The following is a 57,671-nucleotide window of genomic DNA, read 5'->3' as shown; positions in this document are numbered from 1 at the left end:
CTCCACCCATCGCTCGGGCACACCATCCCCCGAGCGTGCGTAGAACAACGGGATGACCGTCTCCTCGAGCAGCGAGTAAAGCGCTTCGGCCTCGAGGTCGTCGCGGCGGTGATCGTCCGGGATACCCTCCGCTGACGGAATCGCCCACCCGTTCTCGCCGTCGGCCATCTCGTCCCACCAGCCGTCCAGGATCGACAGGTTGAGGCCGCCGTTGAGTGCAGACTTCATCCCGGACGTGCCGCACGCCTCCATCGGCCGCACCGGGTTGTTCAGCCACACGTCGCAGCCGGCGTAGATGTCGCGGGCCATGGAGATGTCGTAGTCGGGGAGGAACACGATGCGATCCCGCAACTCGGGATCCTCGGTGAATCGCACGACCTGCTGGATCAGCGACTTACCGCCGTCGTCGGCAGGGTGGGCCTTGCCGGCGATGACCAACTGGACGGGGCGCTCGGGATCGGTGAGGATGCGGCGCATCCGATCGGGATCCCGCAGCATCAGGGTGAGTCGCTTGTAGGTCGCGGCGCGCCGGGCGAAACCGATCGTCAGGGCGTCGGGATCGAAGATGTCAGCGGTCCAGCCCAACTCGGCGTCGGTGAATCCACGGTCGCGTCCGCTGTCGTGTGCCCGTCGGCGGACCTCGTCGACGAGCCCGGCCCGCAGCGTCGACCGCACCCGCCAGATCTCGGTGGCAGGCATCGCCGAGAACGCGTCCGGTTGCGAGTCCTCGTCGGTGCCGGCCAGATCAAGCCATGTGCGGGCGACCCAGGTGGGCCCGTGGACCCCGTTGGTGACGGCGCCGATCGGTACCTCGTCGGCATCGAATCCGGGCCACAGATCGGCGAACATCTCGCGGCTCACGGCCCCGTGCAGCTCGGAGACGCCGTTGCTGCGTTGACCCAGACGAAAACCCATGTGCGCCATGTTGAAGACACCCGGATCGCCTTCGTCTCCGAGGTCGAGGACGGTGGCCACCGACAGTCCGGGAAGCAGCCGCGAGTTCCCGTCGCCGTCTGCGTCGAGGTAGTACCGGACCATGTCCCTGGGGAACCGGTCGATGCCCGCGGGCACCGGGGTGTGTGTGGTGAAGACGTTCGACGCCCGCACGACGGCTTCGGCGGTGTCGAAATCGAGCGCGTCGGTGCCGGGGCGGCTGGTCATCTCCCGAATGCGTTCGACACCCAGGAAACCGGCGTGGCCCTCGTTCATGTGGAAGACCGTGGGCTCGGGCCTGCCGGTGATGCGCACATACTCCCGAACCGCCCGCACCCCGCCGACCCCGAGGAGGATCTCCTGTTTGATCCGGTGGTCCTGGTCGCCGCCGTAGAGGCGGTCGGTGATGCTGCGGAGTTCTTCGTCGTTGGCCGGGACATCCGAATCGAGCAGCAGGAGCGGGATCCGCCCGACCGTGGCCACCCACACCCGCGCGGACAGCACACGCCCACCAGGCATGGCGATGGTGATCATGACGGGATCGCCGCCGTCGGAGAGCGGCGCGAGCGGCAGCGAGGTCGGATCGTTGACGGGGTAGCGTTCGACCTGCCAACCGTCGTGCGACAGGCTCTGATGGAAGTAGCCGGACCCGTAGAACAGCCCCACGCCGATCAGTGGGAGTCCGAGATCCGAGGCCGCCTTGAGGTGATCGCCGGCGAGGATGCCGAGTCCGCCGGAGTAGATCGGCAGCACCTCCGAGATGCCGAATTCCATCGAGAAGTACGCGATCCCGTGGGCGGCGAGTTCGGCTGCCCCGGTGTCCGAGCTGGTGTCGCCGAACCATCGCGGCTCGGTCAGATATCTGTCGAGATCGTCCCGGATCCCGGCGAGGCGGTCCCGGAACGTCGGGTCGCCGGCGAGCTCGGTGAACCGCTCGGGTTCCACATCGGCGAGCAGCCGCAACGGATCGCCGGTGGCGTCCCAGAGTTCGGGATCGATTGCGGCGAAAAGGTCTTGGGTCGGTGCGTGCCACACCCAGCGCAGGTTGTGGGCGACGGTGGTGAGGTCGGCGAGCTCGGTCGGAAGCGGGACGCGAACGGTGAACCGGCGGAAGGCTTTCACCGAGTAGACGCTACCCAGGCGGGGGCGACGGTGCGACCGCTCCCGAATGAACATCTACCCTCGTAGCATGCAGCGAATCATCGGCACCGAGGTCGAGTACGGGATCTCCGCTCCCGGCGACCCGACCGCGAACCCGATCATGACGTCCACGCAGGCGGTTCTGGCCTACGCGGCGGCCGCCGGAGTGCCGCGCGCCAAGCGCACCCGGTGGGACTACGAGGTGGAGTCGCCCCTGCGTGACGCCCGTGGATTCGACCTGGGCCGCGGCTCCGGGCCGGCGCCGATCATCGACGCCGACGAGATCGGCGCCGCCAACATGATCCTTACCAACGGAGCCCGCCTCTACGTCGACCATGCGCACCCCGAGTACTCGGCACCCGAGGTGACCGACCCGATGGACGCGGTCATCTGGGACAAGGCGGGGGAGCGGGTCATGGAAGCGGCGGCACGTCACGTCGCCAGCGTGCCCGGGGCACCACGCCTGCAGCTCTACAAGAACAACATCGACGGCAAGGGCGCCTCCTACGGCACCCACGAGAACTACCTGATGAACCGCGAGACACCGTTCACGGCGGTCATCGCCGGTCTGACGACCTTCTTCGCGTCGCGTCAGGTGATCTGTGGTGCGGGTCGTGTCGGCATCGGCCAGTCCGGTGACGAGGCCGGCTATCAGCTGTCCCAGCGATCCGACTACATCGAGGTCGAGGTGGGCCTCGAGACGACCCTGAAGCGCGGCATCATCAACACCCGCGACGAACCGCACGCCGATCCGGAACGATATCGGCGTCTGCACGTCATCATCGGCGATGCCAACCTGGCCGAGACGGCCACCTACCTGAAGGTCGGTACAACCGCGCTGGTCCTCGACCTCATCGAGGCCGGGGTCGACTTCTCCGACGTCGAACTCGCCCGCCCGGTGCAGGCGGTCCACACCATTAGCCACGACCCGAGCCTCGCGGCCACCGTCGCGCTCACCGACGGCCGGGAGCTCACCGCCCTGGCGCTGCAGCGTGAGTACCTGGAACGGTGCATGAAGTTCCACGACGCCGAGCGCAGCGACGACACCCGCGCCGCGCATGTGCTCGAGACGTGGGCGGACGTGCTCGACCGCCTGGAACGGGATCCGATGGAGTGCGCGGACATCCTCGACTGGCCGGCCAAGCTGCGCCTCCTCGAGGGGTTCCGGCAGCGGGAGGGGCTCGGCTGGTCGGCGCCGAGGCTGCATCTGATCGATCTGCAGTACTCCGATGTGCGGCTCGACAAGGGCCTCTACAACCGCCTCGTGGCGCGGGGTTCGATGAAGCGGATCGTCGACGAGGCGGACGTCACGCGGGCCATCAGCGAGCCGCCACAGAACACGCGTGCGTACTTCCGCGGTGAGTGTCTGCGGCGTTTCGGCGCCGACGTCGCGGCGGCGAGCTGGGACTCGGTGATCTTCGATCTCGGCGGGGATTCCCTGGTCCGGATCCCGACCCTGGAGCCCCTGCGGGGAAGCCGCGCGCACGTCGGCAGGCTGCTCGACTCGGTGGACTCGGCGGCCGAACTCGTCGATCAACTCACCACGACATAGGCGGTCGGCTCGACTGTTGTGCCGCACGGCCGCTCGGCTTCCGCCCGCGGCAGGCCGTGCACCGGTACTGTGTGACATACGCGGTTTTTCAGATCTGTCCGGGTGACGGCCAGGTCGGCGCCCACAAGGGCGGATCGGGCCGGTCCCGTCGCAAGCGGGACCGGCGAGATGAAGGAGGCAGCAGATGGCGCAGGAACAGACCAAGCGCGGTGGTGGCGACGACGATGGCGACATCGGTTCGGACGGCGGCGCCGGTCAGGAACGCCGTGAAAAGCTCGCCGAGGACACCGACGATCTGCTCGACGAGATCGACGACGTGCTCGAGGAGAATGCCGAGGACTTCGTACGCGCATACGTGCAGAAGGGCGGCCAGTGAGCGATCGGTTCGGTTCACTGCATCCCTACCACTCATCCGCACGACCCACATCGATCACCGCGCCCAGCCTGGGCGCGGACATCTCGTCGTTCTCCGACTACCTGCGCGCGCATGCTCCCGAGCAGCTTCCGCAGCACCGGGCTGACCGCATGACGGCCGGCGCGACCGACGAGATCCCGCATGGCACAACGATCGTCGCGGTGTCCTATCCCGGCGGTGTGGTGCTCGCCGGCGACCGTCGCGCCACTGCGGGCAACTTGATCGCCACCCGTGACGTCCAGAAGGTCTACATCACCGACGACTACTCGGCCTGCGGCATCGCCGGCACGGCCGGGATCGCCATCGAGATGGTCCGGCTGTTCGCGGTGGAACTCGAGCACTACGAGAAGATCGAGGGCGTCCCACTCACGCTGGACGGCAAGGTCAGCCGTCTCGCGTCGATGGTTCGGGGCAATCTCGGCGCGGCGATGCAGGGCCTCGCCGCGGTCCCGCTGCTGGTGGGCTACGACATCGACCACGACGATCCGAACGAACGGGGTCGGATCTTCTCGTTCGACGTCGCCGGGGATCGGCACGAAGAGTTCGGCGGTTACCAGGCCATCGGCTCCGGGTCGGTCTTCGCGAAGTCGTCGCTGAAGAAGCTCTACCGTCACGACCTCGACACCGGTTCGGCGTTGGCGATCGCGATCGAGTCGCTCTACGACGCGGCCGACGACGACTCCGCCACGGGTGGTCCGGACCTGGTGCGCAAGATCTTCCCGACCGCGGTGGTCGTCACCGCCGAGGGATCGCGCGAGGTTGACGCCGGTGAGATCGAGGCGGCGGCCCGCGCGATCGTGGAACGACGCGCCGCCGAGCACGAAGGGGGCTCGCGATGACGTTCCCGTACTACGCCAGCGCCGAGCAGATCATGCGCGATCGCTCGGAACTGGCCCGCAAGGGCATCGCGCGCGGGCGCAGTGTGATCGCACTGACCTACGCCGATGGCGTCCTGTTCGTCGCGGAGAATCCGTCGAACACCCTGCGCAAGACCAGTGAGATCTACGACCGCATCGGCTTCGCGGCAGTCGGCAAGTACAACGAGTTCGAGAGCCTGCGCAAAGCCGGCATCCAACTCGCCGACATGCGTGGCTACAGCTACGACCGCGCGGACGTCACGGCGTTGTCGCTGGCCAACACGTACGCGAACGCGTTGGGTTCGGTGTTCACCGAGCAGGCCAAGCCGTACGAGGTCGAGTTGTGTGTCGCCGAGGTGGCCAAATACGGCAAACCTCGACCGTCGCAGCTGTACCGGATCTCGTATGACGGTTCGATCGCCGACGAGACCAGGTTCCTGGTGATGGGTGGCGCCAACGAGGCCATCACCGCAGCGCTGCGGGAGAGCTACGAGCCCGACCTGGAGCTGTCGGCCGCCCTGGCGCTGGCGGTGTCCGCGCTGACCACGCCCGCCGACACGGGAAGCTCGTCCGGCAGCGGTTCGAGCCCGGCTCCGTCGGAGGCACGCAAGCTCACGGCCTCCGACCTGGAGGTCGCGATCCTCGACCGCAACCGGCCGCGCCGTGCCTACCGACGGCTGGCCACGGCCGCCGTCTCCGACCTCATGCCCTCCGCCGGGGAACCGGATGGCGAGGCCGCGTCGGGCACCGATTCGGCGGACGGCGACACGTCGTCCGACTCGGGATCCTGACGAGTACCACGCAAGATCGATGAGCCCGGCCCGACCGGCGACGCGACCACCGTCGCGTCGCCGCGTCAGCGGGGTGCCACGCGGGTAGGGTTGACCATGTGCAGCGTCGAATCATGGGTATCGAGACCGAATTCGGTGTCACGTGTACCTTCCACGGCCATCGTCGACTGAGCCCGGACGAGGTCGCTCGGTACTTGTTCCGCCGAGTGGTCTCATGGGGCCGGTCGTCGAACGTCTTCCTGCAGAACGGCGCGCGCCTGTACCTCGACGTCGGGTCACACCCGGAGTATGCGACCGCGGAGTGTGACAGCCTCGTCCAGCTGATCAACCACGACCGCGCCGGTGAGCTGGTCCTCGAAGATCTCCTGGTCGACGCCGAGCAGCGGCTCGCCGACGAGGGCATCGGCGGCGACATCTACCTGTTCAAGAACAACACCGACTCCGCCGGTAACTCCTACGGCTGCCACGAGAACTACCTGGTGGTGCGTGCCGGCGAGTTCTCCCGCATCTCCGATGTGCTGTTGCCGTTCCTGGTCACCCGTCAGCTGATCTGCGGCGCAGGCAAGGTGTTGCAGACGCCGAAGGCCGCGACGTTCTGTCTGTCGCAACGTGCCGAACACATCTGGGAGGGCGTGTCGTCGGCGACCACACGGTCGCGGCCGATCATCAACACCCGTGACGAGCCCCATGCCGACGCGGAGAAGTACCGCCGGCTGCATGTCATCGTCGGTGACTCCAACATGTCCGAGATGACGACGTTGCTCAAGGTCGGCTCGGCGGCATTGGTCCTGGAGATGATCGAGGCGGGCGTGGCCTTCCGCGACTTCGCCCTCGACAATCCGATCCGCGCCATCCGCGAGGTGAGTCACGATCCCACCGGACGGCGCCCCGTGCGACTCGCCGGCGGACGGCAGGCGAGTGCCCTCGACATCCAGCGGGAGTACCACGCCCGCGCGCTCGAGCATATGGCCAATCGCCGCCCCGACCCGGAGATGGACCAAGTGGTCGATCTGTGGGGGCGGATGCTGGACGCTGTCGAGAGCGGCGACTTCGCCAAGGTCGACACCGAGGTCGATTGGGTGATCAAACGCAAGCTGTTCCAGCGGTACCAGGATCGCTACTCGATGGAGTTGTCGGACCCGAAGATCGCTCAACTCGACCTCGCCTTCCACGACATCAAGCGTGGTCGCGGCGTGTTCGACGTGATGCTCCGCAAGGGCCTGGTGGCTCGCGCAACCACCGACGAGGCCATCAAGACCGCGGTGAACGAGCCCCCGCAGACCACCCGCGCCAAGCTCCGGGGTGATTTCATCTCGGCGGCGCAGAAGGCCGGCCGGGATTTCACCGTCGACTGGGTGCACCTGAAACTGAACGATCAGGCCCAGCGAACCGTGTTGTGCAAGGACCCGTTCCGCAGCGTCGATGAGCGAGTCGATCGGCTGATCGCGTCCATGTGATCGTAAGCTGGCTGGGTGGCCACGCAGAAAGTCGAGCGTCTGCTCAATCTCGTGATCTGCCTGTTGTCGACCCGCCAGTTCCTCACTGCCGAGTACATCCGGCGAAACGTCGCCGGTTACAACGATGACGGTCAGTCCGACGAGGCGTTCAACAGGATGTTCGAACGCGACAAGAACGAACTCCGCGACCTCGGCATCCCCTTGGTCACCGGCCGTGACCGGATGTCGGGCAACGCCGAGGGCTACCGCATCAACCGGGATGTCTACGAGCTGCCCGACATCGAACTCGACAGGTCCGAGGCAGCGGTGGTCGCGATGGCCGCGGCCCTGTGGGAGGCCCCGGAGGTCGCCGCGACCGCGCAGAACGCCGTGCTCAAACTGCGTGCCGCCGGGCTCGACGTCCGCGCCGACGACGAGCTCGTCGTGCCGGCGAGCCTCTCGCCTCGATCGGTCGGGTCCGAAGCCGCGCTCGCCGCAATGCTGGCCGCGATCGACGCCGCCCGGCCGGTGACATTCGACTACCGGCCCGGCGCCGCGGCGTCCACCACCACACGCACCCTCGAGCCGTGGGGGATCGTCACCCATCGGGGACGGTGGTATGTCACCGGCCACGACCGGGATCGTTCCGATACCCGGACTTTTCGGTTGTCACGCATCTCCGGGGTGACGCCCACCGGCAGAGCCGGTGACGTCGTGGTGCCCGCGGGCACCGACATCCAGCAGCTGGTGTCCGCGGCGGTCGAATCGGCGGCAGGCGGCGACAGTGGGACCGCCCGGATCTGGGTGGCACGCGACCGCGCCGCCGGACTGCGTCGCCTCGCCGCCCGGTCCGACCCCGAGAGCCTCGACGGTGAACCGGGCGACGTGATCGAGGTCGAGATCCGATCGGTGTCGACCCTGGCCCGCATGGTGCTCGGCGCCGGACCGAACGCCGTCGTACTCGGACCCCCGGAGTTGCGCGAGACCGTGATGCGCTCGCTCGACGAACTCGTGGGGGTGGCGCAGCGATGAACCCCCGCCCGGACCGCTTCAGCCGGCTCCTGTCGCTGGTGCCGTACTTCGCCAAGCACAACGGCATCGGGATCGACCAGGCGGCACGTGACCTGGGAATCACCCCGAAACAGCTCACCAAGGATCTCGAGCTCCTGTTCGTCTGTGGCCTGCCGGGATACTTCCCGCATCAGCTCATCGACCTGCAGTTCGAGCACGGCTACGTCGACGTGATCTTCACCGCCGGGATGGACCGGCCGCTTCGGCTGACGAGCACCGAGGCCGCGACGATGTTGGTCGCACTCCATGCCCTGCTCGGCATGCCCGGCGCGGTCGACCACGACGCGGCACGTCGCGCGATCGCGAAGATCGAACAGGCGGTCGGGTCCTCGGACACCACCCTGCGCTCGGCGGTCGCGCAGCCCGACCTCGATGCCGACAACCCGACTTACGCCACCATCCGGGACGCGGTGACGTCGCGGCGCGCGCTGCGGATCCGCTACTACTCGGCGACCCGGGACGACGTGGGTGAGCGTGTCGTCGACCCGATCGGGTTGCAGACGATGGACAACCACACCTATCTGGAGGCGTGGTGCCGGTCCAGCGAGGGGGTGCGACTGTTCCGTTTCGACCGGGTCGACGACGCCCGGCAACTGGACGAGGCGGCCGCCCCACCCCCGGAGGCGCACGCCCACTCGCAGTCCGCCGTGTTGTCGGAGAACCCCGATCTGCCGTCGGTCGAGATCGAGATCGACCCGGATGAACTGTGGGTGCTCGACTACTACCTCATCGAGCCGCTCGAACCTCTCGAGGAGCGCGCCGACACGGGCGCACCGGTACATGCGCGGCTGGTGTACGGATCGCCCGACTGGCTCACCCGATTCCTGCTCGGATTCGGCGGACGTGTGCGGGTGGTGTCGGACCCGTCGATCAGCTCAACCGTCGGATCGGCGGCGGCAGCGGCGCGCGCACGGTATACCTGAGGGTGACGCCCCGGTGGGCGCTGCCGTCGGGGCGTGCTCGGGTAGCATTGGCAACGTCGAAATTCGGAGGTGCAGTTATGGGTGCTCTGTCCTGGTGGCACTGGGTCATCGTCCTGCTCGTCGTGGTGATCCTGTTCGGCTCCAAGAAGCTTCCTGACGCCGCTCGGGGACTCGGCCAGTCGTTGCGGATCTTCAAGAGCGAGGTCAAGGAGATGCAGAACGACGGCAAGGAGTCGGAGGACTCCGGCGAGTCGGCCAAGCGGGAGCTCCCGCCGGGCGACGCGTCGACCAAGTCCACGTCGACCTCGACCGACGACGTGAAGAAGTCTGCGTAACCGAACGTCGTCGACCTGAGGCCAGGCCCACGCGTGCGTATTTCTCTCGATCCGAGGCGCCGTAAGCGCAAGCTCAACCCCGACGGCACGATGTCGTTGGTCGAGCATCTCTACGAGCTGCGGACCCGGGTCGTCATCTCGGTGATCGCGATCGTCGCGACCACGATCATCGGCTTCATCTGGTACACCCACGGCTTTCTCGGCATCCCGTCGCTGGGCGACCTTCTCCGTGGGCCGTACTGCGATCTGCCCCCGGAGTCGCGGGCCGTACTGACCCCCGACGATTCGTGTCGGCTGCTCGCGACCGGTCCGTTCGATCAGTTCATGTTGCGACTCAAGGTGGCACTGACCGCCGGTGTGGTGTTCGCATGCCCGGTCTGGCTGTACCAGTTGTGGCAGTTCATCACGCCCGGTCTGCACACCAACGAGCGCAAGTACGCCGTCAGTTTCGTATCCGTCGCCGCGCTGCTGTTCATCGCCGGCGCGGTCCTCGCCTATGTGGTGGTCGCCAAGGCCTTCGAGTTCCTGCTGACGGTCGGCAACGACGTCCAGGTGACCGCGCTGGCCGGCGACCAGTACTTCAACTTCATGCTGCACCTGCTGATCATCTTCGGTGTCAGCTTCGAGCTACCGCTGCTGATCGTCGCGCTCAACATCATCGGCGTGCTCACCTACCACAAGCTCAAGAGCTGGCGGCGTGGGCTCATCTTCGCCTTGTTCGTCTTCTGCGCGATCGTCACGCCCGGCCAGGACCCGTTCACCATGCTGGCGCTGGCGCTGGCGCTGACCGTGCTGATGGAGCTGGCCATCCAGTTCGCCCGGTTCAACGACCGCCGACGCAAGCGTTCCACCACCGACTGGGCGTCCATTCCCGACGACGAGGCCAGCCCACTGCCGGCCGCGGGGCCGTCGCCGAGTGCGTCGCGGATCGAACGGTCCCGGTCTGCTCCCGACTCCGGGCGCCCCGACGGTAGGGCGACACCGTCGGCCCGCACCTCTGTCCGTGACCGCGACACGTTCGACGACATCCTGTGAGTCGGCTCGACGATTTCACCGACCGGCTCGCCTTCGGGCTCGACGACTTCCAACGACGCGCGTGTGAGGCGCTCGAGGCCGGTCACGGTGTTCTGGTGTGCGCACCGACCGGGGCCGGCAAGACGATCGTCGGCGAGTTCGCCGTCCACCTGGCCCTGGCAACCGGGTCGAAGTGCTTCTACACCACCCCGATCAAGGCGCTGAGCAACCAGAAGTACGCCGACCTCGCCGCCGTTCACGGCTCGGCGTCGGTCGGCCTGCTGACCGGTGACAACTCGATCAATCCGGACGCACCCGTGGTGGTCATGACGACCGAGGTCGTTCGCAACATGATCTATGCGAACTCACCGGCGCTCGACGGCCTGTCGCACGTCGTCATGGACGAGGTGCACTTCCTCGCCGACCGATTCCGGGGCGCGGTGTGGGAGGAGGTGATCCTGCATCTCGACCCGTCGGTGCGGGTGGTCAGTCTGTCCGCGACAGTGAGCAATGCCGAGGAGTTCGGCGACTGGATTCAGACGGTGCGCGGTGACACCACCGTCATCGTCGACGAACACCGCCCGGTTCCGCTGTCGCAGCACATGCTGGTCGGTTCGCGCATGTTCGACCTGTTCGATCCCCAGTCGACGGCGGCCCGGCGGGCCGGTGATGGAGGGCGCGATCGACCCGACGTCAACCCGGAACTCAAACGCCACATCCGGCACCGAATCCTGATGGCCGACGACCGCGGCGACCGGTCACACCGCGGTGGCCGTCGCGGGGGTGGTCCGCGCGGACACCGGCGTGGCGGCGGGCGACCACCGTCGCGTCCGGAACTGGTGGGTCGGCTCGATCGGGAGGGACTGCTCCCGGCGATCGGATTCATCTTCTCGCGGGTGGGCTGCGACGCCGCGCTCGCGCAGTGTCTGCGGTCCGGACTGCATCTGCTGACCCCGGACGAGTCCACGATCGTCGACGAGGTCGTCGCGCGACATCTCGAGGACCTGTCACCGGCCGACGAGGAGGTCCTCGGCGTCGACGAGTGGCGTGCCGGGTTGCGACGGGGCTTCGCTGCCCATCACGCCGGTCTGCTGCCGACATTTCGGCATGCCGTCGAGGAGCTGTTCGTTCGCGGACTGGTGAAGATGGTGTTCGCGACCGAGACGCTCGCGCTGGGCATCAACATGCCGGCCCGCACCGTCGTCCTGGAACGCCTGGTCAAGTTCAACGGCGAGGCCCACGTCGATCTGACCCCGGGCGAGTTCACCCAGCTGACCGGACGGGCCGGGCGCCGCGGCATCGACGTCGAGGGCCACGCGGTGGTCGTCTGGACACCCGAGACGATTCCCGAGCAGGTCGCCGGGCTCGCCGGGGCGCGGACCTTTCCGCTGCGCAGCTCATTTGCGCCCGAGTACAACATGGCCGTCAACCTGCTCGGCCGGTTGGGCATCGACGGCTCCCGAGAACTGCTGAACCGGTCGTTCGCGCAGTTCCAGGCGGACCGGTCGGTGGTCGGTCAGTCCCGCAAGGTCGACGATGCACGGCGACGACTCCGCAAACTCGACATCGAACTGACCGGCGCAGCGCAGAACCGTGGGCTGGAACCCGGCGTCGTGCTCGACGACACGGTCGCCGACGACGCGGATCCCTACGTCGGGTTTCTCGGCTACATCCAACTGCGCGAAGACATCCGGCGCCGCGAACGCGACCTGAAGTTCGAGCGAAGAGCTGCCGAGGCCGCATCCACCGTCGCCGACCTCGCGGCGCTCAAGCGTGGGCACGTCATCGGTCTGCACGGCGGTCGGCATCGGGGAATCGCCGTGGTCCTGGAACCGGCTGCGCAGTCGGCGGATCCGAAGCCGCTGGTGCTGGCGCAGGATGCGTGGTGCGGACGGGTCGGGACCCGTGATTTCGTCAATCCGCCGCAGGTTCTCGGCAACATGCGGGTACCCAAGCACGCGGACCGACGCACCGGACGAGGCCGACGGGACCTCGCCTCGGCGCTGCGATCCACCGGCATCGAGATGCCGCGCGGCCGCTCCAAGAAGCGGTCCGCCGCAGCTGACGACCGCGAACTGCATCGTCTGCGTTCGGCGCTGCGGGCGCATCCCGCCCATCAGATCAACGGGGGCGATGAACTGTTCCGCCTCGCCGAGCGTCGCAATCGGGTGGTCCGGGAGATCGTGTCCGCGGAACGGGTGATCGCCGATCGGACATCGACTCTCGGCGTGCAGTTCGACCGGATCGTCGCAGTGCTCGACGAGCTCGGATACGTGGAGGTCGTCATCGATGCGTCCGGTGCCGAACAGGTGTCGGTGACTGCGGCCGGTGAGTTGCTCAGCCGTATCTACAGCGAGAGCGATCTACTGGTCACCGAATGCATCCGAGCGGGCGTCTGGGACGACCTGGCGCCCAACGAGTTGGCGGCGGTGGTGGCGGCCATGGTGTTCGAGGCCCGCCGGGAGAGTTTCGCCGGTGCGGACACCATGCCCGGAAATGCGCGCCTGCGTCAGTCGCTGGCACAGACCATCGAGATCTGGCGCGACGTCACCGCGACAGAGGCACGCCATCGCGTCGATGCGACCCGCGAGCCCGACACCGGATTCTCTGTCGCGGTCTCCCTGTGGTCATCGGGACGTTCGCTGACCGAGGCGCTGGCCGCCGCCGGCGAACGCGGACAACTCTTGTCGCCGGGAGATTTCGTCCGGTGGAACCGACAGGTCGTCGATCTCCTCGAGCAGATCCGGCTCGGCGTCGGACCGCAGGCACCCCTCGCGGACTCTGCCCGCGCGGCAGTCGCCGGAATCCGCCGCGGAGTGGTTGCCGCGGAGCTCGGGTGAGCGTCGATGTCATCCACCGCCCACGCCCGACGGTTCGACGATCTGGCACGAACCGTGAGGTAACGTTCTCCACGCGGCCGGAGGTCGGGGTGGGCCGGCCCGGGTGAGATCGGCGACGATTGCGCCCGGGGCGCGCGGGTATGTACCCCGTCGCCGGCCCTGTCCTGGCGTAGCAAGCCCTGTCGAGGGCGGAGCGGGAGAACCATGAGCGAGCCGAGCGATCCGAATCGTCCAGGCGGACAACAGCCGTCGAACCCGGACGGACCGGCCGAAACCGGCGGCTCCTCGGACGCCGCGGCGAACGCATCGGAACAGTCTGCGCCGGGTTATCCCGCAGGGTACGGCGGATCGACCCCGCCCTATGGTGAGCCTCCGGCACCGGGCGGTTACGGGGCACCCCAGTACGGGACTCCCCAATACGGTTCACCCCAGCAGTACGGCTCGGCTCCGTACGGGCAGCCGGGCGCCTACGGTGGCGGCGATACGTCGCAGACGCCGCCGGGATATGGGGCACCGGCACAGCCGGCCGGGCCCGGGCAATACGGGGCGCCGGGCCAGTACGGGGCACCCGGCCAATACGGGGCACCGCCACAATTTGGGGCGCCGGGTCAATACGGGGCACCGGGACAGTACCCGGGACCCGGCCAATACGGGTCGCAGCCGCAGTACGGCGCACCCGGACAACAGCCCGGGAACCAGGGAGGGTACGGCCCGCCGCCCAGTGGCTACCCGACGACCGATCAGCAACCGGCCGCCCAGCAGTTCGGTGGCGACCAGTTCTCGGCGATGGCGACCCCACCGTCCAACAAGCGCACCCGCACCATGCTGATCGGCGGCGGTGTCCTGCTGCTGCTCGTCGCCGCGGTTGTGGCGTTCACCGCGTTCGTCGCACCCGGGTGGGCACCCAAGACGATCTCGCAGGATGCCGTGCAGGACGGCGTCGAGAAGATTCTCGTGGAGGAGTACCAGGCCAGCGAGGTCAGCGGTGTGTCCTGTCCGTCCGGCGAGCGGGTCTCCGAAGGGCACTCGTTCGAGTGCACCGCCGTGATCGGCGGGCAGGATCAGTCGGTCACCGTCACCTTCGTCGACGACGACGGCACCTACGTGGTCTCCCGGCCGACGAACTGATCCGGCGGCGCACGGCGACCGGGCTCACGTCGTCCAGCCGAGTGCCTTCGAGAGCCGCGAGACCGAAGCGCCGATCCCGAGTTCATCGACGAGGTCGGCGAGCCCGCCCGGGTCTGCGGGTTCGCTCGGCAGCAGGTCGGCGCCGCTGTCGATGGTCTCGGCATCGGTCTTGACGAACACCACCGTCCGCGCGGCGTCGAGATAGTCGGCGGCTGCCAGCAACGCCTTGCGGTTGCGCGGGGTCAGCGACGACCCGGGATCCGCCGCGGCCGCCTCGAGTGCGTCGAGTGTGCCGTACTCGGTGATCAGTTTCGCCGCGGTCTTCTCACCGATGCCACTGACCCCCGGCAGGCCGTCGGAGGAGTCGCCGCGCAGCATCGACATCTCGGCATAGGCCATTCCGGCACGCTCGACCGGCACCGCGTACTTCTTCGCGACCTCGACCGGCCCCATCATCTCGGCCTTCGCCAGGCCGCGGCCCACATACAGCACCCGAACCGCCACCGGGTCGTCGGCGACCACCTGCAGTAGGTCGCGATCGCCGCTGACGACGATCACCGGGTCGGTCGACTCCTCGTAGGCCAACGTGCCGATCACGTCGTCCGCCTCGCAGCCGGGCGCACCCGATGTCGCGATTCCTGCGCACCTCAGCACCTCAAGGATCATGTCCACCTGCGGCGTCAGCGTGTCCGGAACCACCTCGACATCGACGGCGTCGTCTGCTGCCGAGTCACCACTGTGCGGCGCCTCCTCCGCGACCCGATGTGCCTTGTACGACGGGATGAGGTCCGTGCGGAACGTCGGCCGCCAGTCGAGGTCCAGACAGACGACCAGGCGGGTCGGTTCCTCGCGCGTCACCAGCGCTGCGATGGTGTCCACGAATCCGCGGACGGCGTTGACGGGCCGGCCGTCCGGGGACGTCATCTTCTCGGGGAGGGCAAAGAAGGATCGGAACCACAGGCTGGCCCCGTCGAGGAGCATCAGAGATCCGGACATGGGCTCAACTCTGTCATGTCTGACGGACGAGCGGCGGAGCTGTTGCCGGGCGCGTGCGTGTTCCGGCGGTAGGCTGCGCTACATGGCCTACCGGTTCGCATCCGATGTCTACCGCCACCGGCTCGAGCGCGCTCGCGCCCTGACCGCCGCCGCCGGCCTCGACGCGTTGGTCGTCTCCACCGGCCCGGATCTGCGGTATCTCACGGGTTCCCGCGCCGACACCTTCGAGCGGCTGACCGCGCTGGTCGTGCCCGCCGACGACGAGCCCCGCCTGGTGGTGGCCCGCCTCGAACTGGCGTCGGTCCGTGACTCCGCGCTGGGTGACCTCGACGTCGAGATGGCCGCCTGGGTGGACGGCGAGGACCCGTACGCGATCGCGCTGTCCGGCCTTCCCGCCTCGGCCCGGGTCGCGGTCTGTGACACGATGCCCGCACTGCACGTCATCCCGATCGCCACTCGCACCGGCGCCCCACCCGTACTGGCCACCGACGTGTTACGCGAACTCCGGATGATCAAGGACGACAGCGAGATCGACTCCCTCCGGCAAGCGGGTGCGGCGATCGACCGCGTGCACGCGCGGATGGGGGAATGGCTGAAGCCCGGCCGCACCGAGCGGGCGGTGGCCGACGACATCCGCGCGGCGATCCTCGCCGAAGGGCACACCGAAGCAGCGTTCATCATCGTCGGTTCGGGCCCGCACGGAGCCGATCCCCACCACGAGTTCTCCGACCGCGTGATCGAGCCCGACGACGTCGTCGTCATCGACATCGGCGGGCCGGTGGAGCCCGGCTACAACTCCGACTCCACCCGCACCTACTGCTTCGCCGAGCCTGCCGGTGACGTCGCGGAGGCGTATGCGGCACTCCAGGAAGCACAGCGCACGGCGGTGGCGGCCATCCGACCGGGGGTCACTGCGGAATCCGTGGACGCCGTCGCTCGCGACCATCTCCGCGAGCACGGTCTCGCCGACGCCTTCATCCATCGGACCGGTCACGGAATCGGGTTGTCGGTGCACGAGGAGCCCTACATCGTGAGCGGCAACGACATCCCGCTACGGCCCGGGATGGCGTTCAGCGTCGAACCGGGTGTGTACTTCGACGGTCGCTGGGGCGCACGGATCGAGGACATCGTCGTCGTCACGGACGACGGCTGCGAGCCGATGAACACGCGACCGCACGACCTGCAGGTGCTATAGCCGCCCTTCGTGACGGTCCTCCGCTGGCGCTCCGGACCTCCTCAGGGATCGGGGGATAATCCGCCCGGTCCCTGAGGAGCCCGCGAACGGAGTGAGTGGGCGTGCCCCACCGGTCCCTGAGGAGCCCGCGAACGGAGTGAGTGGGCGTCACGAAGGGCGCCCAGATCAGCCGAACAACCGGGCCGAACCCAGCACGCGGGAGACGCGGATCTCGATCACCACCCGTCGCGGATTGGGTTTCGGCTGCCGGTAGCGACCCGCATAGCGTTCCTCGGCCTCGCGAACCCGATCCGGCTCGCGGCTCACCGTCGCCGGACCCTCGAGCGTCAGCCACCGGGGTCCGTCGATGTTGGTCACGGCCGCGTATCCGCCCCGCTCCACGTTGCGCACTTTCTGGTTGCCGTCGGAGGTGATCACCCGCGCGAGTCCGTTCTCCGCGTCCCAGGTGAAGCCAACGGCGACGACATGCGGTGACCCGTCGGACCGTAGCGTCGCCAACGTCGCGAGGTGGCGTTCGGCGAGGAACTCCGTGCCGGCGGGGCCGAGATCGTCGGGGGTGCGGGTCATGCCATCACGCTAACGCAGGATGCGATACTGCTAGCCATGGCCCAACGCGACCCGGACGGAACGATTCTCCTGTTCGGTGGACGCAGCGAGATCGGTGTCGCCTTGGCCCGGCGTCTCGCACCCGGCCGGCACGTCGTGCTCGCGGCACGCCGGCCCGACGACCTCGCCGACGAGACCGCCGCACTGCTCGCCGCCGGCGCCACCGAGGTGCACACCGTCGCGTTCGACGCCGACGACACCGACTCCCATCCCGCGCTCGTCGCGGCCCTGGTCGAGAAACACGGACCGATCGAGGCGGCCATCGTCGCATTCGGGATCCTCGGCGATCAGTCGCGCGCCGAGGCCGACGTCACCCACGCGCTACAGATCGCGCACACCGACTACCTCGCGCAGATCAGTGTGCTCATCCCGCTTGCGCAGGCATTCCGGGTACAGCGATCGGGCACGATCGTCGTGTTCTCGTCCGTGGCCGGTGTCCGGGTTCGCCGCGCGAACTATGTCTACGGCTCCACCAAGGCCGGTCTCGACGGCTTCGCCAGCGGCATGGCGGATTCGTTGCACGGCACCGGAGCTCGACTGCTGCTGGCACGTCCCGGCTTCGTCGTCGGCCAGATGACGAAGGAGCTGATGGCCGACGGCGTCAAGCCCGCACCGTTCTCCGTCGACGCCGAAGCGGTGGCCGATGCCGTCGCCCGCGCCTATCGACAAGGTCGTACCGACGTGTGGATTCCGGGAATCCTGAGGTTCGTGTTCATCGGCATGCGCCTGCTTCCGCGGGCGATCTGGCGGCGGTTGCCCCGATGAGCGGATCGTTCGTCGTGGTCGGCATCGGGGCCGACGGGTGGGACGGGCTGACCCGTCGGGCGCAGACCGAGCTCGCCGGCGCCCAGATCATCCTGGGATCGCATCGTCAGCTCGACCTGCTCCCGGATCTGCCGGCGCGGCGCGAACCGTGGTCGTCGCCGATGAGTGCGCACCTGAATCATGTCCTCACCGACGGCCACGACGGGGTCCGGCATGTGCTGGCCAGCGGCGATCCGATGTTCCACGGCATCGGTACGACCATCGTGCGAGCCGTCGGCGCCGACCGCGTTCGTGTCCTTCCCGCAGTGTCGAGCGCCGCGCTGGCGTGTGCCCGTCTCGGCTGGGATCTGTCCGAGGTCCGAGTGGTCAGCCTGGTGACCCACGACGTCGCCACTCTCGCCGACGAACTGGACGACGGTCGCGACCTGCTCATCCTCAGCCGCGGCGCGGACACTCCGTCACAGGTCGCGAAACTGCTGGCGGACAACGGATACGGTTGGTCATCGATGACCGTGCTGGAACAGCTCGGTGGTGACTCCGAGACCGTGGTCCGCGGGGTCGCCCGCACCTGGGCGGAGCCGCCCGGTGATCCGCTCAACATCGTCGCCGTCGGCTGTGTCGGCCCCGGCCGTTCCCGCGCACCGGGCCGACCCGACGACGCGTATGAGAACGACGGCCAGATCACCAAGCAGCCGATCCGCGCACTGACCGTCTCCGCGCTCGCTCCGGTGCGCCGACAACTGCTGTGGGACATCGGTTCCGGGTCCGGCAGTATCGCCATCGAATGGCTCCGGACGGAACCGACCGGCCGCGCGGTGGCCTTCGAGCGCAGCTCGGACAGACGTGACCGATTGCAGGACAACGCGGTACACCACGGCGTGCACGAGCGCCTCACCGTTCTCGGTGCGGCCCCGCAGGAGTGTGCCGCGGCACCGGACCCGGACGCGGTCTTCATCGGCGGTGGCCTCGACCGCGAGCTGCTCTCCCGGGTCTGGGAGCTGATCCCGCCCGGTGGCCGGCTCGTCGCGAATGCGGTCACCCTGGAGACCCAGGCTCTGCTCAGCGAGTGGTTCGCGAACCACGGCGGGACGTTGCGGCGACATTCCGTCGAGACGGCCGCGCCGCTGGGAACGATGACGACATGGCGTCCCGCCCTGCCGATCGTTCAGTGGGTGGTGGACCGGCCGTGACCGTCTACGTCATCGGCGCCGGTCCCGGCGCTCCGGATCTGATCACTCTGCGGGGTGCGCAGCTGCTGAAGCGGTGCCGGACCTGTCTGTACGCCGGGTCGCTGGTCCCGGCCGAACTGCTGGAGCTCTGCCCGCCGGGTGCGACATTGATCGACACCGCTCGAATGCCCCTGGCGCAGATCGTCTCCCACATCGTCGACGCACATACGGCCGGCGACGACGTGGCGCGGCTGCACTCCGGGGACCCGTCGCTGTACTCGGCGATGACCGAGCAGCGCCGCGAGCTCGCCGCCCATGGCATCCCGGTCGAGGTGGTGCCCGGGGTCCCGGCCTTCGCCGCCGCCGCGGCGGCACTCGACGCCGAGCTGACCGTGCCCGGTGTCGCGCAGAGTGTGCTGATCACCCGGGTGTCCACGTTGTCGACCGCGATGCCGTGTGGCGAGGAACTCGAACGACTCGCGGCCACCGGCATCACCCTCGCCCTGCATCTCGCCGCCCACCGGGCCGAGGAGATCGTCGACGCGCTGCTCCCGCACTATGGCGCCCGGTGTCCTACGGCCACAGTAGCTTTCGCCAGTCGCGCCGATCAGCAGATCGTTCGCTGTTCGCTTGCCGAACTACCCGGAGCGCTCGAGGCCACCGGAATCCGTCGCACCGCGGTCATCTTCGTCGGCCGCGTCCTGGACCCGAATGTTCATCCCGAGGTCAGTGACAGCTACCTGTACTCCGAGGCCCGCATGACCAAACTCCGTGACGACAAGCACCATCACGACAAGCCCCGCAACGACAATCTCGGTGACGATGGGTGAGGGTCGGATCCTGCTGCTCGGCGGGACCGGGGAGGCCCGCGAGCTCGCGGGCGAGCTGGTGTCTGCCGGCATCCCGGTGGTGAGCTCGTTGGCCGGGCGGGTCCGGGATCCCCGGCTACCGGTGGGGGACGTGCGAATCGGCGGGTTCGGTGGTGTCGACGGACTCGTCGCGTGGCTTCGGGAACACGAGATCTCCGGGGTCGTCGACGCGACACACCCGTTTGCGCAGACGATGACCGATCACGCCGCGGCCGCGGCGCAGCGCCTCGGCACTCCGCTGTTGCGCCTTCGACGCCCTCCGTGGGAGCCGGATGTCGACGACAGCTGGCAACTGGTGTCCGACATCGGTGCCGCCGCACGCACGGTCGGCCGCCTGGCGGATACCCCTGACGGGTTGCGCGTGTTCCTGACCACCGGGCGACAGGACGTCGCAGCCTTTTCCGACCTGGCCGATGCGTGGTTCCTCATCCGTGTCGTCGACCCACCGACGGGGGCGCTGCCGCCGCGGCATCAGATCCTGCGCTCGCGGGGGCCCTACGACCTCGATCGCGAGCGGGACCTGATGCGCGACAACGGTATCGACGTATTGGTGACCAAGAACAGCGGGGGAGAACTGACCCGGGCGAAGCTGACGGCGGCCGCCGAACTCGGAATCCGGGTGGTCATGGTGCAGCGACCACCCGAACCGGCTGTCGGCGAGACGGTCGGGACGACGTCGGCCGCGGTGGACTGGGTCGTCTCCCTGTCGACCTGACCCGGGATCGGGCGGTCAGCCGTCGTGACGACGCGGGGTGTACACGAGATCGCCTGCAGGGCGGGGTGCGATCGTGGTGGCCGACGACCCGATGATGAGCAACGTCCGCATGTCCACGACGGACGGGTCGAGATCGCCGACCGTGGTGGTGCGCAACGATTCCTCCGGTCCGCCGACGTCCCGGCCGAGAACGATCAGACGGTCGGGTGAGGTCGTCTCGAGCAGGATCTCGCGCAAGCGGGTGACCTGCCAGGTGCGGCTGGCGGAGCCGGGGTTGTAGATGGCGACCGCGAGGTCGGCGGCGACTGCGTGCCGGATCCGGTCCTCGATGACCTCCCACGGCTTGAGCCGGTCCGACAGCGAGATGACCGCATAGTCGTGGCCGAGTGGCGCGCCGACAGCGGCGGCGACCGCGTTCGCCGCGGTGACCCCGGGCTGCACCCGCACGCCGACACCCTGCCACCTGGCTTCGGCGGCGACCTCCGCGACCGCGCTCGCCATCGCGAACACCCCGGGGTCACCCGAGGAGACCACCGCGACCCGGGCGCCACGCGCCGCGAGATCCAGGGCGAACTCGGCGCGTTCGGACTCGACGCGGTTGTCGCTGGCATGGATGCGCTGACCCGGCCGCGGTGTGACGCGCGCCAGGTACGTCTTGTAGCCGACGAGGTCGGTGGCCCGAGCGAGTTCCGCGGCGACGGCGGGCGTGGTCAGGTCATCGGCACCCGGCCCCAGCCCGACCACCACGACCTCACCCGGTGCCCCGCTACCGTGACCGGCACCGACCGGATTGTTGCGTGGTCCCGGTACTACGACCATCGAGAAGTACGGCACCTCTTCGGGATTGACGTTCGCCACGGGCAGCACCCGCTGCACCTGTGTCGACGCGCGCTCGACGTACCAGGCCTCGTCGAGGCGGCCGGCCTGTGCGAGGGCCTCGCGCACTCGGACGAAGGTTCGTCCCAGCTTGAGCACCGCGATCGCCTCGGCCGCACGGAACCGGGCGACCAGCGCCGGTGTCGGGAGTGTGCCCGGCACCACCGTCAGCGTTTCCTCACCCTCCACCAGGGGGATACCCACTGCCGCCGACGACGCGCTCACCGAGGTCACGCCCGGAATGATCTCCGTGTCGAACTCGGCGACGAGTCGTTTGTGCATGTGCATGTAGGAACTGAAGAACAGGGGGTCACCCTCGGCGAGCAGCACGACTTCGCGGCCGGCGCGCAGGTGCTCGGCGAGCCGAGCGGCACTCGCGGTGTAGAAGTCGCGCAGCGCACCGTCATAGCCGCCCGGATGATCGGTGCCCTCCGTGGTCACCGGATACATCAGGCGTTCCTCGATCTGCCCGTCGCGCAGATACGGCTGGGCCACCGATCGGGCGATGCTGTTGCCGTGGCGCGCACAGTGATACGCGATTACGTCCGCGGCCTCGATCACGCGGGCCGCTTTCACTGTCACGAGTTCGCTGTCGCCGGGACCCAGCCCGACACCCCAGAGCTTTCCTGCCACCGTCGTCACTCCTCAGGACTCGCGAGTGCGTTGATCGCCGCCGCGGTGATGGCCGAGCCACCCCGCCGGCCGGTGACGGTGATGTACTCGAGGTCATCGCGGTCGGCGAGCGCGGCGCAGGATTCGGCCGCCCCGACGAAACCGACCGGCGCGCCGACGATGGCGGCGGGGCGGGGCGCACCGGCGTCGATCATGTCCAGGAGCGCGAAGAGCGCGGTCGGCGCGTTGCCGATGGCCACCACCGAGCCGGCCAGCCGCGGTCGCCAGAACTCCAGTGCGGCAGCGGTACGGGTGGTGCCCAGACGTTCGGCGAGATCCGGCAACGACGGTTCACGCAGATGGCACAGCACCTCGTTGTCGGCCGGGAGGCGCTTTCGGGTGACCCCCGCGGCCACCATCGAGGCATCGCACAGGATCGGCGCCCCGGCGTTCAGCGCCGCCCGCGCGGCCCGCACGACACCGTCGGTGGCAACGACGTCGTCGGTGAGATCGGTCTGCCCACACGCGTGGATCATTCGGACGACCACCTGCGAGACGTCGGGGCCGAACGAGCTCAGATCCGACTCGGCGCGGATCGTGGCAAAAGACTGGCGATAGATCGCGGCGCCGTCGCGCAGGTAGTCGGTCATGGTGCCGCAAGCCTAACGACGATGGGTGCGATACCCGTCGTCGGGCGTCGCCTCCACCAGCAGGTGCGGCCCGGCGGGAGCACCGCACCGGCGCCCACATCCCACCCAGTGCTCGCGGTCCTCCACGGATTCACCGGCCCGGACCCGCGCCAGCAGGTCGTCCCGGACGGGCGCGGCCGCCTTCGAGCAGCCGGGTGCACCGACGCAGCAACTGACCCGCGCCCACGGTGACGACGCATCGAAGATCAGCCCCATCGGTGCGAGGACACGGACGACGGTCTCGGCGACACCTTCGTCGAGATCGCACAGCAGGATCTCCCGGTCAGGGGTGAAGATCAGCGGCTTACCCACCGCCGCGAGAAACTCGGCGAGGCGCGCCGGCAGCCGGCCCAGCTCCACCACGGCCCCGAGCAGTACCGCACCGTCGTCCTGATCGAACCACCCGACGATCGGTTCCGCGGTGTCGGTGGCGTCGGTGCTGGTCGGTCCGTCGATCACCGGCGCCAGGCGAGCCCGCGCAGCGGAGATCAGCGAGTCCCGCTGCTCGACCGTCAGGTCGCCGACGCGCCAGGCCTGCGGGGCGCACTCGGTGAAGTCGTGGGCGACGTCGAGGAGCGCGCCGACGATTCCGTTCACGCCGGTGACCGAACCGAGCAGCTCACCGCCGACCATGATGTCGGCGACGATGGCGGTCGCCCCCGCCGCATCCGGGGTCTGCGGGCGAGCGACTGCGCAGGCGTCCGGATGCCGCCGCACGATGTCACCGCGCCCGTCGTCCACCCCGAACAGGAATCGGCCCGACAGCTCTGTCGATCGGTCGTCGGCGCGCAGACCGGCATCAAGGGCATCGGCGACCGGCCACACGTCGGCCGCGCCGCCGATGCGGCCCGTCAACGGGCTGACCTCGATGTTGCGCACGGTGTCGTGGGTCTTGCTGGGAGCCAGTCCCGCGTCGATCACCGCCTGCGCCACCGCGGCGACATCGGAGATGCCGCGCACCTGCAGGTTGCCCCGTGCCGTCGGCTCGAGGAATCCGTCGCCATGCGCGGCCGCCGCCTGCGCGAGGATCTCGAGCTGCCCCGGTTCTATCCGCCCACCGGGCAGCCGCACGCGGGCAACCGCACCGTCGGCGGCCGCGTGCGTGCTGAACACACCCGGGCAGCGGTCGGCGACGTCGCGGTGGGTCGGCTGGATCACGAAATCCAGGGTAGGCCTCCGCCGCGTCGTGGCCGGGCCGGACCGGTTCGAGGGCTACAACTAGGCTGAACCCACCGAGTGCGACAGAAGCCGGTGTGAGGCCGGCACGGTCGCGCCACTGTGACGGTGCCCGGCCGACGCCGGATGCCGAAGTCAGACCTGCGCCTCGGTGACCAACGGACCACACCGGAGCCGGACCGCGGCTCCTCCGACACGCACCGGGCGCGCCTCCCGGCGAGGAGATCTGACGATGCTGCTGCTGCTCTCGACCTCGGACACGGATCTGATCACCGCGGCGGCCGGTGATGCCGACTTCACCGTTGCCAATCCGTCCCGCATCCTGGTCGACGACATCCCCGAACTCACGGCCGATGCCGATCTCGTCGTGGTGCGCATCCTGGGTGGGGTCCGCGCCTGGGAGGACGGGCTGACCGCGGTCGCCGCGACCGGCAAACCGCTCGTCGTGTGTTCCGGGGAGCAGCAGCCCGACCCGGACCTCATGGCGTTGTCGACGGTTCCCGCCGGCGTCGTCGCCGAGGCCCACAACTACCTCGCGGCAGGTGGTGTGGCGAACCTGGTCAACCTGCACAACTTTCTCTCCGACACCGTGCTGCTGACCGGCCTCGGTTTCGAACCGCCACAGCAGACCCCGGCCTGGGGCATCCTCGAACGTTCTCCGCGCCCGGCCCCCGCCCACGAAGTCGCCGCCGCCCCCACGGTCGCCGTTCTTTACTACCGAGCGCAGCATCTGGCCGGCAACACCCGGTACGTCGACGCGCTGTGCACCGCCATCGAGGACCGTGGTGCGCAGGCGCTGCCGATCTTCTGCGCATCCCTGCGCACCGCGCCCGACGATCTCATCGACCTGCTGGGTACCGCCGACGCCCTGGTCGTCACCGTGCTCGCCGCGGGTGGGGCCACGCCCGCGACGGCGTCCGCGGGCGGTGACGACGACGCGTGGAACATCGAACGCCTCGCCGCACTCGACATCCCGATCCTGCAGGGCCTGTGCCTGACCGGCTCCCGTGCGGATTGGGCAGCAACCGACGACGGACTCTCACCGCTGGACGTCGCCACCCAGGTCGCTGTGCCCGAGTTCGACGGCCGCATCATCACGGTGCCGTTCTCCTTCAAGGAGTTCGACGAGAACGGTCTGCCCTGGTACCAGCCCGATCACGAGCGGTGTGCCCGGGTGGCCGGGATCGCCGTCGCCCACGCCCGGCTGCGCGCCATCGCGGCGCCCGACCGTCGTGTGGCGCTGATGCTGTCGGCCTACCCGACCAAACATGCGCGGATCGGCAATGCCGTCGGCCTCGATACGCCGCGCAGCCTGCTGCATCTCCTCGACGCCTTGCGCGCCGCCGACTACGACATCGGGCCGGCCGACGGCCCCGGCGCGATACCCGGCCTGGCGGAATCGGATTCGGACGCGCTGATCCACGCGATCATCGAAGCCGGGGGACAGGATCCGGACTGGCTCACCGAGGAGACCCTCGCGGCGAACCCGATCCGGGTATCCGCGGCCGACTACCGGCGCTGGTTCGCCACACTGCCGGAGACATTGCGCGCCTCCGTCGAAGAGCATTGGGGGCCGGCGCCCGGCGAGCTCTTCGTCGACCGATCGGCCAACCCCGACGGCGACATCGTCGTCGCCGCGATGCGGTGCGGCAACATCGTGCTGATGGTGCAGCCGCCACGCGGCTTCGGCGAGAACCCGGTGGCCATCTACCACGACCCGGATCTGCCGCCGTCGCACCACTATCTGGCGTCCTACCGCTGGCTCACCGGCCGCGGCGACCGCGACTCTGCCAACACCGACACCGCCGACATCGACGGTTTCGGGGCCGACGCGATCGTGCACGTCGGCAAGCACGGCAATCTGGAGTGGCTGCCCGGCAAGACCCTGGGCATGTCCGCCGAGTGCGGCACCGACGCCGCCCTCGGTGACGTTCCGCTGATCTACCCGTTCCTCGTCAACGACCCGGGTGAGGGGACGCAGGCCAAGCGTCGCGCACACGCCGTCCTCGTCGACCATCTGATCCCGCCGATGGCCCGCGCGGAGTCCTACGGCGACATATCCCGGCTCGAACAGCTGCTCGACGAGCACGCCAACATCTCCGCCCTCGACCCGGCGAAACTGCCCGCCATCCGACAGCAGATCTGGACCCTGCTGACGGCCGCGAAGATGGACCACGACCTCGGCCTGTCCGAACGTCCGGACGAGGATGTCTTCGACGACATGCTGTTGCACGTCGACGGATGGTTGTGCGAGATCAAGGACGTCCAGATCCGCGACGGCCTGCACGTGCTGGGCGAGGCACCCGCCGACGACAACGAGGTCGATCTCGTCCTCGCGATGCTGCGTGCCCGCCAACTGTGGGGCGGCAGCCAGGCGCTCCCGGGTCTGCGGGAGGCGCTCGGTCTGTCCGAGGACGGCAGTGCGGCTCGCGGTACCGTCGACGACGTCGAGGCGACGGCCCGTTCGCTCGTCGCCGCATGCGCGAAAGGGGAGTGGTCGCCGCAGGCGATCGCCGACGCCGCCACCGGTCATCCGCCGGCCGTCGGTGACATCCTCACGTTCGCGGCCGGCGAGGTGATTCCCCGGCTACGCCAGACGACCCGCGAGATCGATCAGATCCTGCGGGCGCTCGACGGCCGCTTCATCGAGGCCGGGCCGAGTGGCTCCCCGCTGCGCGGCCTGATCAACGTGCTGCCGACCGGCCGCAACTTCTACTCGGTCGACCCCAAGGCCGTCCCGAGCAGGCTGGCGTGGGAGACCGGCCGCGCCCTGGCCGATTCCCTGCTGCAGCGCTATCTCGACGACCACGGGTCCTATCCGGCGTCGGTCGGTCTGTCGGTGTGGGGCACCAGCGCGATGCGGACCTCCGGCGACGACATCGCCGAGGTACTCGCGCTCCTGGGTGTCATGCCGATCTGGGATGAGGCGTCCCGCCGGGTCTCGGACCTCGAACTCATCCCGCTCACCGAGCTCGGCCGGCCCCGCATCGACGTCACCGTCCGCATCTCCGGCTTCTTCCGCGACGCGTTCCCGCACGTGGTGACCATGCTCGACGATGCGGTTGCGCTCGCCGCCGGAGCCGACGAAACCGACGAGCAGAACTTCGTCGCCGCGCACGTGCGCGCGGCAACGGCCGAACACGGCGACCAGCGCCGGGCGGTGACCCGCATCTTCGGATCCAAACCGGGGACCTACGGAGCCGGGCTGCTGCAACTGATCGACTCGCGGGAGTGGCGAAGCGACGCCGATCTCGCGCAGGTGTACACCGAATGGGGCGGCTACGCCTACGGTCGTGACCTCGCCGGTGTGCCCGCCGTCGACGACATGCGCGCCGCCTATCGACGGATCGCGGTGGCGGCCAAGAACACCGACACCCGCGAACACGACATCGCCGACTCCGACGACTACTTCCAGTACCACGGCGGCATGGTCGCCACCGTCCGCGCACTCACCGGCAAGGATCCGGATGCCTACATCGGCGACAGCACCCGGCCCGATTCGGTCCGGACCCGAACCCTGTCGGAGGAGACCAGCCGGGTGTTCCGAGCGCGCGTCGTCAACCCCCGGTGGATCTCCGCGATGCAACGCCACGGCTACAAGGGCGCATTCGAGATGGCCGCGACCGTTGATTACCTGTTCGGCTATGACGCCACCACCACCGTGGTCGCCGACTGGATGTACGAGAAGCTGACCGAGGCCTATGTCCTCGACGAGGACAATCAGCGATTCATGCAGCAGTCCAATCCGTGGGCGCTCCACGGCATCGCCGAACGCCTGCTCGAGGCCGTCGAACGCGACCTGTGGGAACAGCCACCCGCCGAGATGCTCGACCAGCTCCGGCAGGTGTACCTGCAGGCCGAGGGTGACATCGAAGGTCGCGACGGCTGACCACGAGTGTTCCGACGCGGGACAATAGCCCGCCGGTTTCGAGAAACCCGGCCGAATCGGGAGAAATCCGGCCCTCTGTGTCGTTGTACGAACAGGGAGAGACCCGCGTCCACCGCCTGTGGGCGCCGTGACGAATCCCGGAAAGGCAGAGTCGGCATGCGGATGCTGTACGTGATCGCCTACTTCGCGATCGAGATCGGTGCGTTTGTCGCCATGGCCCACTTCCTGGGCGTGGGATGGGCCGTGCTGATCACCCTGGCCGCGGTGGTGGCCGGTTTCGCGTTGCTGCAGCGGCAGGGCCGGAAGGTGTTCGCCGAGCTCGGGCGTGCCTCGCGCAACGAGGTCGACCCTCGCGGCCCGCTGACCGACACCGCGCTGCTGGCCGCCGCGACGCTGCTCATGGTGGTGCCGGGCATCGTGTCGACCGCGGTGGGTCTGCTGCTGCTCGCGCCACCCGTCCGGCGGGGGCTGCGACCGGTCGTCGCCGCTGCGGGTGCCAAGAGCTTCGCCGCGAGCATGAATCGTGCCGGGCTGTATGCCTCGGGCATCTACGTGCGGGGCGGCACCGTCGTCGACGGCACCGTCGTGGAGACCGACGGTACGGTCCGGACGCCTCCGTCCACGGATTCCGACAACCGTGGGCTGCCGCGGGGCCACTGAGCCGTCGCCGACCGACGCAGGGCACACTGGACGACCGTGACCACGGAACTGCTCCTGGGCGGAGCCGTCTATTCACCCGCAGCCCCTGACGCGACCGCGATGGCCGTCACCGACGGTGTCGTCGTCTGGGTGGGCACCGATGACGTCGGCCGGGCGCTTCACCCGGATGCGCAGGTCATCGACCTCGGCGGGCGTTTCGTCGCCCCGGGTTTCGTGGACTCGCACGTCCACCTGACATCCACCGGGCTGGGGTTGGCCGGGCTCTCGCTCAACGACACGACCGATCGATCCGACTGCCTGCGCCGGGTTGCCGAGTACGCCGCGGGCACCGACGAGGGTGAGCTGGTCTGGGGTCTCGGCTGGGACGATTCGGGGTGGACCGGGCCGGCGGCCGACGAGAACCGTTTCCCGACCACCAGCGAGATCGACGCGGTGGTCGGGAACCTGCCCGCCTACCTCGCCCGCATCGACGAGCACTCCGCGGTCGCGTCCACCGCGCTCCGCCGGCTGGTGCCGGATTTGGCGGACGCCGCCGGCTACCACCCCGAGGAACCGCTGGTCGCCGAGGCGCATCACCTCGTCCGCGGCGCCGCCCGGCAACTCGTCACCGCCGCGCAGCGTGCGCGAGCACAGCGGCGTGCGCTGGACCACGCCGCCGCGCATGGGGTGGTCGCGGTCCACGAGAACGGTGGACCGGATATCAGCGGGCTCGACGACTTCCTGGCCCTGGCCGATCTGGACCATCCGGTCGAGGTCCGCCGGTACTGGGGACAACCGGTCGAGAGCGCCGAGCACGCTCGCGAACTGCTCTCCATCAGCCGTGCCGACGCATTGGCCGGCGACCTCTTCATCGACGGCGCGTTCGGTTCGCACACCGCGTGGCTGACCGCGCCCTATCACGATGACCCGGGGCACACCGGGATCAGCTACCTGGACTACGAGACCATCCGTGACCACATCCGGGCGTGCACCGAGATCAGGATCCAGGCCGGGTTCCATGTGATCGGCGACGCCGCGACCGCAGCAGTCGTCGCCGCCTTCGACGAACTGGCGACCGAACTCGGCACCCCCGCGCTGGCACGCTGCGCCCACCGTCTCGAGCACGCCGAGATGGTGACTCCGGCGCAGGCCGAGGTACTGGCGCGATGCGGTGTCGTGGCCAGCATGCAGCCGTTGTTCGATGCGGCATGGGGCGGGCCGGGAGATCTGTACGAGCAGCGCCTCGGTGCCACGCGAGCGGCCGGGCTCAACGACTTCGCCGGACATGCCCGCGCGGGCCTGGCACTGGCGTTCTCCTCGGACGCCCCGGTCACCCCGATCGACCCGTGGGCGACCATCCGGGCCGCGGTTCATCACCACCAGCCGCGCAACGCGATCTCGGCACGGGGCGCCTTCGCCGCCGTCACCCGCGGAGGGTGGCGTGCGGCCGGAGTCAACGACGGAATGGCCGGCACATTGGTTCCCGGCGCACCCGCGAGCTACGCGGTGTGGGACGTCGACGACCTCGTCGTGGCCGGGTCTCACGAGAGCGTGCAGCGGTGGTCCACCGACCCGCGATCGCGGGTGCCGGCGTTGCCCGACATCGCCCCCGACGCCCGACTGCCCCGCTGTGTCCGCACCGTGCACCGCCGCCAGGTCCTGTTCGACATCGGGGTTCTCGACGGCGGCGGCTCGTGACGGCCGAGGCACCGATCGGCGGCCGACGGGTCCCGTCGCCACGGATGATCCTGGCGTTGCGGACCGCTGTGTCCGCGGTCGCGGGGTTCGCGATGTGGGCGGCCTTTCCGCCGCGCAACCTGTGGTTCCTCGCCGTGCTCGGCCTCGGCCTGCTGGCCGCCGCGCTCGGTGCGGGTCGACCACGGGCCCGCACCGGCGTGTGGCTGGGATTCGTCTTCGGCCTCGCGTTCTTCGTTCCGCTGCTGCCGTGGATCGGCGTGTACGTCGGACCATTGCCGTGGTTGGCCCTCGCGGTTGCGCTCGCCCTGTACACGGCGCTGTTCGGACTGATCGCAGTCATCACCATGCGGCTACCGGTTCCGCCGGTGTGGTTCACCCTGTCGTGGGTCCTGGTCGAATGGCTGCGGTCGTCGTTCCCGTTCGGCGGTTTTCCCTGGGGCAGAGCCGCGTTCAGTCAGGTCGACGGACCGCTGCTACCGCTCGCCTCGGTGCTGGGGGCGCCGGGACTGTCCGCGGCGGTGACGCTCCTGGGTGCGTCGATCGCCTGGCTGGCCCAGGTGGCGATCCGCGCGGTGCGCGACGGCGAGCACCACGGCCGGCGCACCGTGCGCGTCGCCGCCCTCGCCGTGGTCCTGGCCCTCGTCGGTCCCGTCGCCGCGATCGCGCTGACCCCGGACACCGTCGACCGCAACGTCGCGGCGTCGTCGGTGCGGGTGGCCGCCATCCAGGGCAATGTGCCGCGCCTCGGGTTGGACTTCAACGCTCAACGCCGCGCAGTCCTCGACAACCACGTCCGCGAGACGAAAGCATTGGCCGCCGCCGTGCGCAGCGGAGTGGCCGCCCAACCGGACCTGGTGGCCTGGCCGGAGAACGCGTCGGACATCTCACCACTGACCAACCCCGACGCCGCAGCGGAGATCACCGAGGCGTCGGTCTCGGTGGGCGCGCCGATCCTCGTCGGAACGCTGGTCATGAATCCGGACGGACGGCCTACGAACACCGTCCTGGTGTGGGATGGCAGACGAGGACCGGTCGACCGCTACGACAAACAGATCATCCAACCCTTCGGGGAGTATCTGCCGTGGCGCGGCTTCTTCCGGATGTTCTCGTCGTACGCCGACATGGCCGGAAACTTCCGTCCCGGTTCCGGACCGTCCACGGTGACCGTGCCCGGCAGGTCCGGAACGGTCGAGGTGGGCGTGTCGACCTGCTGGGAGGTGGCGTTTGACCGATCGGCGCGCAAGGCCGTCGACGACGGCGCGCAGATCCTGTACATCCCCACCAACAACGCCACCTTCGGCCGCACCGAGATGACCTACCAGCAGCTCGCGATGTCGCAGGTGCGAGCGGTCGAACACGGGCGCGCCGCGGTGGTCGCGGCGACCAGCGGGGTGAGCGCGATCATCGATCCCGACGGCATGATCATCGAGCAGAGCGGGATCTTCACGCCGGCGGTGCTGACGAGCCGCCTACCGCTGCATGACGAGCGCACCTGGGCGACTCGTCTCGGCGACTGGCCACTGACGACGGCGATCGTGATCGCCGCCATCGGGTTTTTGTTCGCACTGACACGGCATACTAGGTTCTCTCTGACACGACGCGGATCGCGAGCACCAAGCCCGGTGACCCGATCAGACAGTGACACACAGCCGGACAGCACCACACAGCCAGACAGGGCCACACAGCCAGACAGGGCCACACAGCCGGACAGGGTCACAGAATCAGATAAGGAGCTCGGTGGCATTGGGTGAACCGACAGCCGGGAACGAACAGCCAGGGGAGAGTCCCGACGGGGCGCTGCCAGGGGTGGTCGGCGCCAACGGCGACCGGGCACTGGTGGTCGTCCCGACGTTCAACGAACGCGAGAACCTTCCCGTCATCGTGACCCGCCTCCACGAGGCACTTCCTGGTGTGCACGTGCTGGTCGTCGACGATTCCAGCCCCGACGGCACCGGCGACGTCGCCGACGAACTCGCCGCGGCCGACCCCGACAACCGCCTACACGTCCTGCACCGCACCGAGAAGGACGGTCTCGGCAAGGCCTACCTGGCCGGATTCGCCTGGGGCCTCGAGCGGGAGTACGCGGTGATCATCGAGATGGACGCGGACGGCAGCCACGCTCCCGAACAACTGCATCGGCTGCTGGACGCCGTCAACGACGGCGCCGACCTGGTGATCGGTTCCCGGTACGTGCCGGGCGGCCGGCTCGTCAACTGGCCGCGGCACCGCGAGCTGTTGTCGCGAGGGGCCAACACCTACGCACGTCTCGCGCTCGGCGCGCGGGTGCACGACATCACCGCGGGTTTCCGCGCCTACCGCAGGCAGGTGCTGGAGAAGATCCAACTCGAGACGGTCCAGTCGGCGGGCTACTGCTTTCAGATCGACCTGGCGTGGCGGGCGGTCCGCGCCGGGTTCGACGTCCGCGAGGTGCCGATCACGTTCACCGAACGTGAGGTCGGCGAGTCGAAGATGAGCGGCGGCGTGATGACCGAGGCCTTCCTGATGGTGGCCCGGTGGGGGATCGAGAGCCGACTCGAACGGTTCGGCCGGCGAAGCTGAGCAGAGACACGACACCGGCCGGGTGAATCACCCGGCCGGTGTCGTCAGTCAAATGTGGTGTCAGGACCGCACGGTCAGTTCGTGACGCCCTTGCGACGCTGTTTCAGCAGTTCGAGCCGCTCATTGAGGAGAACCTCGAGTTCCTCTTCGGAACGCCGCTCGAGGAGCATGTCCCAGTGGGTGCGTGGCGGCTTGGTCTTCTTCTCCTCGGGCTCGGCGCCCTCGAGGATGGTCCCCTCCATGCCGTTCTTGCACGGCCACTTCGACGGGACCTCCGCATCGTCGGCGAACGGGACGTCGAAGATCTCACCGTTGTCGGTGCGGTACTGGACGATGCGTCGTGGTGCGAGGTCGTGATCGCGATCGGTCTCGTAGCTCACCGCACCGAGGCGGCTACCCCGAAGTACTCGATCTGCCATAAAACTTTCCTCTCAACATCTCTCGTCGGGCGCCGAGTTCGCGGCCGATCCGTGTACGCCCGGTGGGCGTGTCAGAGCGGCGTCATCCGACGCTGATCATGTTCATTCTACGCGCGTCTCCGGAACCGCCCGGGACGCCACGTCCCGCGACGGCCGACCGAGCCCGGTACGGTCGACTCCGTGGATGACCCGCGTCGGCGACCGTATTCCTGCTCGTGGTGTGGTCGCAGCATGGTCGACTCCGACCACGGTCGTCGCCGCAAGTACTGCAAGCAGTCCTGCCGGCAACGCGCCTATGAACAAAGAGCGCTCACGCACGGTACTTCTATTCCCGACGACGCGGTGATCCTGAGCGCGGCCGAGGCCGACGCCTTCGGCGACCGCATGTTCGCTCTGCGCTGCGCGGCCGAGGATCTGGCCACGGCCGTCGCCGAGCAGGCCGACGCCCCCACGCTGCAGACCATGACCGACGACCTGCTCGGTCTGGCGCGGGAAGCCGAGAAGCTTCGTTGATCGTCCGGATCTTCGGTCTGTCGATCGTCGTCACCCTCGCAGCGCTCGCCGCCGCCTTCCTCTATCAGGGCTGGACCGGCTTGGCGCTGTGCGCGATCCTCGGGATCCTCGAGATCTCACTGTCCTTCGACAACGCCGTCATCAACGCCACCGTGCTCGAACGGATGAGCATGTTCTGGCAGCGCATGTTCCTGACAGTCGGCATCCTCATCGCCGTGTTCGGCATGCGTTTGCTGTTCCCCCTCGCGATCGTCTGGATCACCGGCGGTCTGGCGCCGATCGAGGCCCTACGCCTGGCCCTGAACCCACCGCCGGACGGCGCCGACCACTTCCCGGACGGCAGCCCGAGCTACGAGACCATCCTGCTCGAGGCACATCCGCAGATCGCGGCGTTCGGCGGCATGTTCCTGCTGCTGCTGTTCCTCAACTTCATGCTCGCCGACAGGTCGCTGACGTGGCTGTCGTGGATCGAACGGCCGCTGCGGCGCCTCGGGCAGATCGACCAGATCACGGTCGTGATCGCCGCGATCGTCCTGGTCGTGATCGCCGAATACCTGGCACCAGACGAGACACGCGCGACGATCCTGATCTCCGGGCTGCTCGGAATGATCACCTACCTCCTGGTCAACGGGCTGAGCACGCTGTTCCAGCGCCGACAACCGGGCATGTCCGAGCCGGAGACCTCACAGGCGGAAACCTCAGAGCCGGGGACCTCACAGCCGGGGACCCGCCGCCCCGCGCCGGCGACCGCGGCAGTCGGACGAGCCGGATTCTTCCTGTTCCTCTACCTCGAGGTCCTGGATGCCTCGTTCTCCTTCGACGGCGTCATCGGCGCCTTCGCGATCACCTCCGACCCGATCATCATCGCGCTCGGCCTCGGATTCATCGGCGCCATCTTCGTCCGTTCGATCACGATCTACCTCGTGCGGCAGGGCACGCTCGGCCAGTACCGATATCTCGAGCACGGAGCGCACTGGGCGATCGGGGCGCTGGCCGTGATCCTGCTCGTGAGCGTGCACATCCACATCAACGAGGTTGTCACGGGCCTCATCGGCGTCGTGTTCATCGGTGCCGCGTTCGCGAGCAGCGTCTACGCCAACCGCCGCGAAGAACGCCGAACCGCCCCTGTGACATGAGCGTTTCCGCTTCGCAAACCAGACGTCGCCGGTCGCCGCATGCAGGCAGTCGCCTCGACAAGCCCTCGATAGACTGGGCCGCGTGACGCGCCACGAGCCGAGCGACGAGCCGGCCGATCCGACCGACGTCGACCGTGGCGAGACCCGCGGCCCCGCTCGCCGAGCAGCCGACGCCCTGGCCCGATCCGACGCCAACTCCGGTGCGGTTCGGGCGGCCCGCGCCGCCCGTGGTCTGCTTCCGACAGCACAACCGGCCCCGTCGCGACGTGCGTCCGATCGTCTCGCCCGGCTGATCAACGAGTCCCGTCCCGATCAGCCGAGCGTGGTCCGCGAGCTCGGGCTCGGCGCGATCCAGGTCTGGCAGACGCTGCTCGCGCGCCGGGGCGGTCGACACCAGAGTCCGGTGCCGGCCACCATCCTGTTCACCGATCTGGTCGGCTTCTCCACCTGGGCCCTCGACGTCGGCGACGAACAGGTGCTGCGACTTCTCGCATCGGTCAACGAGGTGACCGAGTCCGTGGTCAGCGCCCGGGGCGGCAGCATCGTCAAACAACTCGGTGACGGCACCATGGCGGTGTTCCTCGACGGCACGGAGGCCATCGAAGCGGCGTACGAGGCCATCTGTGGGGTCAGCGCACTGACGATCGACGGGTACCGGCCACAGCTGCGTGCCGGTTTGCACACCGGCACTCCGCGGTCGGTGGGTGACGATTTCATCGGCGTCGACGTCAACATCGCGGCCCGGGTCGCCGACGCGGCCGGGGCAGGGGAACTCCTCGTCAGCGACGCGACGCTTCAGTCCGCGGACGCTTCGCGCTACAGCAGTCGCCGTCGGCGGTTCAAGGCCAAAGGCGTACCCCGCGAGCTCGAGGTGTACGCGGTCGTCCCGCGGTACGACGACTGACGGACGAACTCCGAAACCCGTGGCGGCGGGACCGAATTCGCATTCGACGGTTATGTCCGCCTTGGGGCTTGCGGTCACCCGCCATTCATGTCGCGGACGGTGACACACGCCACGGCGCGAGGCACAATGGTGTCGATTCCTGTCGACCGATCAGGTGTTGAACAGTCAGCCCGGCGAGGCTCGGTCGGCGTGTACGGGCAAACCGCATATCCGCAGGGGCAGATCGCAGTGCACAACAAGCAACACATTCGGCAGGACCGCATCCAGCACGAGGGCGGCCCGGACGACGCACGACCGGAAGAGCAGCAGCGGATGGTCGATTTCGAGACTAATTGGTATCCGCTCGGCGGGGGCTCCTCGACCGCGATCGCGGACGAGTTCGGTCTGTCGGATCGGGACTTCTTCCGCGAGGTGGACCGGATCGTCTCCGACGATCCGCCGACGTCATTGAGCAAGGGGGAGTTGCGCCGCATGCGCGGCGTGATCCGGCGGCGCCTGTGGATGGCGCGCTGAGACGCCCGTCACCTCAATTTGCGTGAAGTTGTCGACTCACGACACCGCGCCGGGTAATCTGACTACACAAGTCCTCAGATAGAGGTCGCTCACCACGTGTGGGTCAGAGTGCTCGGAGGTCCGCGATGACAATCACCCAGCCGTCCCCGGTTCTGCCCGACGAGTCGGTGCTCTCGCACGGCGACGACGAGATCGAGCTCATCTCGCCGGATTCGCTCACCGCCGAGCTCGTCGGCCGGTTCACCTTCCTCCCGGTCAACGGCGCCGCGTTCGTCATGCAGGTCATGCATCCCGTCATCGGCGACATCGTGGGGAAGTACTCGGTCTACCGGACCGATCCGATGGGACGGGCCGTCCGGTCGATCGATTCGGTCATGCGCTGGGTGTACGGCGGCCAGGAGGCGATCGAGGAGGGCAAGCGGCTGCGGCGCATGCACCAGCCGCTGCAGATGCGCAACTCCGAGGGCAAGCACATCAGCGCGCTGAACCCCGAGGCGTATCAATGGGTCATCGCCACGGCGTTCCCCACGTCGTTGAAAGCGGCGCCGCTCGTCCTGGGCCGCGAGTTCACGCCGGACGAGGTCGAGGAGATCTACCGGGACAACCTGCGCATCGCGAAAATCGTGCAGGTGCCGATGAACGGCTTCCCGCAGACGGTCGAGGAGTTCGCGCCGTATTACGAGAACATGATCGACAACGTGCTGGTTGCGCACCCGACCGCCCTGGAACTGGTCCGGCAGATGCAGACGGCGCCGCGGCTCGACAAGATGGTGCCGGCACCTTTCGTCCGTTTCGCGAACACCGTCGCCCGCATCGCGTCGGTGCCCGGTCAGAAGCTCAACTATCTGACCACGGTCGGGGTGATGGATCCACGAATCCGCGAGATCCTCGGTGTCACCTGGTCCGACGAGGAGCAGCGTGAACTCGAACGGATTCACGCCGCCATCCGGGTCGCCTACCGCGTTCTGCCCGAGCGGCTCACCTACTTCCCGCTGGCGTATCACGCCCGGCGTCATCACGACGCGATCAAGAAGATGAAGCAGCGCGAGGGCGCGGGCGCGGCGTACAAGGTCTCACGCAGCTGAGAAGTCAACGCCTGAGACGACATCAGGGTCCCGAACCGGACGTCACCTCGATGTGCATGGCCGCGACCAGCTCTCGGTAGAGTTCGTCGGCGTCGAGCAGTTCACGATGGTTGCCGACCGCGCGCACCCGGCCCGCCTCCAGCACCACGATCTGGTCGGCATCGAGAATCGTCGACAACCGGTGCGCGATCGTGATGACCGCGCCGCGCTCCGCCTGCCGCCGGATGCCCGCAGCGACGGCGGCCTCCGTCAGGCCGTCGAGCTGTGCGGTCACCTCGTCGAGCAGCAACAACTCCGGGTCGACGACGAGTGCACGTGCGAGTGCGATGCGTTGGCGTTCGCCTCCCGACAGCGTCGACGTCGTCACGTCCGTCGCGAGACCTTCCGGCATCGCCTGTACCCGCTCATCCATGCGGACCGCGGCCAGCGCCCGCCAGATGTCGTCGTCGTTCGCGGTCGGCGCGGCATAGACCAGATTCTCGCGCAGGGTGCCGGGGACGAGGGGCGTGTCCTGTTCGACGTAGGCGATGCGCGCCCGCAGGTCGTGCAGGGTCCAGTTCTCGAGGGATCGCCCGTCCAGGACGATGTCACCCCGCTCGGGGCGGAGGAACTTGAGCAGTAGCGAGAAGATCGTGGTCTTCCCGGCGCCAGACGGTCCGACGATCGCCGTGTGCCCGTAGCGCGGGATCGTCACGTCCACTCCGTCGAGGGCCGGCGACGCGTCCGGGGCATAGCGAAAGACGACATCGCGCAGTTCGAGGGCGTCGGTGAGGCGATTGGTGGGTTCGCTGCTGTAGGCGGCGACGTCGGTCTCGGTGCGCAATTGCGAGAGTTCCGCGATCCGTGCCGCGGCCGCGAGACCGGACTGGAGGGCGGTCATGCTCATCGTGAACAGCGACACGGGCATCATCAGCTGAAAGGCGTAGAGCAGGAACGCGATCAGTGTGCTCACCGTCATCGAGCCATCGGCCACCCGCCACGCACCGAACGCCAGGACGATCATCACCGCAAGGTTGATCCCCCCGCCGGTGATGGTCCATGCCCATGCCTCGATACGGACTGCGCGAATACCCTTGTCGGCCGAGCGCCGCGCGAAATCGCCGATCCGCTCGGCCTCGCGCTGCTCGGCGCGGCTGGCCTTCACGGTCCGCAACGACCGTAGGATCCCCTCGAGTCGTCCACCGAGCAAACCGATCTCGGCCTGGGCTTCCTGCTGGGCCTGCGCCAGCCCGGGCATCAACACCGCGGCCGCCCCGCCCACGACGACGATGACGGTCATCGTCGTCGCAAATAGCGGGAGATCCAAGGTGGCCATCAGGACCAGCGCGCCGACCATGCCGACCGCACCGTTCACCCCGTTGACGATGCTCGACGTGGTGGCCTCCCGGATGAGCAGCGTGTCCGAGGTGACGCGGGCGACCATCTCGCCGCTCGACCGGCGGTCGAGTTCGGGTATCTCCACGCGCAGGAGGTGACGGACCAGTCCAGTTCTGGTGGCGAGGATGATCCGCTCGGCGAGGGTGCCCAGCATGATCGTCTGCACCAGGCCGATCACGGATCCGGCGACGAGCAGCACGGCCAGTACGGTCACCGGGCCGCGGAGCGACTCGGACATCGCCAGCCCGTCGAGGACCCACTTGGTCACCAGGGGGGTGGCGAGTTCGGCGGCCGTGCCGAGCAGACCGAGGACGACGCCGAGCGCGATCATCGCCCGGTGCGGGCGCGCGTACGACCAGAGAATGGCCACCTTCGCACGCATCGGCAGGTCGGGTGTCTTCCCTGGGTCCGCGGCGGTGACATCGACTGCGGCGGTCATGGCGCGCCTCCAGAATTGTGCGACATTCGACTATCACATTGACACATCGGTGTCTCATTTTCAATCATCGATGTTGCTCCCACGTCGGGTCATGGCTAACCTCCTCGGCGTGACCACCGAACCCGAGTCGGGTGTGCGGACCAGGACCCGACAGGCAATAGTCTCCGCCGCGATCGCCGAGTGGGCCAGGGATTTTGCCGCGCCCCTCAACGCCATCGCCGAACGGGCCGACGTGAGCCGCAGCACCTTGCATCGCTACTTCGTCGACCGTCAGTCGCTCGTCGACGCGGCTCTGCGAGAAGCGCAGGAGGTCCTGGACAACCAGTCGGCCGCGGCCGTGTCCGGATGCGGTTCGGCTCGCGAAGAACTCGAGTCGCTGATGCGAGTCCTCGTCGACTTCGGCGACATCCTCATCTTCCTGTTCGCGGACCCGAATCGCTTCGCCGGCAATGCCGAGTGGATCGAAGCGGAGGACGAGATGCTGCCGGAGATCATCCGCCGAGCGCAGGCCGAGGGGGCCGTTGCCGACGATGTGGAGCCGTCGTGGGTGGTCGGCGTCTACTACTCGATCTGCTATGTGGCCGCGAGCGCCATCGCCGCCGACGAACTGTCCCGCCTGCGCTCCGCGGACGTCGCGGTTCGAACGTTTTTCCACGGCGTCGCCGCGAGCCCGACGACGAGACCTGACACTCACTAGGCTCGGGGTATGCCGTTCTCCGATGACGACCTCGACGCGTTCTACCGCGAGATCGAGGCGCGGACGGACGCACGCGGCAGCAGTCCCGGGCCGGTCCGACGCTCCGTCCCGCCACCCTCATCACCCTCGCGCCCCGACGACCCGGTCGACGAGTCGGCGTTCTCCGACGACGACCTCGAGACCTTCTACCGCACGATCGAGGCCCGTACCGCCGCGCAACCGATCCGACGTACCCGACGTACCCGACGTGCCCCTGACCGCGTGACCCGATCCTGTCCCACGCCCGCCAAGGTCGCCTTCGCCGACGAACATCTGGCACGCGAGTCGATCATCGCCGTACGGCGCCATGTCGGACGGCGCCCGTCCTTGCGTTGCTATGAGTGTGTTTGTGGGGCATGGCACATCACGAGTAGTGCTCAGGAATGACCGCCCTGGAACCCGTCGGGGTCACGGTCTCACTCGTCACATCGGATCAGGCGCAGACGCGGGCCGCGTACGCGCGGTTGCTCGACCTCACGGCGACCGAGCTGCCGGCGTTCGCCAACGGCTCCCTGCAGTTCCGCGACGACCACGAGGACAATCATCGGGTGTCCTTCGGAGTACCCGACATCGCCGGCGGCCGCCGGCTGATGGAACGGCGCGGACTCGCGTTCCGTGAACCGGTCGACATCACCGAAACCGCCGGATCGTGTGTGCGGGATGCCGATCTGCCTGCGCTCGATCACCTCGTGTTCACCGCGCCGACACGGGATCGCGCGCTGGCCGTGTTCGGCGCGACGCTCGACCTTGATTTCCGCCTCGACCGCGAGATCGGCGGAGGCGCTCGACAACTGTTCTTCCGGGCGGCGGACGTGGTCGTGGAGGTGGTCACCGGTGCGGACCCCGGATCGGACGAGGTCTGTGCCCTCTGGGGACTGGCTTGGCGTGCAACAGATGTCGACGCCGTGCATCGTCGGCTGACCGGGCTCGGGGTCGAGCTCAGCGAGGTCAGGACCGGGCGCAAACCGGGAACCAGGATCTTCACCGTGCACGACCGTGCGCTCGCCACCCGTACGGTCGTGATCGGGCCCTCCGCGATGGGGTCGGATGAGATGGGGCCGACGTGATGTCGTCGCGAGTGGAAGACTGAATGCCGTGACCACACCCCCAGCCGACGTCACCGTCCGACCGTCGATCGTCGTGGTGTCCGCCGACAACGCCAGCACACTGATGGCCGAGTTCGAGCGCTACGGCCGAGACTACGACATCACCTGTGCCGCTTCGGCAATCGAGGGCATCACGCTGATGAGCAGACTCCGTAGCGACGGACGCCCCATCGCGATGATCGTCACCGAGTCGGAATTGCCCGACATGAATCTACTCGAGGCGCTCGCGACGTTTCGGAGCATCGTGCCGACTGCCCGCCGGGTGGTCGGCATCCACTGGAGCATGTTCATGGAGCACAGCGAGTCGCTGCGGCCGGCACTGCAGAAGGGGAAGTTCGACACATTCCTGCTCATCCCGCGCGGACCGCGAGACGAGGAGTTCCATTACGCGATCACCGAACTGCTGTCCGACTGGGGCGCGACGGTCGCGGCTCCCGAGGTCGAGGTCATCCGGATCATCAGCACCGAGCTCACCCCGCTCACCATGTCGATACGGGACTTCCTCGATCGGATGGGCATGCCGTACCGCACCCACACCCCGGAGAGCGCGGAGGGGCGGGCGACCGCCGAACGGTACGCCGCGACAGGCGCCCAGCCCGCCGGTGCGCCCGTGCCCGAACCGCTGGTGCACTCGTTGCGAGGTGACGGAACCGACGTGATCGCGCCGGCATCGGTTCGCGATGTCGCCGTCCTGCTCTACGGCCGCCCCTCGGACATCGACGTCGGAACGGTGGTCGACCTGGTCGTCGTCGGCGCGGGTCCGGCAGGCCTCGCCGCCGCCGTGTACGCCGCGTCCGAGGGTTTGCGCACGGTGGTCCTCGAGTCCGATGCGGTCGGCGGTCAGGCCGGGACCAGCTCGATGATCCGCAACTACCTCGGATTTCCCCGCGGCATATCCGGTATGCGCCTGGCCCAACGCGCCCGCACGCAAGCGATCCGGTTCGGCGCCCGGTTCATCACCGGATGGCCGGTCGACCGACTGCTCATCGAAGAGGCGATGGCGCCGTACCGACTGATCACCGAGGGCGGCGAGATCGCGGCACGGTCGGTCGTGATCAGCACCGGCGTCGCCTACCGACGATTGGGTGTCGCGGCACTCGAAGACCTCGTCGGCGTCGGTGTGCACTACGGCGCAGCGATGAGCGCCGCCCGGGAGATGGACGGGCAGGACGTATTCGTCGTGGGCGGCGGCAACTCGGCGGGTCAGGCCGCCATCCACCTGGCGCGCCACGCGCGGTCGGTGACGATCGTCGTCCGGCGTCCAGACCTCAGCTCCACGATGTCGGACTATCTGATCGGCGAGATCGCTTTCAACCCGCGGATCACGGTGCGCGGCACCAGCGAGGTCGTCGACGGCGGCGGAGCCGGGCGGCTCGAATGGATCATCCTGCGCGACAACGCCACCGGTGAACAGCAGCGATGCGCGGCGAACGGACTGTTCCTCCTCCTCGGCGCATCACCGCACTGCGACTGGCTGCCCGACGCGGTGGAGCGTGACCGCGACGGATTCGTGCTGACCGGCCGCGACGTCCCGCGGGAGAGGTGGGTCGACGACATCCCGCCGCCCGAGTTGGCCACGAGTGAACCCGGCTTGTTCGCTGCCGGTGACATCCGGTCCGGATCGATGAAGCGGGTGGCTGCGGCCAGCGGGGAGGGAGCCAGCGTCGTCCCGCTGGTGCACCGATGGCTCGCGAACCTGCGTGAGGCTCAGACGTCATGACCGAACCGTCGATGCGTGTGCACCTGCAACTGGCCGAGCGGCCCGACCAGGCGACCACCGCGGCCCGGGAGGCAGCCGCCATGGGTGCCGACGGCGTCTTCACCTTCGAGGGTCGTCATGACGTGTTCTTCCCGCTCGTCGTCGCCGCGGCCGACACCGATCTCGACCTGATGACCAACGTGGCCATCGCCGGCCCACGGAGCCCGCTGCATCTCGCGCACTCCGCGTACGACCTGCAGGTCTTGAGTTCGGGACGATTCCGGCTCGGCCTCGGCTCGCAGATCCGACCGCACATCGAGAAGCGGTACGGCGCCACGTGGGGACGGCCGGCCGCCCGGATGGCCGATACGATCGGCGCGATCTCGGCGATCTTCGACGCCTGGGAGGGCAAGTCGCCTCTCGATTTTCGCGGAGAGTTCGTCACCCACACGTTGATGACGCCGAACTTCGACCCCGGGCCGAATCCGTTCGGTCCACCGCCGGTCCTGCTCGGTGCGCTCGGCCCGATCATGACGCGTACCGCTGCCGAGTTCGCGTCGGGTCTGCTCGTCATGCCGTTCAACAGCACCCGCCATCTCATCGAGCGCACCCTGCCCGCCGTCGACGAGGGCTTGCGCCGATCGGGTCGCACGCGAGCCGACTTCTCGATCATCGGGCAGGCGATGGTCGCGGTCGGTGCCGACGAGGCAGGCCTACGAGCCGCGATCGACGGTGTCGCGATGCTGATCGCGTTCTACGGGTCCACGCCTGCCTATCGGCCGGTGTTGGAGGCCGAAGGCTGGGGGGACCTTCAGCCGCAGCTGAATTCGCTGTCCAAGGTGGGCGCGTTCGCCGAGATGCGCGCACTGATCACCGACGAGATGGTCGCCACGATCGGGGTGGTCGGCACCCCGGGCGAGTGTGCCGAGGAACTCCGGGCACGGTTCGCCGGCTTCACTTCCGAAGTGTGTTGCTACTTTCCGCACTACTCGGCGCGCCCCGACGATGTTGCCGAACTCGTTGCGGCACTCCACGATCACGACCGATCTCGCACACCTCGGTAGATGCCGCGCCGCACGATCCACGGCTGCAGGACGGAATCGATCGACCAGGCCGGAAGTCGGAACGGTCTGCCGTCGGGCGCGAACACCTCCAGACCGTCCGGTTGGACGCCGAGCACCGATCCCCACCTCCGGCTTCGCGGGCGGTAGTGCTTCAGTGGCCGGCCGGTGATCGTCGCGACCACATTGTGCGCGACCAGACGGTCCGCCCGGTTCCGCGCCGAGTTCCGGAGTGGATCCGTGGCCGCGACGTCCCCGACGGCGAAGATGTCGTCGTGCCCGACGACCCGGAGATCGGTTCCGACACGGACGAACCCGCGCTCATCGAGAATCTCGGGTGGCAACCACTCGGTGTTCGGTCGAACCGCACCGATCGCCCAGACCACCGCATCCGCGTCCACCGGATCCTGCGACGTCGTCCAGGTGACCGGCGCGTCGGTGATCCGGTCGATGTGCCCGTCGGCAGGCAGGACCGCGCGATGATGCGGATGCAGGGCCACCCCGAGGCCGTCGAGGCGACGTCGGATCCGGCGCCAGACGCGCGGATGGTGCTGGGGGAGTGCCACATCCCCGGGAAAGTACAGGTGTACGTTCTTGGCCGGCCACACCGCCGCGATGTTGGCGGCGGAGCTGACCGCGGCCGCGCCGCCACCGATCACCGCGACCGTCGTCGTCGATTCCAGGCGACGATGCGTCGAGAGGAGGTCGGCGTCGATGTCGGTCGCGGACTGCAGTGTCGGCTGCCGCCAGAAGCCGTTCCGCACGCCGGTGGAGATGACCAGCAGGTCAAAGGGTTCCGACACCACCGAGGCATCCCCGAGTCGTATACCGACCTGACGATTGTCGAGGTCCAAGCCGGTCAGTGATCCGTGCACGGTGCGCACCCGGTCCAGTCCGCGGAACCGGTCGAACGGTATCCAGTAGTCACGACTCCATGCATCCGGTCGCGCTATGCGGGTACCCAGTTCCTGTCCGCTGAGCAGTCCTGGTTTCGCCGAGATCCCGACGACGTCGATGCTGGGCGGACCCGCCGGCGACAGGCGTGGCACTCGGGAGCGCCCCCTCGCGAGGTGGATTGCGCTGAGCAGCCCGCTGTCACCGAGGCCCGCGACGACGACCCGCGGGTGGCGTGCCGGGTCAGCCACGGACCGTGCGAGGGGGCCGGGGCACGAACCGCGGAACGCGATCGATGACGGATTGGTAGTCGGGTCGGCGTTGCAGGCTGCGCTTCTCCATCATCGGGATGCTCGCACCTTCGAAGAGCGCGAGCATCACCGCCGCACCGACGAACAACCACCACGCGTCCGAGGGTGAGGCCGCGACCCCGAACAGCGCCAGCGCGAACCAGAAGGTGAACTCGCCGAAGTAGTTCGGATGGCGAGACCAGGCCCAGACGCCACGATCCATCACCTGCCCGGGGCGACGCTCGCGAGTGAACCGGCGCAGCTGGAGGTCGGCGACGGTCTCGAGTGCGACGGCGCCCAGCCCGAGCAGGACGGCCGCGCCGACCAGCCACGCGGGCCCTTCGCCGGGACGGGTCACCGCGACGTAGACGGGCAGCATCCCGGCGAAGACCTGCAGGGTGGGGATCACGTGGATGGCGAACAGATCGACCGGCAGTTCCCACCGTCCGGCGTCGTCGCGCAGGCGGCCATATCGCCAATCCTCGTGGTGCAGACCGGGAAAGGTGCTCACCCAGTTGGCGGTCAGTCGGATCGCCCAGACCATCACCACGAGGAAGAGCAGCCAGGCGCGCAGGTCGTCGAGGCCGAGCGGACCCTGCCACCACCAGTAGATCAGCAGCAGCGGCGGGATGACACTCCAGTAGGCGTCGTAGAAGCTGGAATTCCGGTGATACCGACTGAACGCGAAGATCACCAGAGTGGCCAGCAAGTCGGCGATGAGGGTGTCGAGCAGCAGTGAACTTGTGGACGGACCCGACCACAACCACACAACGGCCACTGCGACCGCAATGACGTAGGCGAGTGTGACCCGGACGAGTGCGGCGACCCGTCCAGCCGGAACATGTTGGGGCATTGTGATACTCAGATCACCGACGCCAGCTGTTCGAGTTCGGCGACGCTGCCGGGCGACACCAACATGGTGCCGACACCGGCCGCCTCCCAGCGCTTGACCTCGGACCGGACGTGGTCGATGTCGCCGACGATGGCCGAGTCCGCGACCACCTCGTCGGGGATGATGCGTGCGGCCTCGTCCTTACGGTTGCTGCGGAACAGTTCGGTGACCTCGTCGACGACCTCCGCGTAGCCCATTCGGCGGTACACGTCGGCGTGGAAGTTGGTGTCCTCACTGCCCATGCCGCCCATGTAGAGCGCGAGGAACGGCTTGATCGCCTCGTAGGTGGCCGCGCGGTCATCGGTGATCACGATCTGTGCCGTCGCGCAGATCTCGAAGTCGTCTCGGCTTCGTCGGGCGCCTGGCCGGGCGAATCCGTCGTCGAGCCACTCGTTGTAGGTGTCGGCGAGGCGCGGCGTGTAGAAGAGGGGAAGCCACCCGTCGGCGATCTCGGCGGCCAGGGCGATGTTCTTCGGCCCTTCTGCACCCAGCATCACCGGAATGTCGGGCCGCAGCGGATGGGTGATCGGCTTGAGCGACTTACCCAGGCCGGTGGCGTCGTCGCCGCGCAGCGGAAGCGGGTAGTGCGGGCCGGTACTGGTCACGGGTGCCTCACGGGCCCACACCTGACGCATGATGTCGATGTACTCGCGCGTTCGCGCGAGCGGTTTGGCGAATCGCTGGCCGTACCAGCCCTCGACAACCTGCGGCCCGGACACACCGAGGCCGACGATGTGACGGCCCCCGGACAAATGGTCGAGGGTCAGCGCGGCCATCGCGCAGGCAGTGGGGGTTCGCGCCGACATCTGCAACACCGAGGTGCCGAGCCGGACGCGCTCGGTCGACGATCCCCACCAGGCCAGTGGGGTGTAGGCATCCGAACCCCACGCCTCGGCCGTGAAGACGCTGTCGAAACCGGACGCTTCCGCGGCCGCGACCAGTTCTGCGTGGTTCGCCGCGGGCTGCGCCCCCCAATATCCCAGCTGTAGACCGAGTTTCATGCTGCTCCTGTGTGTCTGCGGGCGAGACGTATCTGACGTGATGTTCACCGTAGCGGGTTCGCGGTCACCGTCGCCGCGACATCGTCGGCCAGCGCGAGACACGAGGTGAGGCCGGGTGACTCGATCCCGAACATGTTGATCAGACCGGCCACGCCGTGGTCGGCCGGGCCCTGCAGCAGGAAGTCCCTCGCGGGTTCGCCGGGACCGCTGAGCTTGGGACGCACGCCCGCATAGTCCGGTACCAGCGCATCGTCGGCCAGTTCGGGCCAGTACTGACGGATCTCGGCGGCGAACAGATCGGCGCGCTGCGGGTCGACGGCGTAGGGAGCTGCGTGCGGGTCGAGGTCGTCGATCCATTCGACATCCGGACCGAACCGCGCCCGCCCGTCGAGGTCGAGTGTCAGGTGGATGCCGAGTCCACCTTCGATGGGGATCGGGTAGACCAGCCGACCGAACGGTGCGGTTCCGGACGCCTGCCGGAAGTAGTTGCCCTTGGCGAGATGACGCGGCGGAACGTGCTCGGCGGGGAATCCTTGCAGCGAACGCGCGACGTCCCATGCGCCGAGTCCGGCGCAGTTGATCACCCACCGGCACGCGACGGTGCTGTCGTTGACGTCGACGACCGGGGATTGCCGCACCGAACCTCCGGTGAGACGGCTGCACACGGCGACGCTCCCACCGGCTTCCTCCAGATCGCGACGGAGAGATCGCATGAGGGAGTGGGCGTCGACGATGCCGGTGGACGGCGACAGCAAACCGGCGACCCCGTGGACGTCCGGTTCGAGGTCATGCAGTTCCGTCTCGTACAGAACCTTCAGGTCGTCGACGCCGTTGCCGCGCGCCCGAACCGAGATCCGGGCGAGTTCGGGGAGCTGGGCCGACGACGTCGCCACGATCAGTTTTCCGATCCGCTGGTGTGCGACGCCCCGGTCCTCGCAGTAGCGGTACAGCAGATCCCGGCCCCGTACGCAGGCCGACGCCATGTGGCTGCCGCGCGGATAGTAGATCCCGGCGTGGATCACTTCGGAGTTGCGTGAGCTGGTCTGGGTTCCGATGTCGTCCTCCGCCTCGACGACGATGACGTCGAGGCCGTCCAGGGCCAACCGCCGTCCGATGGCAAGGCCGACCACCCCGGCCCGGACGACGACCACATCCACGGTGTCCACGCGTCGAGGCTAGATGCCCGGGGGCGCAGCCACGGGGAAATCGGACATCGAGGTCGACGGCACCGCCTCCCGGTCCCTGAGGAGGGAGCTTGCGAACGTCACCACCTGGTCCCTGAGGAGCGAGCTTGCGAGCGTCACGAAGGGCGCCCCTTCGTGACACCCCTCCGCTAGCGCTCCGGGGTTCCTCAGGGGTCGGGGTAAGACGTGCGAGCGCCACCGCCCGGTTCCTCAGGGGGCGGGGTAAGGCGTGCGAGCGCCACCCGGTTCCTCAGGGGTCGGGGGTAGGGCGCCCGCCTTCCTCCCACACGATGCGCGCCAGCGCTTCACGGTCGGCCACATCGAGCTTGATGCAGGCCCGATAGATGTGGCCCTCGACTGTCCGGATCGACACGGTGAGCCGTTCGGCGATCTCGCGGTTGCTCAGACCCTGCGCGACGAGGGCGGTGATCTCCCGTTCGCGGGCTGTCACCGGCAAGGGTCGTGCGGCGGCGCGGATCGCCGGCGTCGTCGCACCGTCGCAGGCCGCCGCGAGCCGGGCCGCGCGGACCCCGGCCTCGGCGCTCTCCCGGCGACGGCCGCTGCGATCGAAGATCGGAACAGCCGCAGCGGCAGCGTCTGCCGCGGACAACATCAACCCGACCTCCTCGAACCGGCCACTGACGTCGACCAGTCCTGCGGGATCGGACTTCGCGACCGCCGTCGCGTGGGCGGCGTAGAGACCGGCGATCGGGCCCTGGATGCGCGGCCGCAGTTCGTCAAGGCGTCCGGCGACATGGCGTTCACCGAACCTCGCGGCGTGGTGCAGGGCTTCCGCAGCCAACGCGTACTGTCCGGAGGACTTGGCCAGCTCTGCTGCTTCGCAACATAATTCGACCGCGGTACGTCCTCCGCCGGAAGCTGCGGCGACCCATGCTCGTGCGATCAGCCGTTGCGGTTCGTGCAGCCGCAGGTGGGGACCGGAGTGTTCGTCGGCGTCGTCGATGACCTGTTGCGCCCGGTCGATCTCGCCGAGAGCTGCATATGCTCGAACCAGGATGAGCCTGGCGGGCAGCTGCCAGGGCAAGGAGGTCTCGGCATTGAGGGCCGCCAGTGCTTGTTCGATGGCGTCGACCGCCTCGCGGAATGCGCCGCGATAGGTGGCGACCACGCCGGCCATGATCTTGGCGATCGCCCATCCGACGAACTGGCCCGACGACGAGAACTCGGCGTACTCGGCGGCCCGTCTCTCGGCCTGGTCGAGGTCACCGACCATCGTCAACGCCAGGACGTCGCCATAGCGAACCATCACCTTCAGCATGCCGTCGGTGGCTTTCTGCTCGGGACGGCAGCGCGCGGCGATCGGTTCGAAGTCGTAGCCGCGACCGGCGACAGGCATGGCCAGGCCTGCCCCGAATGCGGCGAACTCGATTGCCTGTGACGGTGATTCAGGATCGTCGAGCACGATCTCGGCGGCCTCGATCCCTTCGTCGATCCGGTTCTCGTGGACCGCCATGGCAGCACCGGCAGCGTCGACGACCAACCGTAAGGCCGGGTACTCGACCCGGTCACGCAACAGCCCGAGAAGTGCGGTGCTCTGGCCGACGTCCCCGAGAGACCAGAAGAGTCTGCTCATCCGGGGAACGCCCCACTGCACGAGTTGGAGTTCGTCGAGGTCATCCGGGTCGTACACCGCCAGAACCTCGTCGGACTCGGCGATGCGTCCCTGCCACAGCAACGCTCTCGACAACAACTCGGCCGCGGCGAGCCCACCGCCGCGGTCGTGCGCGGCTCGCGCCAGCCTTTCCCCAAGCGGCAGATTCGTCAGTGCGACAGCGTCCTTCGCGGCCGAGATCAGGAGCTTGACGTCGATGTCCTGATCACCGTCGACGCAGAGCCGCGCGAGGCGGATCCGGTCGGCCGCCGACGTGATGGGTCGCTCGGCCAGCACGCCGACGATCCGCGAGCGCAATCGGCGGCCGGCGACCGTACCGATGCGCTGACGGATCACGTCGCCGTAGACCGGGTGGCTGAAACGGGTGTTCACCACCGCGCCGTCGCGCGTCACGCGCACGAGTCCCCGGACCTCGGCGGCGTCCAGGGCCGCCTCGCCCGCGAGCGTGACGAGGGTGTCGAGATCGAGCGGTTCGTAGAGGGCGAGCAGCTTCAACGCCTCCAGGACGTCCGCGCCGGCCCGGTCGAGGCGATCGTCGATGAGCGCCACCAGCCCGGAGGGCACCGCGGTTGGCCCCCGCAACTGCCAGACGCCGTTGATCTCTGTCAGCGTCCGGGCCGCGACCGCCCCTTCGACCATGTTGCGCAGGAACAGTGGATTGCCGCCCGACGATTCCCAGATGACATCGGCACTGAGACCTTCCAACGTGCCACCGAGGACCAACTCCACCAGCTCGGTGCACTGACCCTTGGTCAACGGTTCCAGCTCGATGCGTTGGAGGTACCCGTCCTTCCACAAAGTGGTGACCGCGTCCGGGACGTTTTCGCCACTGCGCGCCGTGGCGACGATGCGCGCGGAATGCTCGATCGCTATCTGGTGGAGCAGCGTGGCCGACAACTGATCGAGCAGATGCGCGTCATCGACTCCGATCACGGTGTCCGGCTCGGCGATCAATGATTCGCGTGCCGACACGAGGGCGGCGATGGGGTCTCGGGACACGTTCGGCGACAGGTGGACCCACGGCGCGAATGCCCCCAGTGGGATCGCGCGGGAGGATTCGGTGCATGCCGCCCAATGCACCGGGCACGCCAGTGATTCGGTCACCGAACGTGCCGACGTCGTCTTACCGACACCCGCAGGCCCGACGAGCACGACGCCGCTGCCCTCGTCGGTCAGTGCGGATGCGATCGCCTGATGTTCGGAGGGTCGACCGAGCAGCTGCCAACTGCCGTCCATGCGATCTGAGTATAGGGTGCGGCGCGGCACACGGCCGTTCGAACGCGTGGCGCCTGCGGCCGCATTCTCCCTGCTGGGCGCATTGCCGCGACGGTGTGCGGAGTCCGTGATCGTCGTCATCGCCATGTGTTCGTCACCGCGTCACCGGATCGTCGGATATCGGTCAGGTCGGCAGCTGCGACTCGTCGGACGGTTCGAGCATCGGCGCGTGATTGACCTGGTGCCGGTACTGGCTCGACGCCTCGTACACGCGCTTCTTGAGGCGGTTTATCGACCCGAGCGGCCGGTGGGCGTCGAGACCCCGCCAGGAGTTGAACGACAGCACGTCGTCGCCGAAGGCGCGCCGTTCCGGTGTGTACGGGTTCTGGCGGGGATATCGGATGATCGCGACGGGGCGGTAGGGCGACCGCCGGTGATCCCATTCCTTGGTGGCGTCCTCGATCGGCATGGTCTCGAGATCGGTACACAACTGCACCTGCAACTCGTACTCGGCGTCGTGCAGTGCGAAGAAGTCGATCACGGACTCGGCGAAGGCGTTGACACCCCCGCTGTCGGGCATAGGCGCACCGAGTAGTGCCCGTACCTCCGGCGACCGCGGAACGAGCCGCATCTTGATCATGTAGTCGCCGTGCCGCAATGGTGCCGAGGAGTGGAAGACGTCGCCGAGGATGTGGGTGTTGGGGGCGATGAACACCGCGAGCTTGTCGGGCAGTTCGCGGCCGACCCTGGCCAGTACCTGCCGGTTGAACGTGTCGAGCGCCTCGCTGCCCAGTTTGAGTGCCGGGTCGGACAGCCGGGCGAGAGCCCACGCCGTCACCATCCCGGTGCGACTGTAGGCGTGGGCATCGGCGAACAGGAACTCGCGATGGGTGACCATGATGAAGTCCTGCGTGTTGGCGGTGTCGTCGGGCAGGGCGCGCTCGCCGTCCACCCCGATCACCTTGACCCCGAGTCCGCGCACACCACGCAGCTGATCGCTACGGATCGCGCCGGACGTGCTCGACAGCCGCGCGACGATCGGGTACACCCGCGGTGTGGCGAACATCCCCTGTGCGAGTTCGTCATCGAGATCGTCGAGAACCTCGAGTTCACCGCGCAGGATGCCGTGGCCCTTGGCATGGGCGTCGCGCAGGCCACGCTTGTTCTTGCGGTATGCGCGTTCGTTGTTGGAACGCAGCACGCGAACGATCTTCTCGATGTCGGCGTCCTCGTCGTCGCGGGGTGTCTCGATGTCCTCGTGAAAGCGTTCATATGTACCGGCTGCGGTGACGACGTCGGTCATGGATCAGTCCTTCGGTGGTCGCGGAACATTCCAGGGGGCGAACGGATTGGACACGCCGCGCAGCGCCGGCGTGAGACCGGGATGGTGTCGGAGCAGTACCGAACGCATCGAGTTGTCACGGACCCAGGCCATCCCTACCTCGGTGTACACCTCGGGCCGGAAGTCGTCGGTGAAGAACCGGTCGCACGACAACCGCCGTGATGCCATCAGGATGAAGATCCGGAAAGCCGTGTCGCCGAAGCCGAATCCGCGAGGTTTCGGCTCGGCGTACAGCCCGATCATGAGATCTACCCGGTCGATGTCGTGGTAGATGTCCTCGAGCTCGCGTGCCACGTCCGTATCGCCGGCGAGTTCGAGAAACGAACGAACGCGGGGCAGACGCAGCGCCCGGCGGAAGTCGTTGTAGCGCGGTACGCCGCGTTCCCGGATGCGCATGATGTCGACGGTGGCCAGGTCCAGGTGTCCACCGTCGGGGCGCGCGAGGTTCTGCATCGAGGCCGGGTAGTTGTGCAGCGACAGGGCACCCGGGTGGGCGCGACCGAACGAGTACAGGAGGTCGGTGCGGGAGCGTTCACCCAGACGCTGTCGGACATCGCCGGCGAGGAGGTCTTGCATCGGGTGCGCGCCCACAACGGTGTCGTCGGCGAGGGACTTGATCGCGACCTCGTCGGGGATCAGCGGATGCATCCGGTAGACCGCGACGAACTCCTCGGTGAGTGCGAACGGCACGCCGCTGTCGTCGGTCGGGGAACCGGGGATGCCGCACAGCACGTCGTTGTCGCTGATCCTGCCGAAGCGGCGTGAAAACCGTTCGCCGAGCAGTCCGAACCAGTTGCCGCGCATCGCTGCGACGGTCGTCGGATGAGCGATGATGGCCGGCGTCCAGTCGACGGTGTGGATCTTCGCCATCAGGGCGGCGTTCACCATCCGTGCGGTGTCATAGAGTTGTTGATCGGTCATCGCCGGGTAGGCCTCGGCGAGCCGATCGGCGATCGCGTTGTGCTCGGCCAGGAACAGGGAGTGCAGCAGGGCCAGACCCACCCAGAAGTTCGACGCCTGCCCCTCCGGATCGAGGAGGTCCTCGGTCTCGATCGGGGGGAGACCGTCGGCATCGAGGGTGATGCGGCCGCCCTGCCGGCTGCGGATCGCATCGGCGTATTCCTGTGTCTCACCGTATATCTGGGAACCGTCCCACCAGTGCGAGACGGTGGAGGCATACACCGGCGGCGCATCGGACACGCTGTTCGGGTCCGACGCGGTGCGGTCGAAGGTCATCGGCCCGTGTGCCCAGTCCGTGTCGCCCTCGGGCAGGTCGATGTGCCACGGGTCGGAGGCGGCAGGCGCGTGGTGGAACCAGTCGTGTACCTCGAACTGGATCCATGCGGCGGCCAGCAGGTTGAGTGTGGTGGCCGGTACAAACTCTCGGCGGGTCAGCAGCCCGGTGCTGACGAGTCGCGGATTCGGTTGGGAGATCGCGTCCGCGCCCTCCGGGTATGTCTGTTCCGTGGGGACGTTGCGTCCGAATCGGCTGCCCGCCGATCCCACTCGCGGTGAGGCGACGTCGTTGTAGGTTCCGTCGACGGTGCGCACGCGGTACTCGGATGTCAGACCCGCGGGCAGCGGACTCCCGGGACGTCCGGTGTCGACCAGGTTGTGCGCACGCAGCTGACTGCGGAGTCCGACCAGGACGGCAAGGCCCACCGGCGACCACAATCGCGACCATCCGACGGCACGGTCGAGTCTCTCCGCGGCCTGGGCGAGGGCACGGACGACGAGGTGGCGGTCGTCGGTGACGCCTGGCCTGGCCCGCGCCCGCAACTGCGGCATCACCGCAGGTCTCACCCTCCCGACCATGACCACCTCCGAAGTGCGACGGATACCCGAATTGCGCCGGATCAGTTGTGCCGACTCCGAGTATGTGTGGTCGTCGGTCAGATGGCACGAGTAGTCGACTACTCACATGTACTCGCTGGGACACGCAGCCCGGACCCGGAAGTGAGGTAGCGCCGTACTCGTGTCCGCGGAAACCGCGCCGACGACCATGAGAGGTGGTCCCGGTTGAAGCCGTGGCCGACTTGTCACATGCGAGAAAGGCCACCCCGGTGATCGCTCCCGTCGAGATCAAGGTCAACCTCGACAGCCCGGTGACCGATGCTCTCGACGCACTGGGATGCGCGACCGAGCCACCCATCCGTCGGGACATCTGGTTCGCCGAGGCGCGCACCCACGACGCACAGAACCGCTTTCCGCTGCTCGCCGGACATCTCACGATCCGACTGCGCAGCGGCGATCGCGACGACGTGACAGTCGCCTTGCGGCCCTGCGACACCGATCGTCTCGTCGGACGGTGGCGCTCCGCGTTCGAGCAGCCCGAGTTCTCCTACCGACTCGAGCAGGACTGGTGCGGCAGCCGTCGGGTCGTCGCGTCGTCGGCGATCAGTCGCCGCCCGACCGGCTCGGTGGCAGCGGCGCTGACCGCCGGCGACGACCCCGCTCACGTGCTCGACAGCGCGCAACGACAGTTCGTCGTCATGTGCACGCCGGGCGGGGTACCGATCGACCATTTGGTGACGCTCGGGCCGGTGTCCAGTGAGACGTGGCCGCAGGTGCGCGTCGACGGATGTGCGGCCCACGTCGAGCGGTGGACCGTCGGTGCGGTGGACGTGCTCGAGCTGGCCGTCCGGGTGATACCGCGCGATGGCGAGACACGCCTGGACCTCGAGCGCCGCGCCGCGACCGCCCAGTCGGTGTTCGAGGAGGCGATGGGTCGACGAGGCCTGTCGGTCGGCAAGGATCACGGGGTCACCAAGACCCATCGCGTGATGGCCGCCCTGACGGTCTGAATACGCGGCGAGGGCGGGACGGCACCCCGTGCCGCCCCGCCCTCGTGATGACCGTGGTGTCGGGTCAGACCTTGGCCTGCATCGAACTGCGCGCAGGATTGCCCTGTTCGTCCACCTTGGGATCCGGCTGATCCTTCTTCTCGGTCACGCCCGACTTGATCCGTGCCCCGATGTCCGGATCGATCCGGCTCCAGTACTCGAACGCGCGGGCCAGGATCGGCTCGGACACGCCGTTCAGTAGGTGGCCGACCACGTTGTCGACGAGCCGCTCACGCGCGGCGTCGTCGAGCACCTCGCGCACCATGGTCCCGGCCTGACCCCAGTCGTCGTCCTCGGGGTGGTCGACGTACGCGCTGCGCACGATGTCACCGTCGGCGGCCCACTGCGGCTCGCCCTGTCCCGGGTACGTCGCTGCCGGTCCGCCCTTCGAGTTCGGTGCATACACGGGATCGCTGACCGGCGTGATCCGCATGTGCCCGTCCTTGGTGTAGCTGTGCACCTCGTTGCGCGGCCGGTTGACCGGGATCTCCTTGTAGTTGCCGCCGAGACGGGCCCGGTGGGCGTCCGCGTAGGAGAACACCCGTCCGAGCAACATGCGGTCGGGGCTGAACCCGATCCCGGGCACCACGTTGTTCGGCTCGAACGCGACTTGTTCGATCTGGGCGTGGTTGTCCGTGGGATTGGTGTGCAAGGTCATCTTGCCGACCTCGTGCAGCGGATAGTCGCCGTGTGGCCACACCTTGGTGAGGTCGAACGGGTTGAACCGATAGCTCGTGGCGTCCTCGTACGGCATCAACTGCACCTTGAGGGTCCAACTCGGGTTGTCGCCCGCAGCGATCGACTCGAACAGATCCCGCGTGTGGAAGTCGGTGTCCGCGGCGGCCATCTGGTCACCTTCGTGCTGCGTGAAGAAATCGATGCCCTGGTCACTGATGAAGTGGTATTTCACCCAGTGCTTGACGCCCTCCGCATTCACCCACAGGTAGGTGTGCGACGAGTAGCCGTTCATGTGGCGCCACGTCTTCGGGATGCCGCGGTCTCCCATGAGCCAGGTGACCTGGTGGGCCGACTCGGGTGACAGGGTCCAGAAGTCCCACTGCATGTCGTGATCGCGCAGGTTGTTGTCGGCGCGGCGCTTCTGCGAGCGGATGAAGTGCTGGAACTTCATCGGATCCTTGACGAAGAAGATCGGCGTGTTGTTGCCGACCATGTCGTAGATCCCCTCCGATGTGTAGAACTTCAGTGCGAAACCGCGCGGATCTCGCCAGGTGTCCGGGCTGCCACGCTCGCCGGCGACCGTCGAGAATCGCGCCACCATCTCGGTCTTCACGCCGGGCTGAAACAAAGCCGCACTCGTGTAGGCGGACACGTCCTCGGTGGTCTCGAAGGTCCCGAATGCGCCGCTGCCCTTGGCGTGCGGCTGACGCTCCGGGATGCGCTCCCGGTTGAACTGCGCCATTTGCTCGATCAGGTAATGGTCGTGCAGGACGATGGGGCCACCGGCCCCGACTGTCAACGAATGCTCGTCGCTGCCGGCGGGAGCGCCGGAGTCCCGGGTCGTGTAGTTGGAATTCTGGTTTACGTCGGACATTCCGCCTCCGAAAAGGTCTATCCGTCAATGGGCTGTGCGGGACCCGAACTGTTTCAGATCCCTTGTCGTGATGATACGCCGCTCGGTCGATTCGCAGTCGAAAGTCGGTCAATGCTTTCGCCGCTCGCCTCGGTCACGATGAACTCGTCTGTTCCACAACGAGTTCCGCCTCGCGTCCGGGATCACGGTCCCGACGACGCCGAACGAAGCTTGTCCAGCAACGGTTTTGCCGCTGCGCTCAGGAACTCGTCCTGTGCCTCACCTCCGATCTGCACCAGCGCTATGTCGGTGAAACCCGCTTCCCAGTACGGTTTGACGGCCTCGACGATGGCATCGAGGTCGGGGCCACATGGGATGGACTCGGCGACGTCGCCAGGTCTCACATACTGGGTCGCCGCGGCGAAACCTGCGGTCGTGCGGAGGTCGGCATTGACGTCCCATCCGCCGCTGAACCAGCGGAACTGGTCGTGCGCCCGCGCCACCGCGGCGTCACGGTCGGGGTCCCAGCAGATCGGGATCTGTCCGATCGCGCGGCTGTCGACGCCGATCGTTCCGGTCCCGTCGGTGTCGTTCCAGGTCTCGACGAGATCCCGAGTCGGCTCGACGGCGATCATGTGATCGGCCAACGGGCCGAACTCCTCGATGCCCCGACCGCCCGCGACGGCCACACCGATCGGCACGCCCGACTCGGGCAGGTCCCAGATCCGTGCGGCGTCCACCTGGTAGTACTCGCCGCGGAAGTCGACCAGATCGCCCCGGTGCAGCGCCCGGATGATCTCGATGGCCTCGGCGAGCATCGCATGCCGATCGGCGACGGCCGGCCAGCCCTCACCGACGACGTGCTCGTTGAGATTCTCACCGGAACCGAGACCCAGTGTGAAACGGTCATCGGCCAGCAACTGCAGGGTCGCGGCCTTCTGCGCGACGATGACCGGGTGGTAGCGGATGG

49 protein-coding genes (2 of these 49 running past the window's edge) are annotated in these 57,671 nt (G+C 68.2%); 32 read left to right on the top strand and 17 right to left on the bottom strand.

Annotation, left to right across the window (positions count from 1 at the left end; translation table 11 throughout):
* A protein-coding gene (glgP, locus tag VZC37_RS08190) for an alpha-glucan family phosphorylase (RefSeq protein WP_330431974.1) crosses the window boundary here: on the bottom strand, nt 1–2,055 show its 5' portion. 606 nt of this gene lie to the left of the window's left edge; the window shows 2,055 of its 2,661 coding nt (coding positions 1–2,055); its start codon is at nt 2,053–2,055; its stop codon lies off the left edge, out of view.
* 67 nt (nt 2,056–2,122) lie between these two features.
* Here glgP and dop point away from each other — a divergent pair, with 67 nt between their 5' ends.
* The 11 genes from dop to VZC37_RS08135 all read left to right on the top strand — a co-directional run bounded on the left by dop (nt 2,123) and on the right by VZC37_RS08135 (nt 14,435).
* Entirely contained in the window at nt 2,123–3,625 is a 1,503-nt protein-coding gene (gene dop / locus VZC37_RS08185; RefSeq protein WP_330431973.1) for a depupylase/deamidase Dop, read from the top strand.
* A gap of 184 nt (nt 3,626–3,809) precedes the next feature.
* Nucleotides 3,810–4,001 carry a ubiquitin-like protein Pup gene (locus VZC37_RS08180; RefSeq protein ID WP_007624191.1) on the top strand — a complete coding sequence of 64 codons (192 nt, stop codon included), beginning with the start codon at nt 3,810–3,812 and terminating at the stop codon, nt 3,999–4,001.
* Nucleotides 3,998–4,879, top strand: a complete 882-nt coding sequence (gene prcB / locus VZC37_RS08175) for a proteasome subunit beta (RefSeq protein WP_330431972.1) — start codon at nt 3,998–4,000, stop codon at nt 4,877–4,879. Before VZC37_RS08180 ends, prcB begins: the two co-directional genes overlap by 4 nt.
* Complete coding sequence (gene prcA / locus VZC37_RS08170) at nt 4,876–5,688, top strand: proteasome subunit alpha (protein ID WP_330431971.1); 813 nt, start codon at nt 4,876–4,878, stop codon at nt 5,686–5,688. Before prcB ends, prcA begins: the two co-directional genes overlap by 4 nt.
* A 98-nt stretch (nt 5,689–5,786) precedes the next feature.
* Nucleotides 5,787–7,145: a Pup--protein ligase gene (gene pafA / locus VZC37_RS08165; RefSeq protein ID WP_330431970.1), complete on the top strand. Its 1,359-nt coding sequence runs from the start codon at nt 5,787–5,789 to the stop codon at nt 7,143–7,145.
* A gap of 15 nt (nt 7,146–7,160) precedes the next feature.
* On the top strand, nt 7,161–8,156 hold the full coding sequence (locus VZC37_RS08160; RefSeq protein WP_330431969.1) for a helix-turn-helix transcriptional regulator: 996 nt from the start codon (nt 7,161–7,163) through the stop codon (nt 8,154–8,156).
* A complete protein-coding gene (locus tag VZC37_RS08155; protein ID WP_330431968.1) occupies nt 8,153–9,118 on the top strand; it encodes a helix-turn-helix transcriptional regulator in 966 nt (321 codons plus the stop codon). The genes VZC37_RS08160 and VZC37_RS08155 overlap by 4 nt, the downstream gene beginning before the upstream one ends.
* A 77-nt stretch (nt 9,119–9,195) precedes the next feature.
* Nucleotides 9,196–9,453, top strand: a complete 258-nt coding sequence (gene tatA, locus VZC37_RS08150; RefSeq protein WP_330431967.1) for a Sec-independent protein translocase subunit TatA — start codon at nt 9,196–9,198, stop codon at nt 9,451–9,453.
* A gap of 33 nt (nt 9,454–9,486) precedes the next feature.
* Nucleotides 9,487–10,488, top strand: coding sequence for a twin-arginine translocase subunit TatC (tatC, locus tag VZC37_RS08145; protein WP_330431966.1), 1,002 nt, complete (start codon nt 9,487–9,489; stop codon nt 10,486–10,488).
* Nucleotides 10,485–13,307, top strand: coding sequence for a DEAD/DEAH box helicase (locus VZC37_RS08140; protein ID WP_330431965.1), 2,823 nt, complete (start codon nt 10,485–10,487; stop codon nt 13,305–13,307). The genes tatC and VZC37_RS08140 overlap by 4 nt, the downstream gene beginning before the upstream one ends.
* A gap of 204 nt (nt 13,308–13,511) precedes the next feature.
* Nucleotides 13,512–14,435 carry a DUF4333 domain-containing protein gene (locus VZC37_RS08135; protein WP_330431964.1) on the top strand — a complete coding sequence of 308 codons (924 nt, stop codon included), beginning with the start codon at nt 13,512–13,514 and terminating at the stop codon, nt 14,433–14,435.
* Between the two features lie 24 nt (nt 14,436–14,459).
* Here the strand turns inward: VZC37_RS08135 and VZC37_RS08130 are convergent, their stop codons facing one another.
* Nucleotides 14,460–15,416, bottom strand: a complete 957-nt coding sequence (locus VZC37_RS08130; RefSeq protein ID WP_330432484.1) for a 5'-3' exonuclease — start codon at nt 15,414–15,416, stop codon at nt 14,460–14,462.
* Nucleotides 15,417–15,513: 97 nt separating this feature from the next.
* Here VZC37_RS08130 and VZC37_RS08125 point away from each other — a divergent pair, with 97 nt between their 5' ends.
* Nucleotides 15,514–16,626, top strand: a complete 1,113-nt coding sequence (locus VZC37_RS08125) for a M24 family metallopeptidase (RefSeq protein ID WP_330431963.1) — start codon at nt 15,514–15,516, stop codon at nt 16,624–16,626.
* Nucleotides 16,627–16,791: 165 nt separating this feature from the next.
* On the opposite strand, the gene VZC37_RS08120 is transcribed toward VZC37_RS08125, so the two are convergent.
* Nucleotides 16,792–17,193, bottom strand: coding sequence for a PPOX class F420-dependent oxidoreductase (locus VZC37_RS08120; RefSeq protein WP_330431962.1), 402 nt, complete (start codon nt 17,191–17,193; stop codon nt 16,792–16,794).
* Between the two features lie 36 nt (nt 17,194–17,229).
* Here VZC37_RS08120 and dprE2 point away from each other — a divergent pair, with 36 nt between their 5' ends.
* From dprE2 to VZC37_RS08100, 4 genes are read left to right on the top strand one after another with little or no spacing between them, the layout of a single operon-like run.
* The gene (gene dprE2 / locus VZC37_RS08115; RefSeq protein WP_330431961.1) at nt 17,230–17,997 is read left to right on the top strand and encodes a decaprenylphospho-beta-D-erythro-pentofuranosid-2-ulose 2-reductase; all 768 of its coding nucleotides are present in this window, start codon (nt 17,230–17,232) and stop codon (nt 17,995–17,997) included.
* On the top strand, nt 17,994–19,187 hold the full coding sequence (gene cbiE / locus VZC37_RS08110; protein WP_330431960.1) for a precorrin-6y C5,15-methyltransferase (decarboxylating) subunit CbiE: 1,194 nt from the start codon (nt 17,994–17,996) through the stop codon (nt 19,185–19,187). Before dprE2 ends, cbiE begins: the two co-directional genes overlap by 4 nt.
* Nucleotides 19,184–19,996, top strand: a complete 813-nt coding sequence (cobM, locus tag VZC37_RS08105; protein ID WP_330431959.1) for a precorrin-4 C(11)-methyltransferase — start codon at nt 19,184–19,186, stop codon at nt 19,994–19,996. Before cbiE ends, cobM begins: the two co-directional genes overlap by 4 nt.
* On the top strand, nt 19,989–20,750 hold the full coding sequence (locus VZC37_RS08100) for a cobalt-precorrin-6A reductase (protein ID WP_330431958.1): 762 nt from the start codon (nt 19,989–19,991) through the stop codon (nt 20,748–20,750). Before cobM ends, VZC37_RS08100 begins: the two co-directional genes overlap by 8 nt.
* A 15-nt stretch (nt 20,751–20,765) precedes the next feature.
* Here the strand turns inward: VZC37_RS08100 and cobJ are convergent, their stop codons facing one another.
* From cobJ to VZC37_RS08085, 3 genes are read right to left on the bottom strand one after another with little or no spacing between them, the layout of a single operon-like run.
* The gene (gene cobJ, locus VZC37_RS08095) at nt 20,766–22,259 is read right to left on the bottom strand and encodes a precorrin-3B C(17)-methyltransferase (RefSeq protein ID WP_330431957.1); all 1,494 of its coding nucleotides are present in this window, start codon (nt 22,257–22,259) and stop codon (nt 20,766–20,768) included.
* 5 nt (nt 22,260–22,264) lie between these two features.
* Nucleotides 22,265–22,888 (bottom strand): precorrin-8X methylmutase, encoded by a 624-nt coding sequence (locus tag VZC37_RS08090; protein WP_330431956.1) that lies wholly within the window; start codon nt 22,886–22,888, stop codon nt 22,265–22,267.
* 12 nt (nt 22,889–22,900) lie between these two features.
* The gene (locus tag VZC37_RS08085; RefSeq protein WP_330432483.1) at nt 22,901–24,082 is read right to left on the bottom strand and encodes a precorrin-3B synthase; all 1,182 of its coding nucleotides are present in this window, start codon (nt 24,080–24,082) and stop codon (nt 22,901–22,903) included.
* Between the two features lie 253 nt (nt 24,083–24,335).
* Between VZC37_RS08085 and cobN the strand changes: the two genes are divergently transcribed.
* From cobN to VZC37_RS08060, 5 genes are all read left to right on the top strand, one after another.
* Nucleotides 24,336–27,992 (top strand): cobaltochelatase subunit CobN, encoded by a 3,657-nt coding sequence (gene cobN, locus VZC37_RS08080; protein ID WP_330431955.1) that lies wholly within the window; start codon nt 24,336–24,338, stop codon nt 27,990–27,992.
* Nucleotides 27,993–28,148: 156 nt separating this feature from the next.
* Nucleotides 28,149–28,652, top strand: a complete 504-nt coding sequence (locus tag VZC37_RS08075; protein WP_330431954.1) for an FxsA family protein — start codon at nt 28,149–28,151, stop codon at nt 28,650–28,652.
* Between the two features lie 36 nt (nt 28,653–28,688).
* Nucleotides 28,689–30,329, top strand: coding sequence for an amidohydrolase (locus VZC37_RS08070; RefSeq protein WP_330431953.1), 1,641 nt, complete (start codon nt 28,689–28,691; stop codon nt 30,327–30,329).
* A 44-nt stretch (nt 30,330–30,373) separates the two neighbouring features.
* Nucleotides 30,374–32,080, top strand: a complete 1,707-nt coding sequence (gene lnt, locus VZC37_RS08065; protein ID WP_330432482.1) for an apolipoprotein N-acyltransferase — start codon at nt 30,374–30,376, stop codon at nt 32,078–32,080.
* Nucleotides 32,081–32,135: 55 nt separating this feature from the next.
* Nucleotides 32,136–32,888, top strand: coding sequence for a polyprenol monophosphomannose synthase (locus tag VZC37_RS08060; RefSeq protein ID WP_431309381.1), 753 nt, complete (start codon nt 32,136–32,138; stop codon nt 32,886–32,888).
* A gap of 74 nt (nt 32,889–32,962) precedes the next feature.
* Here the strand turns inward: VZC37_RS08060 and VZC37_RS08055 are convergent, their stop codons facing one another.
* Entirely contained in the window at nt 32,963–33,307 is a 345-nt protein-coding gene (locus VZC37_RS08055) for an RNA polymerase-binding protein RbpA (protein WP_160902307.1), read from the bottom strand.
* 231 nt (nt 33,308–33,538) lie between these two features.
* Between VZC37_RS08055 and VZC37_RS08050 the strand changes: the two genes are divergently transcribed.
* From VZC37_RS08050 to VZC37_RS08030, 5 genes are all read left to right on the top strand, one after another.
* Nucleotides 33,539–33,820, top strand: coding sequence for a hypothetical protein (locus tag VZC37_RS08050; RefSeq protein WP_330431951.1), 282 nt, complete (start codon nt 33,539–33,541; stop codon nt 33,818–33,820).
* Nucleotides 33,817–34,956, top strand: a complete 1,140-nt coding sequence (locus VZC37_RS08045) for a DUF475 domain-containing protein (RefSeq protein WP_330431950.1) — start codon at nt 33,817–33,819, stop codon at nt 34,954–34,956. The genes VZC37_RS08050 and VZC37_RS08045 overlap by 4 nt, the downstream gene beginning before the upstream one ends.
* 82 nt (nt 34,957–35,038) lie before the next feature.
* Complete coding sequence (locus VZC37_RS08040; RefSeq protein WP_431309359.1) at nt 35,039–35,860, top strand: adenylate/guanylate cyclase domain-containing protein; 822 nt, start codon at nt 35,039–35,041, stop codon at nt 35,858–35,860.
* Between the two features lie 312 nt (nt 35,861–36,172).
* A complete protein-coding gene (locus VZC37_RS08035; protein WP_330432480.1) occupies nt 36,173–36,373 on the top strand; it encodes a hypothetical protein in 201 nt (66 codons plus the stop codon).
* Nucleotides 36,374–36,498: 125 nt separating this feature from the next.
* Nucleotides 36,499–37,458, top strand: coding sequence for an oxygenase MpaB family protein (locus VZC37_RS08030; protein WP_330431949.1), 960 nt, complete (start codon nt 36,499–36,501; stop codon nt 37,456–37,458).
* Between the two features lie 22 nt (nt 37,459–37,480).
* Here the strand turns inward: VZC37_RS08030 and VZC37_RS08025 are convergent, their stop codons facing one another.
* Nucleotides 37,481–39,274: an ABC transporter ATP-binding protein gene (locus tag VZC37_RS08025; RefSeq protein WP_330431948.1), complete on the bottom strand. Its 1,794-nt coding sequence runs from the start codon at nt 39,272–39,274 to the stop codon at nt 37,481–37,483.
* A gap of 109 nt (nt 39,275–39,383) precedes the next feature.
* On the opposite strand from VZC37_RS08025, the gene VZC37_RS08020 reads away from it, so the two are divergent.
* The 5 genes from VZC37_RS08020 to VZC37_RS08000 all read left to right on the top strand — a co-directional run bounded on the left by VZC37_RS08020 (nt 39,384) and on the right by VZC37_RS08000 (nt 43,879).
* Complete coding sequence (locus VZC37_RS08020; protein WP_330431947.1) at nt 39,384–39,971, top strand: TetR/AcrR family transcriptional regulator; 588 nt, start codon at nt 39,384–39,386, stop codon at nt 39,969–39,971.
* A 9-nt stretch (nt 39,972–39,980) separates the two neighbouring features.
* A complete protein-coding gene (locus VZC37_RS08015; RefSeq protein ID WP_330431946.1) occupies nt 39,981–40,397 on the top strand; it encodes a hypothetical protein in 417 nt (138 codons plus the stop codon).
* The gene (locus VZC37_RS08010; RefSeq protein ID WP_330431945.1) at nt 40,394–41,077 is read left to right on the top strand and encodes a VOC family protein; all 684 of its coding nucleotides are present in this window, start codon (nt 40,394–40,396) and stop codon (nt 41,075–41,077) included. Before VZC37_RS08015 ends, VZC37_RS08010 begins: the two co-directional genes overlap by 4 nt.
* Before the next feature lie 103 nt (nt 41,078–41,180).
* Nucleotides 41,181–42,836 carry an NAD(P)/FAD-dependent oxidoreductase gene (locus tag VZC37_RS08005; protein WP_330432479.1) on the top strand — a complete coding sequence of 552 codons (1,656 nt, stop codon included), beginning with the start codon at nt 41,181–41,183 and terminating at the stop codon, nt 42,834–42,836.
* 11 nt (nt 42,837–42,847) lie between these two features.
* The gene (locus tag VZC37_RS08000; RefSeq protein ID WP_330432478.1) at nt 42,848–43,879 is read left to right on the top strand and encodes a TIGR03617 family F420-dependent LLM class oxidoreductase; all 1,032 of its coding nucleotides are present in this window, start codon (nt 42,848–42,850) and stop codon (nt 43,877–43,879) included.
* Here VZC37_RS08000 and VZC37_RS07995 read toward each other — a convergent pair.
* The 7 genes from VZC37_RS07995 to VZC37_RS07965 all read right to left on the bottom strand — a co-directional run bounded on the left by VZC37_RS07995 (nt 43,852) and on the right by VZC37_RS07965 (nt 54,115).
* The gene (locus tag VZC37_RS07995; protein WP_330431944.1) at nt 43,852–45,021 is read right to left on the bottom strand and encodes an FAD-dependent oxidoreductase; all 1,170 of its coding nucleotides are present in this window, start codon (nt 45,019–45,021) and stop codon (nt 43,852–43,854) included. The genes VZC37_RS08000 and VZC37_RS07995 overlap by 28 nt on opposite strands.
* On the bottom strand, nt 45,014–45,913 hold the full coding sequence (locus VZC37_RS07990) for a DUF1295 domain-containing protein (protein WP_330431943.1): 900 nt from the start codon (nt 45,911–45,913) through the stop codon (nt 45,014–45,016). The genes VZC37_RS07995 and VZC37_RS07990 overlap by 8 nt, the downstream gene beginning before the upstream one ends.
* Before the next feature lie 8 nt (nt 45,914–45,921).
* Nucleotides 45,922–46,953, bottom strand: a complete 1,032-nt coding sequence (locus tag VZC37_RS07985; RefSeq protein WP_330431942.1) for an LLM class F420-dependent oxidoreductase — start codon at nt 46,951–46,953, stop codon at nt 45,922–45,924.
* 44 nt (nt 46,954–46,997) lie between these two features.
* Complete coding sequence (locus VZC37_RS07980; RefSeq protein ID WP_330431941.1) at nt 46,998–48,119, bottom strand: NAD(P)/FAD-dependent oxidoreductase; 1,122 nt, start codon at nt 48,117–48,119, stop codon at nt 46,998–47,000.
* A gap of 268 nt (nt 48,120–48,387) precedes the next feature.
* Nucleotides 48,388–51,006 (bottom strand): LuxR C-terminal-related transcriptional regulator, encoded by a 2,619-nt coding sequence (locus VZC37_RS07975; RefSeq protein WP_330431940.1) that lies wholly within the window; start codon nt 51,004–51,006, stop codon nt 48,388–48,390.
* 163 nt (nt 51,007–51,169) lie between these two features.
* Nucleotides 51,170–52,288, bottom strand: coding sequence for a catalase family protein (locus VZC37_RS07970; protein WP_330431939.1), 1,119 nt, complete (start codon nt 52,286–52,288; stop codon nt 51,170–51,172).
* 3 nt (nt 52,289–52,291) lie between these two features.
* Nucleotides 52,292–54,115, bottom strand: coding sequence for a peroxidase family protein (locus VZC37_RS07965; protein ID WP_330432477.1), 1,824 nt, complete (start codon nt 54,113–54,115; stop codon nt 52,292–52,294).
* Between the two features lie 275 nt (nt 54,116–54,390).
* Here VZC37_RS07965 and VZC37_RS07960 point away from each other — a divergent pair, with 275 nt between their 5' ends.
* Complete coding sequence (locus tag VZC37_RS07960) at nt 54,391–55,131, top strand: hypothetical protein (RefSeq protein ID WP_330431938.1); 741 nt, start codon at nt 54,391–54,393, stop codon at nt 55,129–55,131.
* Between the two features lie 64 nt (nt 55,132–55,195).
* On the opposite strand, the gene VZC37_RS07955 is transcribed toward VZC37_RS07960, so the two are convergent.
* Nucleotides 55,196–56,722 carry a catalase gene (locus tag VZC37_RS07955; protein WP_330431937.1) on the bottom strand — a complete coding sequence of 509 codons (1,527 nt, stop codon included), beginning with the start codon at nt 56,720–56,722 and terminating at the stop codon, nt 55,196–55,198.
* Between the two features lie 182 nt (nt 56,723–56,904).
* A protein-coding gene (locus VZC37_RS07950) for a TIGR03557 family F420-dependent LLM class oxidoreductase (protein WP_330431936.1) crosses the window boundary here: on the bottom strand, nt 56,905–57,671 show its 3' portion. It continues 229 nt past the right edge of the window; only the last 767 of its 996 coding nucleotides appear in the window; its start codon lies off the right edge, out of view — the gene reads right to left on this strand; its stop codon occupies nt 56,905–56,907.

This window comes from Gordonia sesuvii, assembly GCF_036350415.1.
GTDB lineage: Bacteria > Actinomycetota > Actinomycetes > Mycobacteriales > Mycobacteriaceae > Gordonia > Gordonia sesuvii.
The sequence above is the reverse complement of the archived record's forward strand: the minus strand, read 5'-3'. Positions and strand labels throughout refer to the sequence as shown.

Coding starts and splice junctions, on each gene's coding strand:
- dop (WP_330431973.1), top strand. CDS start 2,123: ATGCAGCGAATCATCGGCACCGAGGTCGAGTACGGGATCTCCGCTCCC.
- VZC37_RS08180 (WP_007624191.1), top strand. CDS start 3,810: ATGGCGCAGGAACAGACCAAGCGCGGTGGTGGCGACGACGATGGCGAC.
- prcA (WP_330431971.1), top strand. CDS start 4,876: ATGACGTTCCCGTACTACGCCAGCGCCGAGCAGATCATGCGCGATCGC.
- VZC37_RS08155 (WP_330431968.1), top strand. CDS start 8,153: ATGAACCCCCGCCCGGACCGCTTCAGCCGGCTCCTGTCGCTGGTGCCG.
- tatA (WP_330431967.1), top strand. CDS start 9,196: ATGGGTGCTCTGTCCTGGTGGCACTGGGTCATCGTCCTGCTCGTCGTG.
- VZC37_RS08135 (WP_330431964.1), top strand. CDS start 13,512: ATGAGCGAGCCGAGCGATCCGAATCGTCCAGGCGGACAACAGCCGTCG.
- VZC37_RS08130 (WP_330432484.1), bottom strand. CDS start 15,416: ATGCTCCTCGACGGGGCCAGCCTGTGGTTCCGATCCTTCTTTGCCCTC.
- VZC37_RS08125 (WP_330431963.1), top strand. CDS start 15,514: ATGGCCTACCGGTTCGCATCCGATGTCTACCGCCACCGGCTCGAGCGC.
- VZC37_RS08120 (WP_330431962.1), bottom strand. CDS start 17,193: ATGACCCGCACCCCCGACGATCTCGGCCCCGCCGGCACGGAGTTCCTC.
- dprE2 (WP_330431961.1), top strand. CDS start 17,230: ATGGCCCAACGCGACCCGGACGGAACGATTCTCCTGTTCGGTGGACGC.
- cbiE (WP_330431960.1), top strand. CDS start 17,994: ATGAGCGGATCGTTCGTCGTGGTCGGCATCGGGGCCGACGGGTGGGAC.
- VZC37_RS08100 (WP_330431958.1), top strand. CDS start 19,989: ATGGGTGAGGGTCGGATCCTGCTGCTCGGCGGGACCGGGGAGGCCCGC.
- VZC37_RS08090 (WP_330431956.1), bottom strand. CDS start 22,888: ATGACCGACTACCTGCGCGACGGCGCCGCGATCTATCGCCAGTCTTTT.
- cobN (WP_330431955.1), top strand. CDS start 24,336: ATGCTGCTGCTGCTCTCGACCTCGGACACGGATCTGATCACCGCGGCG.
- VZC37_RS08075 (WP_330431954.1), top strand. CDS start 28,149: ATGCGGATGCTGTACGTGATCGCCTACTTCGCGATCGAGATCGGTGCG.
- lnt (WP_330432482.1), top strand. CDS start 30,374: ATGATCCTGGCGTTGCGGACCGCTGTGTCCGCGGTCGCGGGGTTCGCG.
- VZC37_RS08055 (WP_160902307.1), bottom strand. CDS start 33,307: ATGGCAGATCGAGTACTTCGGGGTAGCCGCCTCGGTGCGGTGAGCTAC.
- VZC37_RS08050 (WP_330431951.1), top strand. CDS start 33,539: ATGGTCGACTCCGACCACGGTCGTCGCCGCAAGTACTGCAAGCAGTCC.
- VZC37_RS08035 (WP_330432480.1), top strand. CDS start 36,173: ATGGTCGATTTCGAGACTAATTGGTATCCGCTCGGCGGGGGCTCCTCG.
- VZC37_RS08030 (WP_330431949.1), top strand. CDS start 36,499: ATGACAATCACCCAGCCGTCCCCGGTTCTGCCCGACGAGTCGGTGCTC.
- VZC37_RS08025 (WP_330431948.1), bottom strand. CDS start 39,274: ATGACCGCCGCAGTCGATGTCACCGCCGCGGACCCAGGGAAGACACCC.
- VZC37_RS08015 (WP_330431946.1), top strand. CDS start 39,981: ATGCCGTTCTCCGATGACGACCTCGACGCGTTCTACCGCGAGATCGAG.
- VZC37_RS08010 (WP_330431945.1), top strand. CDS start 40,394: ATGACCGCCCTGGAACCCGTCGGGGTCACGGTCTCACTCGTCACATCG.
- VZC37_RS08005 (WP_330432479.1), top strand. CDS start 41,181: ATGGCCGAGTTCGAGCGCTACGGCCGAGACTACGACATCACCTGTGCC.
- VZC37_RS08000 (WP_330432478.1), top strand. CDS start 42,848: ATGCGTGTGCACCTGCAACTGGCCGAGCGGCCCGACCAGGCGACCACC.
- VZC37_RS07990 (WP_330431943.1), bottom strand. CDS start 45,913: ATGCCCCAACATGTTCCGGCTGGACGGGTCGCCGCACTCGTCCGGGTC.
- VZC37_RS07985 (WP_330431942.1), bottom strand. CDS start 46,953: ATGAAACTCGGTCTACAGCTGGGATATTGGGGGGCGCAGCCCGCGGCG.
- VZC37_RS07975 (WP_330431940.1), bottom strand. CDS start 51,006: ATGGACGGCAGTTGGCAGCTGCTCGGTCGACCCTCCGAACATCAGGCG.
- VZC37_RS07970 (WP_330431939.1), bottom strand. CDS start 52,288: ATGACCGACGTCGTCACCGCAGCCGGTACATATGAACGCTTTCACGAG.
- VZC37_RS07965 (WP_330432477.1), bottom strand. CDS start 54,115: ATGCCGCAGTTGCGGGCGCGGGCCAGGCCAGGCGTCACCGACGACCGC.
- VZC37_RS07955 (WP_330431937.1), bottom strand. CDS start 56,722: ATGTCCGACGTAAACCAGAATTCCAACTACACGACCCGGGACTCCGGC.